The 57,671-nt window shown below is 51.1% G+C and carries 52 protein-coding genes (2 of these 52 cut by a window edge); 40 read left to right on the top strand and 12 right to left on the bottom strand.

The features are described from left to right. The 3 genes in view from CSA35_05785 to CSA35_05795 are tightly spaced (at most 18 nt apart) and all read right to left on the bottom strand, a layout consistent with a single transcriptional unit that may run on beyond the window. A protein-coding gene (locus CSA35_05785) for an ABC transporter substrate-binding protein (protein PIE54454.1) crosses the window boundary here: on the bottom strand, positions 1-878 show its 5' portion. Its footprint begins 649 nt before the window's first position; 878 of the gene's 1,527 nt are visible here — the first part of the coding sequence; it begins with the start codon at positions 876-878; its stop codon lies off the left edge, out of view. Positions 879-896: 18 nt separating this feature from the next. Next, a complete protein-coding gene (locus CSA35_05790) occupies positions 897-2,096 on the bottom strand; it encodes an MFS transporter (protein PIE54455.1) in 1,200 nt (399 codons plus the stop codon). After that, positions 2,093-3,340, bottom strand: a complete 1,248-nt coding sequence (locus CSA35_05795; GenBank protein ID PIE54456.1) for a carboxylate--amine ligase — start codon at positions 3,338-3,340, stop codon at positions 2,093-2,095. Before CSA35_05795 ends, CSA35_05790 begins: the two co-directional genes overlap by 4 nt. 165 nt (positions 3,341-3,505) lie before the next feature. Here CSA35_05795 and CSA35_05800 point away from each other — a divergent pair, with 165 nt between their 5' ends. The 5 genes from CSA35_05800 to CSA35_05820 all read left to right on the top strand — a co-directional run bounded on the left by CSA35_05800 (position 3,506) and on the right by CSA35_05820 (position 9,556). After that, a complete protein-coding gene (locus tag CSA35_05800; protein ID PIE54457.1) occupies positions 3,506-4,345 on the top strand; it encodes a hypothetical protein in 840 nt (279 codons plus the stop codon). A gap of 168 nt (positions 4,346-4,513) precedes the next feature. Then, positions 4,514-5,683 (top strand): hypothetical protein, encoded by a 1,170-nt coding sequence (locus CSA35_05805; GenBank protein ID PIE54458.1) that lies wholly within the window; start codon positions 4,514-4,516, stop codon positions 5,681-5,683. A 278-nt stretch (positions 5,684-5,961) separates the two neighbouring features. Next, positions 5,962-7,509: a hypothetical protein gene (locus CSA35_05810; protein ID PIE54459.1), complete on the top strand. Its 1,548-nt coding sequence runs from the start codon at positions 5,962-5,964 to the stop codon at positions 7,507-7,509. Between the two features lie 429 nt (positions 7,510-7,938). Continuing rightward, positions 7,939-8,964: a 23S rRNA (adenine(2503)-C(2))-methyltransferase RlmN gene (gene rlmN, locus CSA35_05815; GenBank protein ID PIE54460.1), complete on the top strand. Its 1,026-nt coding sequence runs from the start codon at positions 7,939-7,941 to the stop codon at positions 8,962-8,964. 1 nt (position 8,965) lies between these two features. After that, the gene (locus CSA35_05820; protein ID PIE54461.1) at positions 8,966-9,556 is read left to right on the top strand and encodes a hypothetical protein; all 591 of its coding nucleotides are present in this window, start codon (positions 8,966-8,968) and stop codon (positions 9,554-9,556) included. Positions 9,557-9,658: 102 nt separating this feature from the next. On the opposite strand, the gene CSA35_05825 is transcribed toward CSA35_05820, so the two are convergent. After that, positions 9,659-11,641, bottom strand: a complete 1,983-nt coding sequence (locus tag CSA35_05825) for a hypothetical protein (protein PIE54462.1) — start codon at positions 11,639-11,641, stop codon at positions 9,659-9,661. A gap of 202 nt (positions 11,642-11,843) precedes the next feature. Between CSA35_05825 and CSA35_05830 the strand changes: the two genes are divergently transcribed. The 13 genes from CSA35_05830 (at position 11,844) to allB (ending at position 24,831) form a co-directional block, all read left to right on the top strand. Then, positions 11,844-12,032 carry a hypothetical protein gene (locus CSA35_05830; GenBank protein PIE54463.1) on the top strand — a complete coding sequence of 63 codons (189 nt, stop codon included), beginning with the start codon at positions 11,844-11,846 and terminating at the stop codon, positions 12,030-12,032. A 179-nt stretch (positions 12,033-12,211) separates the two neighbouring features. Next, a complete protein-coding gene (locus tag CSA35_05835; protein ID PIE54464.1) occupies positions 12,212-13,822 on the top strand; it encodes a transcriptional regulator in 1,611 nt (536 codons plus the stop codon). Between the two features lie 140 nt (positions 13,823-13,962). Next, positions 13,963-15,207 (top strand): Zn-dependent hydrolase, encoded by a 1,245-nt coding sequence (locus CSA35_05840; protein ID PIE54465.1) that lies wholly within the window; start codon positions 13,963-13,965, stop codon positions 15,205-15,207. Positions 15,208-15,227: 20 nt separating this feature from the next. Beyond that, positions 15,228-15,995, top strand: a complete 768-nt coding sequence (locus tag CSA35_05845) for a (S)-ureidoglycine aminohydrolase (GenBank protein ID PIE54466.1) — start codon at positions 15,228-15,230, stop codon at positions 15,993-15,995. Between the two features lie 18 nt (positions 15,996-16,013). Next, positions 16,014-17,006: a ketol-acid reductoisomerase gene (ilvC, locus tag CSA35_05850; protein PIE54467.1), complete on the top strand. Its 993-nt coding sequence runs from the start codon at positions 16,014-16,016 to the stop codon at positions 17,004-17,006. A 41-nt stretch (positions 17,007-17,047) separates the two neighbouring features. Beyond that, entirely contained in the window at positions 17,048-18,061 is a 1,014-nt protein-coding gene (locus CSA35_05855) for an aspartate carbamoyltransferase (protein ID PIE54468.1), read from the top strand. 61 nt (positions 18,062-18,122) lie between these two features. After that, positions 18,123-19,325 (top strand): branched-chain amino acid ABC transporter substrate-binding protein, encoded by a 1,203-nt coding sequence (locus tag CSA35_05860; protein ID PIE54469.1) that lies wholly within the window; start codon positions 18,123-18,125, stop codon positions 19,323-19,325. Positions 19,326-19,414: 89 nt separating this feature from the next. Then, complete coding sequence (locus CSA35_05865; GenBank protein PIE54535.1) at positions 19,415-20,269, top strand: branched-chain amino acid ABC transporter permease; 855 nt, start codon at positions 19,415-19,417, stop codon at positions 20,267-20,269. Positions 20,270-20,288: 19 nt separating this feature from the next. Next, on the top strand, positions 20,289-21,287 hold the full coding sequence (locus tag CSA35_05870) for a branched-chain amino acid ABC transporter permease (protein ID PIE54536.1): 999 nt from the start codon (positions 20,289-20,291) through the stop codon (positions 21,285-21,287). A 12-nt stretch (positions 21,288-21,299) separates the two neighbouring features. After that, a complete protein-coding gene (locus tag CSA35_05875; GenBank protein ID PIE54470.1) occupies positions 21,300-22,082 on the top strand; it encodes an ABC transporter ATP-binding protein in 783 nt (260 codons plus the stop codon). 2 nt (positions 22,083-22,084) lie between these two features. Further along, positions 22,085-22,819, top strand: a complete 735-nt coding sequence (locus CSA35_05880) for an ABC transporter ATP-binding protein (GenBank protein PIE54471.1) — start codon at positions 22,085-22,087, stop codon at positions 22,817-22,819. Positions 22,820-22,840: 21 nt separating this feature from the next. Further along, positions 22,841-23,395, top strand: coding sequence for a nitroreductase (locus CSA35_05885; GenBank protein ID PIE54472.1), 555 nt, complete (start codon positions 22,841-22,843; stop codon positions 23,393-23,395). Positions 23,396-23,475: 80 nt separating this feature from the next. Further along, positions 23,476-24,831 carry an allantoinase AllB gene (gene allB / locus CSA35_05890; GenBank protein ID PIE54473.1) on the top strand — a complete coding sequence of 452 codons (1,356 nt, stop codon included), beginning with the start codon at positions 23,476-23,478 and terminating at the stop codon, positions 24,829-24,831. A 369-nt stretch (positions 24,832-25,200) separates the two neighbouring features. Here the strand turns inward: allB and CSA35_05895 are convergent, their stop codons facing one another. After that, positions 25,201-26,367, bottom strand: coding sequence for an NADH-dependent alcohol dehydrogenase (locus CSA35_05895; protein PIE54474.1), 1,167 nt, complete (start codon positions 26,365-26,367; stop codon positions 25,201-25,203). A gap of 127 nt (positions 26,368-26,494) precedes the next feature. Between CSA35_05895 and CSA35_05900 the strand changes: the two genes are divergently transcribed. Then, on the top strand, positions 26,495-26,827 hold the full coding sequence (locus tag CSA35_05900) for an NGG1p interacting factor NIF3 (protein PIE54475.1): 333 nt from the start codon (positions 26,495-26,497) through the stop codon (positions 26,825-26,827). 59 nt (positions 26,828-26,886) lie between these two features. On the opposite strand, the gene CSA35_05905 is transcribed toward CSA35_05900, so the two are convergent. After that, complete coding sequence (locus tag CSA35_05905; GenBank protein ID PIE54476.1) at positions 26,887-28,767, bottom strand: heavy metal translocating P-type ATPase; 1,881 nt, start codon at positions 28,765-28,767, stop codon at positions 26,887-26,889. A gap of 6 nt (positions 28,768-28,773) precedes the next feature. Further along, positions 28,774-29,049 carry a CsoR family transcriptional regulator gene (locus CSA35_05910; protein PIE54477.1) on the bottom strand — a complete coding sequence of 92 codons (276 nt, stop codon included), beginning with the start codon at positions 29,047-29,049 and terminating at the stop codon, positions 28,774-28,776. Between the two features lie 162 nt (positions 29,050-29,211). Between CSA35_05910 and CSA35_05915 the strand changes: the two genes are divergently transcribed. Both CSA35_05915 and CSA35_05920 read left to right on the top strand, forming a co-directional pair. Continuing rightward, positions 29,212-29,727, top strand: a complete 516-nt coding sequence (locus CSA35_05915; protein ID PIE54478.1) for a hypothetical protein — start codon at positions 29,212-29,214, stop codon at positions 29,725-29,727. A 41-nt stretch (positions 29,728-29,768) separates the two neighbouring features. Next, positions 29,769-30,278 (top strand): hypothetical protein, encoded by a 510-nt coding sequence (locus CSA35_05920; GenBank protein ID PIE54479.1) that lies wholly within the window; start codon positions 29,769-29,771, stop codon positions 30,276-30,278. 118 nt (positions 30,279-30,396) lie between these two features. Here CSA35_05920 and CSA35_05925 read toward each other — a convergent pair whose 3' ends face one another. The 3 genes from CSA35_05925 to CSA35_05935 all read right to left on the bottom strand — a co-directional run bounded on the left by CSA35_05925 (position 30,397) and on the right by CSA35_05935 (position 33,463). Beyond that, positions 30,397-31,578 carry a peptidase M20 gene (locus CSA35_05925; protein PIE54480.1) on the bottom strand — a complete coding sequence of 394 codons (1,182 nt, stop codon included), beginning with the start codon at positions 31,576-31,578 and terminating at the stop codon, positions 30,397-30,399. Between the two features lie 77 nt (positions 31,579-31,655). Then, the gene (locus tag CSA35_05930) at positions 31,656-33,125 is read right to left on the bottom strand and encodes a sodium:solute symporter (GenBank protein ID PIE54481.1); all 1,470 of its coding nucleotides are present in this window, start codon (positions 33,123-33,125) and stop codon (positions 31,656-31,658) included. After that, entirely contained in the window at positions 33,122-33,463 is a 342-nt protein-coding gene (locus CSA35_05935) for a hypothetical protein (protein PIE54482.1), read from the bottom strand. The genes CSA35_05930 and CSA35_05935 overlap by 4 nt, the downstream gene beginning before the upstream one ends. Positions 33,464-33,596: 133 nt before the next feature. On the opposite strand from CSA35_05935, the gene CSA35_05940 reads away from it, so the two are divergent. From CSA35_05940 to CSA35_06005, 14 genes are all read left to right on the top strand, one after another. Then, a complete protein-coding gene (locus CSA35_05940) occupies positions 33,597-34,874 on the top strand; it encodes a hypothetical protein (GenBank protein ID PIE54483.1) in 1,278 nt (425 codons plus the stop codon). Beyond that, positions 34,871-37,924, top strand: a complete 3,054-nt coding sequence (locus tag CSA35_05945) for a hypothetical protein (protein PIE54484.1) — start codon at positions 34,871-34,873, stop codon at positions 37,922-37,924. The genes CSA35_05940 and CSA35_05945 overlap by 4 nt, the downstream gene beginning before the upstream one ends. 652 nt (positions 37,925-38,576) lie before the next feature. After that, entirely contained in the window at positions 38,577-39,578 is a 1,002-nt protein-coding gene (locus CSA35_05950; GenBank protein ID PIE54485.1) for a lipoate--protein ligase, read from the top strand. Continuing rightward, positions 39,578-40,411 (top strand): alpha/beta hydrolase, encoded by an 834-nt coding sequence (locus CSA35_05955; protein PIE54486.1) that lies wholly within the window; start codon positions 39,578-39,580, stop codon positions 40,409-40,411. Before CSA35_05950 ends, CSA35_05955 begins: the two co-directional genes overlap by 1 nt. 17 nt (positions 40,412-40,428) lie before the next feature. Continuing rightward, the gene (locus CSA35_05960) at positions 40,429-41,271 is read left to right on the top strand and encodes a pantoate--beta-alanine ligase (protein ID PIE54537.1); all 843 of its coding nucleotides are present in this window, start codon (positions 40,429-40,431) and stop codon (positions 41,269-41,271) included. Between the two features lie 172 nt (positions 41,272-41,443). Next, on the top strand, positions 41,444-42,064 hold the full coding sequence (locus CSA35_05965) for a chloramphenicol acetyltransferase (GenBank protein PIE54538.1): 621 nt from the start codon (positions 41,444-41,446) through the stop codon (positions 42,062-42,064). Between the two features lie 127 nt (positions 42,065-42,191). Further along, positions 42,192-42,422 carry a hypothetical protein gene (locus tag CSA35_05970; GenBank protein ID PIE54487.1) on the top strand — a complete coding sequence of 77 codons (231 nt, stop codon included), beginning with the start codon at positions 42,192-42,194 and terminating at the stop codon, positions 42,420-42,422. 152 nt (positions 42,423-42,574) lie between these two features. Beyond that, positions 42,575-43,381, top strand: a complete 807-nt coding sequence (locus tag CSA35_05975; protein PIE54488.1) for a hypothetical protein — start codon at positions 42,575-42,577, stop codon at positions 43,379-43,381. A gap of 186 nt (positions 43,382-43,567) precedes the next feature. Next, on the top strand, positions 43,568-44,623 hold the full coding sequence (locus CSA35_05980) for a hypothetical protein (GenBank protein ID PIE54489.1): 1,056 nt from the start codon (positions 43,568-43,570) through the stop codon (positions 44,621-44,623). 843 nt (positions 44,624-45,466) lie between these two features. Beyond that, positions 45,467-46,114 carry a hypothetical protein gene (locus CSA35_05985; GenBank protein ID PIE54490.1) on the top strand — a complete coding sequence of 216 codons (648 nt, stop codon included), beginning with the start codon at positions 45,467-45,469 and terminating at the stop codon, positions 46,112-46,114. A 47-nt stretch (positions 46,115-46,161) separates the two neighbouring features. Then, positions 46,162-47,160, top strand: coding sequence for a C4-dicarboxylate ABC transporter substrate-binding protein (locus tag CSA35_05990; protein ID PIE54491.1), 999 nt, complete (start codon positions 46,162-46,164; stop codon positions 47,158-47,160). Between the two features lie 59 nt (positions 47,161-47,219). Beyond that, positions 47,220-47,696: a C4-dicarboxylate ABC transporter permease gene (locus CSA35_05995; GenBank protein ID PIE54492.1), complete on the top strand. Its 477-nt coding sequence runs from the start codon at positions 47,220-47,222 to the stop codon at positions 47,694-47,696. 16 nt (positions 47,697-47,712) lie between these two features. Next, positions 47,713-49,002: a C4-dicarboxylate ABC transporter permease gene (locus CSA35_06000; GenBank protein ID PIE54493.1), complete on the top strand. Its 1,290-nt coding sequence runs from the start codon at positions 47,713-47,715 to the stop codon at positions 49,000-49,002. Between the two features lie 25 nt (positions 49,003-49,027). Further along, the gene (locus CSA35_06005) at positions 49,028-49,843 is read left to right on the top strand and encodes a hypothetical protein (protein PIE54494.1); all 816 of its coding nucleotides are present in this window, start codon (positions 49,028-49,030) and stop codon (positions 49,841-49,843) included. Positions 49,844-50,437: 594 nt separating this feature from the next. Here the strand turns inward: CSA35_06005 and CSA35_06010 are convergent. Together CSA35_06010 and CSA35_06015 are read right to left on the bottom strand one after the other, a co-directional pair. Next, the gene (locus tag CSA35_06010) at positions 50,438-50,647 is read right to left on the bottom strand and encodes a hypothetical protein (GenBank protein PIE54495.1); all 210 of its coding nucleotides are present in this window, start codon (positions 50,645-50,647) and stop codon (positions 50,438-50,440) included. Between the two features lie 45 nt (positions 50,648-50,692). After that, positions 50,693-51,448, bottom strand: a complete 756-nt coding sequence (locus tag CSA35_06015) for an IclR family transcriptional regulator (protein ID PIE54496.1) — start codon at positions 51,446-51,448, stop codon at positions 50,693-50,695. Positions 51,449-52,166: 718 nt separating this feature from the next. Here CSA35_06015 and CSA35_06020 point away from each other — a divergent pair. From CSA35_06020 to CSA35_06040, 5 genes are all read left to right on the top strand, one after another. Beyond that, positions 52,167-53,942 (top strand): acetohydroxyacid synthase large subunit, encoded by a 1,776-nt coding sequence (locus tag CSA35_06020; GenBank protein PIE54497.1) that lies wholly within the window; start codon positions 52,167-52,169, stop codon positions 53,940-53,942. Beyond that, the gene (gene aroD, locus CSA35_06025; GenBank protein PIE54498.1) at positions 53,939-54,718 is read left to right on the top strand and encodes a type I 3-dehydroquinate dehydratase; all 780 of its coding nucleotides are present in this window, start codon (positions 53,939-53,941) and stop codon (positions 54,716-54,718) included. The genes CSA35_06020 and aroD overlap by 4 nt, the downstream gene beginning before the upstream one ends. 12 nt (positions 54,719-54,730) lie before the next feature. Next, on the top strand, positions 54,731-55,558 hold the full coding sequence (locus CSA35_06030) for an AP endonuclease (GenBank protein ID PIE54499.1): 828 nt from the start codon (positions 54,731-54,733) through the stop codon (positions 55,556-55,558). A 33-nt stretch (positions 55,559-55,591) separates the two neighbouring features. After that, entirely contained in the window at positions 55,592-57,013 is a 1,422-nt protein-coding gene (locus CSA35_06035; GenBank protein ID PIE54500.1) for an aldehyde dehydrogenase, read from the top strand. 105 nt (positions 57,014-57,118) lie between these two features. Then, on the top strand, positions 57,119-57,671 hold the 5' portion of the coding sequence (locus CSA35_06040) for a hypothetical protein (protein ID PIE54501.1). 455 nt of this gene lie beyond the right edge of the window; only the first 553 of its 1,008 coding nucleotides appear in the window; its start codon is at positions 57,119-57,121; its stop codon lies beyond the right edge, outside the window.

The following is a 57,671-nucleotide window of genomic DNA, read 5'->3' on the forward strand; positions in this document are numbered from 1 at the left end:
GATATTTCCTGGCGGTTCAGTCCCCAGGCAAGAGCCTGACGAACTCGAATATCTTTGAGGATAGGGTTTTGTAAGTTCAGATATATCGTCTGAGTACTGGCAGCAGCAGTTATGTTTAAAACTACATCTTTGTTATTTTTTAACTGGGCGACGCTTTCATTGGAGATATGGAAGACCATGTCAGCTCGTCCGCTCATAATCGCCAGGGTTCTGGTTTCAGGGTCGGAGATCTCCTCGTGAATTATTCTGGGAATGGTGGGCTTTTTGCCGTAATAGTTGGGATTGATCTCCAGAATCATCCGCTGTTTTGGCTCGAAGGCGACGACCTTGTACATACCGCTCATGTCCATGGTCTCGACCGAATTGTGAGCCGCCTTGCTGTTGAAGATACACAGCTCCATATACGACAGATTGAGCGGAACGAACTGATTGGTCCTGGTCGTCGTCACCTGGAGGGTCCAACGATCCAGGGCTTTGAATTTCAGGTCTTTAAGGAATGGCAGGGCTCTTGTGTTTGTTTCTCTGGATCGCTCCAGAGAACCGATGACGGCCTCTGCATCGATAGCTGCACCGCTCCAGAACTTCCCCTCTGGACGGAGATATATTTCCCACGTATATTCGTCGATTTGTTTCGAGCCTCTGGCGAGACATGGCTGAATCTGTCCCTCGGGATCGGCCTTGAAAAGGGGTTCTGCGGCTCCGTTTTTGATGTAGTGGTTAGAGCCCGGATAATAGGACGGGTCGGGACTGCTCGCGATTTCCCGTTCGACTAACACCAGTTCCTGCTTGCCGCCGTTTTTCCCGGCAATTGCTGGTTGTATCGCTGCTAAAATGGCGAAGACGGCACACAGGCCTCGTACGGTAAAGCTGTTCACTATAGATTCCTCCCTATGTTGTCAATTTTCGGAGGGCGTCATGCCTTCCGTTCTCTCATGATCCAGATCCTTGCTGAGCACAAATCCCACCACTGCCAGGGCCCCGATAATGCAGAAGACGGCCCATGGCAGGAGAGGCGTGTGATGGATCTGTGCCATGTCGAACAGGAATCCTCCCAGTATCGCCCCTCCGCCGCTGCCCACAGCGAAGCTCATAGCGTTGAATCCCAGGTAGAGCCCTGTCGTTCCCTTTTCTGCCAGGTTGATGGCCATACTTTGCTGGTTAGGTCGGGCCAGGAGCATCCCCACTGTGTAGACGGCAACCAGGCAGAGAAAAACTCTCGTCGTCGGGATGAACGGTGTGATTGCCAGAGCTGCTGAGATGACGACAGTCCCCATGACGATGATCTGACGGGGCGTGTGGGTCCTGAGCAGACGGGAAACCAGAGGATACTGCAGTATAGCAGTTACAGCTGCGTATACCGAGTACATCCAGCTTACGCTCTCTGGAGCTCCCGAGATCTGTCGTATCCGCAGGGGAAAGGTGATGTCAATCTGGGAAGCGGCGAGCCAGAAAATTGACATCAGAGCGACAAAGCGGATGTATCTCCGATCTCTTTTAAGGATTTTCAGGGATCGCCCTACAGAGAGGGGGTTCGTCTTGGGCCGTATGGACGGGAGCCACACCAGGGAGATGACGGCATTGACGAAGAAACATCCTGCGGCTCCGAAGCAGACGGCCTTGAAGTCCAGGACAAGCAGCAGAGCTCCCAGAAGGGGGCCAACCGTGGATGCCACCCCGACCAGGGTATTGTTCATGGAGAAGTACCGGGAACGGTTCTCCGGCGTCGTCAGAGCGGCGATGGCTGCCTGGTAGGGGGTCTCGAAGGCGACCCCTCCAAGACCGATGAAGATCATGGCGACCAAAAGGGACGGAAAGCTCTGCGCGAAAGCGAGAAAGGCAAACCCCACCGTACGCATGAGCATGCCCAGGGTGACGAGGAGCTTCACATCATTCCGATCGGCCAGGATCCCCCCCAGAAGGGCCAGACCCTGCTGAGAAAATTTACGAAGGGCCAAGGCGCCCCCTACGGCTGTCGCGGCGAAGCCCAGGTCACCAACGTAGTGGCCTATGACCAGGGGCATGATCATCTCGAAGCCCGTGACCATGAAAAAAGTGAAGGTCAGGAGAACGACGAAACTCCGACGATTTTCGGTCATGGGTGTTCGAAACGGAGATTCACCCTTTTCAGGGCCGACTCTGCGTGATATCTGGCCTCCATACCCAGAGGGTCCACCGTCAGGACGTGCCCCAGGTATGAAGCGTTGTCCACAGCTTTATGAACGACGGTTCCTGTCAGATCCTCCATGGACCATCGGTGGACATGGGGTGCCCTGGCCATGACGTCAATGCCGGACATCTCCTTGATGATGCCCCATCCGTTCGGAACGAGAAAAGCCACAGCCGCACTCGTCGTGCCGGTATTACGTCGTTCGACCACGGGACGCTGTCCCAGGGAGAGATCGACGAAAGCCTTCAGAATGTCCACCCCTGTGACGATTTCCACCAGCTCGGCGATGTAGTTTCCTGCAGGTCTCACGTTGATCTCTACGATCTTTGGCCCATTTGCCGTCAGTTTAATCTCCGTATGTGCTACCCCATACTCGAACTGGAGGGCCTGGAGTACCGAGTTGACGTAGTCCATGACTGTTTGCTCTACATTGGGCTCAAGAGGAGCGGGAAACATATGACCGTCCTCGATAAAACGGGGACTTCCCGTCACCGACTTGTCCGTTATACCCAGGGTCGTTGGTTGTCCTCTGGATATAACGGTTTCCACACTGAATTCAGGGCCATCCAGGTACTCCTCCAGGAGTATAAGCCTCTCTCGGGGCTGATCCCGAAAGTTGACGGTAAAGGCTTCCAGGGCCGCAAAGGCGTCCTGAAGCTCGCGCTCGTCGTGAATCAGTCGGACGAAAGCGCTGGAGGCCAGATCGACGGGCTTGATAACCAGCGGGTAGCTGAGACGATTAGCCGACGCTTTCGTCTCGTCCCAGCAGGAGCACAGGGCATGCTGAACATTGGGAATTCCTGTCCTGTCGAGGGTTGCTCTCAGAATATCCTTTCGCCTGATATTCTTCACTCCCTGGGGAAAGGGGCAAGGCAGCCCCATGGAGCGGGATACTTCTACAGTCGTTTCGATGTAGTAATCGCAGATGGTTATGACCCCGTCAAAACGACGTCCCCTCACGGCATCCAGGATCTGACGAACGTCGTTGGTCTCCACAGAGAGAATCTCATCGGCCAGCGCCAGAACGGGGTGAGGAGTTCCGTCATGATCTGTGCCGTAGTGATTGGGAGATCGGGTCGCCAGAACGTAGCTGTGTCCCATCTCCTTGATTCTCTGAGGCAGAAGCCTTCCATTGGCACCTACCCAACTCTCGAGCATAAGCAGACGAGACACGGGGAATCCTCCTTCATCACGAATCACGACGAAATCGCTGATATGGCCGCCATGAGATAAGTTCGATAGCTAAAACTTGAGTGTTATAATAACCGAATTGAGGGGCACGAGTACAACGGAAAAAATCGATGGCCCCAAGGGAAAAAATGATGGGAGAGGTGAGGGATGAACACCGAGGTCTTGGGCACGTTTCTGGCGGTCATTGAGAGCGGCAGTTTCACCCGAGCGGCCAGGAGGATGAATCTCTCTCAATCGGCGGTGTCGAGCCGGATTGCCGCCCTGGAACATAAGGTAGGGCAGCCCCTCTTCGTCCGCCGTCACGATAGGGTCGATCTGACCCCTGCGGGGCAGGGCCTGGTCCCCTATGCGAGGCGAATGATCGCTCTGGAGGAGCAGGCTCTTAAGAGTCTGGATATTGTCTGTCCTCTCGAGCGTCTGGTGGTGGCGTCGGTCCACACGTATTACGATTTTTTTCTGAGGCCGATCCTGGATGGATATCGGGAGCGCTACCCGGCCAGATCGACACGGGTCGTTCTGAAACACTCCAGAGAGGTCATCAACGGTGTCCTGGATGGTCGGTATGACGTGGGATACTCCCATCATCCGGTTCGATCACCGGGGATCCTCTGTCGAAAGGTGGCCTCAGACGAGCTCCTTCTCCTGCATCGGGATCCTCGATATGGTCGAGGAGTCACCGTGGCCGATTTACGCCGTATGCCCCTGGTTTACTCGGAGTTTCTGGATACTCCGGTGGCTGAGGAGCTCTTCGGGAAGCCCTTTCTTTTCGAGTTGGAGATCGACGTAGGATCCAAGGTGCTCCCCTACATCAGGGAGCAAGACCGGATCAGCATGCTGCCTCGCCGGATGGTGCAGGACCTGCTTGACTCCGGGGAGCTCTTTTCGATTCCCACTCTCGATTTTCTCCTGCCGCCCCTGGAGTATTTTCTCCTGTATGATGAAGCCAAGGGCTTCGGTGTTCCCGTTCGGGATTGGCTTCAGGTCTAGGATACCCATATCTCAGAACTCGTTTGTGTCTCTTGAGCATGCCTGGGTGATGAGGGGCTTTGATTGCCTCCCCCCCTCCTTCTTGCGTCCTGTCGCGATAAAGATGTATTATAGTAGCAGCGGAGTGTCTTTGGGATTTGTTTGATATACGAGAGGAGGCCCAGGGGAATGAAGAGAAGAATATGGAGTGCAGCAATGATGGTCTGTCTGGTGGTGCTTGGGGGAGCGTTGCCCGCGAGCGCTCGATACATGTTGGTTGGCATCGATGGCAAGGTAACCTGGAACGAGCAGGGGGTCATGGAGTCCTTGCCGCCCGGTGCGGACAAGATTCAGATTTTTGACATAGCCAAGGGGGGCACCGAGCCCCAGCAGGTGACCGTTTTGGAGTTGTCTAACTCTATCTATGGCCCACCGACGAACATGGCCATCACAAAGGACGAACGTCTGGCCTTGGTGGCCAATTCTGTCGAGTGGGTTCAGAAAGATGGCAAGTGGACGGCATCTCCCGGAAGGGAGATCTATGTCATTGATATGGAGGCTACCCCGCCGAAACGGATTGCCACGGTTACGGGAGACCTTCAGCCTTCCGGTATGGCCGTCAATAGAGCTGGAACTCTGGCCCTTGTGGCCAATCGTAAGGGCCATTCAGTAACGGTCTTTTCCATAGAAGGAAAGAGCGTGTCGTTGGTGGGCACCGTTTCCATGGGAGATGAGGTTGCTGCTGTATCGATCTCTCCAGATGGCAGCAAGGCCTGGGTGGTCAAGAACAAGGCCCATAAGTTGGCACTGCTTAGCATCGAAGGGACCAAGGTCGCCCCGACCGGTTTTGAGATTCCCGTTCTGTGGCCGTACAACGTGGACATGACCCCCGACGGTGCCCTGGCGTTTTGCTGTGATATGGGAGGTCCCGGAGGATCGTCGGGCCACGTGGACACCGTCTCGGTCATCGATATGACCCAGAATCCTCCTCGAGTGGTCGATCGTGTGGTGACCGGTGACGGCCCCGAAGGCTTTGCCGTCTCTCCCGATGGCTCGTATCTCGCTACGGTCAACATTCGGGGAAGCAACGTGGACCATGGCTCCTGGCTTTACCACAAAAAGGGGACCGTATCCCTTCTCAAGATCGACGGAAAGTCTCTCACCAAGGTGGACGAAGTTGAGGTAGAAGCAATGCCCGAGGGAGTTGTCTGGAGTCCTGATGGCGTGTGGATGTACGTTGGCAACTTCCTGGACAAGAACATGTCGGTCCTGAAGGTGGAGGAGGGGCGTCTTGTGAACACGGGGAAAACCATACCCCTGGCGGGAGGCCCCGCCTCCATGTGTGGCCCTGTGAAATAATCGATCTGATAGTATAGAGGGCTGTAATCCTTTGAGTATGAGGGAAACAGCGCTTCCACTCAAGGAGAGAAGAAGCGCTGTTTCTCTCTTTTTTCGTTTGATTTTTTGTTTTATTCTCCATCAGGGAAAATGAGCTGTCTATAGGCGGTGATGTCTCTCCTGGCTCTGTCCTGCTCATCTGTGCTTGCGCATTCCTATGCTATACTAAATTATCATGGGATGTTAGAAAAACCATCGTATGCAGGATGTCCATACGGTCTCGAAGGAGCGTGCTGTGAATGAAGCGTAAAGTTCTCTTGATCTGTTGTGTTTTTATCTGTTTTGTTCTGGGGGACTCTTCGGCGTGGAGCTCTCCCGTTAATGAAAACTCAGCCCAGGCTGCCCAGAGTGAAAAGCCTGATGTTGACGATTTACGTCCTCTTTCGTCCGACACAGTGGAGGTTTGCCGTCAGGTGACCATAGGGGGGCAGTCAATTGCCTACGAGGCCCAAAGCGAGCGGATGCCTCTGTTCGACGACGAGGGACGCCTCGTGGCGTGGGTGTTTTACGTGGCCTACACGAGGCTTAACCAGGGTTCGGTCCATCGTCCTGTAGCCTTTGTCTTCAACGGAGGACCGGGAGCGTCGTCCCTGTTTCTGCATATGGGAGCCTTGGGGCCCATGTGCGTCAAGACCTTGCCCGATGGGATCGGCCTTCCCAAACCGCCGTATCTGGTGGAGGAGAACCCCGACTCCCTGCTAGATCAGGCTGATCTGGTCTTTATCGACCCCGTCGGGACCGGCTTTTCAAGAGCGGAGGACCATGAAAAAGGTCCTCGGTTCTGGGGGGTTGAGGAAGATGCTGAGTGGGTGTCGCAGTTTCTCAGGATGTATCTCACGAGGGAGAAACGCTGGGGGGTGCCGGTGTACCTGATCGGAGAGAGCTACGGCGGCATGCGTGCGACCGAGATGGCCCCGATCCTTATGGAAAAGGGGATCATGCCGTCGGGGTTGGTCCTTATCTCCCCGGCCGTGAGCTATGGGGAGCTGATATGTGATGATTCCAATAGCAGGCCCTTTATCCATACTTTGCCAGTCATGGCTGCAGCGGCCTGGTATCATGGTCGACTGTCCGATGACCTGCAAGGGATGCCCCTGGATCGCCTGCTCACTGAGGTTCACTCTTGGGCCAACGGCCCGTATCTCTCGGCCCTCTGGGCGGGCAATGGGTTGTCTCAGGACGAGTTTGACGCTGTGGTGACCCGACTAGCTCGATATACAGCCATGCCTGAGAGCCTGATCCGGCGGTGTAATCTCAAGATACCTTCAAACGAGTTTGTAGCCGAATTGCTCCTGGACCGCAAGGAGTATTTGAGCCAATACGACGTTCGGGTCACCTCTCCCGGTGGATGGGGCAACTACGAAAAAGACCCCATGTTTACCCTGACGGGGGCTCCTTACTACACGGCCTTTATGGCCTACCTTCAGGAGTATTTGCAGTTTGACACGGATCAGGAGTATCGTACTTTCAGTAAAGCTGCTCGGAGAGACTGGGATTTTGAATCCGGGCAGCAGAAGGAAGTCGGGTATCCGAACACGGTGAGCTCTCTAGCGCAGGCCATGCGGCGAAACGAGCACTTTCGGGTGTTCGTAGCTATGGGGGTGTACGATATGGTCTGTTGTCCTGACTCTGTGCTCTATAGTCTGGGCCGTCTTGACGTACCTCGGGAGCGTCTTCTTCGCAACATAACGGTTCGGAGCTACGACGGTGGACACATGATGTACACTAACCCGAAGGCCCGTTCAGCTCTGAAGGCCGATCTCAGTCGCTTCCTTCAGGAGAAATGACATGCGCCTCCTTCTCCTTTTCATCGTCCTGGTCCTGCCTCTGGGCATGACCCTTTTGCTCGGTCGACGACGGGGCAAACGGTGTTGGAAAGGATGCCACGGATGTGGACTCTGTCGAGGCGATGCCAAAAATAAAGAACCAGGCTGGAGGGGGCGTTGAGCCCCTTCTTTTTTTATGGCACCAGCACGGTTATACGATTTAGCTGATCGATGATGAGTTTCCTGGAACGTGATATGGCAGATTGGCTTCTACATCTAAAGTTGAGAGTATGGAGTGCCCAAGAACTTGTGGTTCGTATCCCCCATAGAACATGAAAAAGTACGAGCCCTCCACTCGTAATGGGATTGATCTGAGGGCAACATAATGGACGCCCTAGGGTACAATATAAGGGATATTAGGCGGTTTGACGCACCGAGGAGGAACGATGCATGTCTGAAATGATCTATGGCCTGGAGCTGGAGTACAAGAGGTGGCGGGCTCTTATGGGGGAGATAGGAGAGCAGTCCTACCGGGCGGACCAGATTTGCCAGTGGATATACAAAAAAAAAGTTTTTGACGTCCATAGGATGACGAACCTGTCCAAGGGGCTTCGGGAAAAACTGGAGCCTCGGCTGTACGTTCAGCCGCCCTTTGCCGCCGAAGTTCAAACCTCTTCTGACGGGACGGTCAAGTTTTTATGGCGTTTTCTGGACGGCCAATCGGTGGAATCGGTCCTTATGGACCACGGAAACCACCATACTGCCTGTCTCTCGACTCAGGTGGGATGCCCTCTCACCTGTGATTTCTGTGCCACTGGGCGACAGGGATTTGTTCGGAATCTCACGGTCGGGGAGATCGTCGGTCACTTTTTAGCTATGGAGTCCTGGCTGGGGCAGGACATCAGGAATGTCGTCTTCATGGGGATGGGAGAACCTTTCCTGAACTGGGATAACCTTCGAGAGGCTATCGAGATACTGATTCATCCCAAGATGCGGAACATGGGAATTCGGCGCATCACCATCTCAACCTCCGGCGTCGTCCCTGGTGTTCTCTCCCTGGCCGACTCGGGGCTGGACGTGGGCTTGTCGTTGTCTCTTCATGCCCCCAACGACGAGATTCGCTCACGGCTCATGCCGGTGAACGAGCGGTATCCCCTGGGGCAGGTTATGGAGGCTCTGGCGATCTACCAAAAAAAAACGGGACGGCGAATAACCGTGGAATATGTCATGCTCAAACACGTCAACGACGAACCCGCCCATGCCTATGAGATGGTCGCTCTTCTGGCGGATCTGGACGTGTACGTCAACCTGATTCCCTATAACCCCGTGGTTAAACGGTACGCTCGTCCGTCGGCCAGTCGAATCAATCCCTTCATGGCAATTCTCCGGGAGCTTGGGCTTGAGGTAGAGCTTCGAAAGGAGAAGGGAAGCGACATCGACGCTGCCTGTGGTCAGCTTCGGGGGGGGCGGAGTTGATATGGCCTGGCGGGCTCATTTCGACGGTGGTTCCAGAGGAAATCCCGGCGTTGCCGGGGCAGGTGCCGTTCTCTACGACGACGCAGGTCTTCTCGTCTGGCGGGGAAGCCGCCCTCTGGGCCGGGGCACCAACAACGAGGCCGAATATGAAGGCGCCATCATGGCCGTAGAGGAGGCTGCCCGTCGAGGTCTCAAAGAAATAACCCTCTGTGGTGACAGTAAGCTGGTGATTCAACAACTCTCCGGGGTCTGGAAAATCAAGGAACCTCGCCTTCAGGTTCTGGCTGAGCGTTTTCGTCGGATTGCCTCCGGTATAGCGATATCCTATCGCTGGATTGCCAGAGCCGAAAATGACGAGGCTGATCGAATGGCGAACCAGGCCATGGACGATATAGTTGGGGAATCGATCAAAAAAGAGAGTAAAGAAGTTGATCAATACTGCTCTTTTGAGGCTGTAACGATCTCGGATACTACGGGGCGCTTTGAGGTTGATCTTCGCGGTCGCCGATGCTCCTGCCCCGTCTGGGAGGCCGAAGGAGACTGTCCCCATCTTAGGGCTTGCCAGAGAGCCGGTTTGTTGCCTTCTCGGTGATCTTCTCCACCGACGGCTTAAAAGGCCCCGCCAGGAAAAAGCGGGGCCTTTTTGTGCGTGTTGTTTAATAAAACTGTACTGATTGGTGACGAAGACGTTATATCACCAGCCACCGCCACCGCCACCGCCACCACCACCACCAGAAGATCCTCCTCCACCGGAGAAGCCCGACGAGGATCCGGGGGGCGTCGCAGCTGAGGCCGCAGCGCTGGCGAAGGACTGGCCCAGCGACGAGGCGAAGTCTCCCATAGAGGCGATGTATATTGGAGCAGTCCCCGAATACCAGTGGGGACTGTAGCGTCCCTCTCCATTGGTGGTCGCTGCTCGGGCCAGAACTGCTTCGAAGGCTTCGCCCCAGTGTTGTTCAAGGCCGAGAGCCAGTGCGTAGGGAAGGTAGCGCTCGAAGAGCTCGGGTGTCCTCTCTGGGGGGTTCAGGGCGTTGAGACGCTCCTCCTCGGTGGTCTGGAGGTACATGGCGAATCCGTCGATCTTGTCCATGAGTCGTCGTCCCAGGATCGTTGGGGCCTTCATCAATGGGTAGAAGACGGGGGGAATAAGGGCCATGATAGGCACGCACATGGCGCAGATCGGCGAGAGGATTGACGGGAGCACGATAGCGATCCCAATGATCAGGATCGTTGCTTCTCCGAACAGGAACAAGATGCTGATGCACAGGAGCAGAGCCTTGAATCCCTGCCGCATATTCCACTGCTGTCGGACCCTTCGGATCAGTTTAACGAAAGTAAGACCGAAGATGTTCGTTATCACCAGGGCAATAACCGTACTCGTTGCCGCTGCCATCATCTCCCCTCGTCCTCGAGCAAAAAGGAGGATCGACAAGGCGATAATCACGACCATGATGCTGAATCCCATAACGGTGTAGAACACGTTTTTCTTATACAACAGATCGTCATATCGGGCGCCCAAGGTATCTGACAGGCTTTTCTGAGCCTCTGCCAACGTCTCGCTCTCGGATTTTTTAAGAGGAACAACCGTCTTCGATGCGAACAGCGTCTCGTAGAGGTACTGTTCTTCTGGGGGAAGAGGGGGCATTTGTTGGGTTTTCTCGGTCTGTATCAGCTCATATTTATTGAAGAGTCGGCCTTCCTGGGCGATGGTCAGATATCCTTTCACGGCCAGGGAGATCAGGGCAGCGGAAAAGGCCCGGTCGTCGAAGCCCATGTTTTGTATCTGTCGAACTGCTGCCGGTGAGAGATCCTCGGGAGGGGAGAACAGGGGGACGATGGTCCCTTTACGGGGGTCTCGTCCAACGTACATCCAGGCGATCACAAAAAAGATAAAACCAACGATAGTTGCAAGAGCATACCCCAGGTCCAAGCCGTGATCGTCCAGAAAATAGGCTCCCGAGGACGGCGGCTTCACATATCCTTTGGGCCAGCTGACGGCGACGGTGAGCCCCTCACGGGCTGCCAGTGAGTGGGTCGTCTCAAACGTGGCTGTCGTGTCGTTGGCTTTCATAGTGGCTTTTTTGTCTCGGGATCCTTGGACGCCTGTCCATGCACTAGTCTGGAGGACATCTGCTCCTTGGGGCAGATGGATGGTACACGATGCCTTCTTGATGGGAAAGGCCCAGCCGTTGCCCGTGACGTTCCAGTACAGCTCGTCGTAGTTCTCAAAAAAACCGATCTGGCGTTCGGTCGTGTAGGAGATGGTGTAGCGATGCTTCCCTGGTTTGAGGAGAACGCTGGGATTGCCGATCTTGATCCGAATTCCGTTGGAGAGGTCCTCAATGGCCCATCGCTCGGGGTGGCCATCTCGGGTTACCTCAAGAACACTCAGAGGAGTACGGATACTTCGACCTGATGAGTTTTTGTAGAGGGTGGGAATATCTCGAAATATCCCTCGCCGGATCGATCGTCCTTCAGCTACAACAGCGATGGTCTCGGTGACCTGGATCAATCCCTCAGGTTGAATCCCTATCTCGCTGTGAAAACTGGAGATCTCCTCGGCCCCAAAAGCGGGAGCGAGACAAACCAGCAATGTGGTGACGAACCCAATCAACGAACGATCAAATGACCTTTTCAAGTACGATCTTCGAACGCATAAGATGCCCTTCACGGGCAATCACCTCCTTCTTACTTTGGCTGTTTGCCTTTAAATTTATCTAAGGCTAAGATGCACATGCTATATTTATTGAATCGATTACGAGAGCAAAACATGTCGTACTTGATCGAAGGGAGTGATGCAGGAATGATACTGGTAACGGGAGGGGCTGGCTACATCGGCAGCCACACGGTCTTGGCTCTCAACGAGGTGGGGTACGGTGGTGTTCGATAACCTTGAGCGGGGCCATATGGATCTGGACTATGGCACGGCTTTTGTACGAGGAGACCTTCGAAAGCTGGATCATGCCCAGGCTGTTTTCAGAGAATATCCCATAGAAGGAGTTGTCCACTTTGTCGCCAGCAGCCTGTTTGGCCAAACTCTGGGACTGCCATCGCCGTCGGTTTGGTAGGTTTTGGGTTCTATTGATACTTAAAGCTAAGGTATTATGGGTCAAGACACGTTTATCTGTCTGAGGGCCACTGTTCGATGTTGTCCTTGGAGGCGATAGTCTGTTGAGAAACAGCGAATACGGTGATGCGGATGAGAGGTGTTGTATGACGACCTTTTCTGAAGAAGGAGGTGAAACGGTTGTCTGTAACGGTCAGGGATATACTAAGGATGTCTGAGCTCATCGATGTACGCCTTCTGGCTGGTCGTGAGGGGCTCGACAGAGGCGTTTCAAATGTCAATGTGATGGAGGCTCCCGATATCGTCCGATGGCTTCATGGAGGGGAGTTCATTCTGACGTCTGCGTATGCCTTTCGTGACGACCCTGGGGCCATGCTGCCTCTTTGCAGGCAGATGAAGGATGCTGGTGTCTCCGCTTTTGGTATCAAGCCAAAACGTTTTCTATCGGAAATACCAGAGGAGTTGCTCTCCTTAGCTGAAGAAATTTCATTGCCCATCATTGAATTGCCTTCTCATTTAGCTTTCGGTGATGTTATCTTTCCTGTTCTCTCTAAAATAGTGGGGGAAAGTGTGGGGGATATCCGTTTTTCCGAGGCGATTCTCCGTTCTTTGTATACTTTAATGGCTGCAGGAGGAACCATGCACCAGATACTCTACACGGTACGAAATTTTTTGCGTGTTGGAGTTGCCTACCTTGATCTCATTGCCAGAGACCGGTATGTATGTTCTTCCTCAGGTCCCTTTGAGGATGAGATTCATAGTGATACGATCCAGCATTTGACCCAGAAATATGTCGCCGAAGCCATAATTCTTTCGGGAGTTATTTATGGCTATATCGTCGTGGATATCGATCGGGAGTTAGCGCTGGACAGACAGAGGGCTATAGTCCTGGAGCATGCTAAGAGTGCGGTTCTCGTGTGTGTTCAGCGTGAGATGGCAGCCAGAGAGACGGAACGCCGATACCGGGATGAGTTCATTCAGGATCTCCTTTTTAAAAATATCCGTTTTGAACGGGAGCTTTGGGCGAGGGCCGAGCGTTTTGACTGGGATTTCAGAGGTCCTTTCCAAACGGTCATTGTAGACATAGATAATTACAAGATATGTATTGGAGATGCCAATACAAGCCCGGTCTGTTCCGATCTCGAAAGCAGAAGAGAGCGGATAATCACGTTGGCTATAGATATTATGAGATCCCATTACCGTAAGATCCCGTACACGACCATGAGTGATATGGTGGTTTTTCTTCTCCCTTTAGGTAAAAAAGACAGCGGAGTTTATGAGTCTCTAGAAGACGTACTGCCTAAACTTCGGGCTATGATCAAAGAGCAGACAAATTTCTCTGTTACGATCGGTATAGGTGCCCCTAAGGAGAGCTGTTTCCTCTGTCACGAGAGCTATGATGAGGCAAGGGAGGCTATCAACACCATACGTCCTCTGCTCGGGGGGGATCGGGATGTTTATTGGAGACGAATGGGTATGTATGCCATTTTGGCCAAGATCAGCACCCTTCCCGAATCCGAGAGGTTCTACAGGGAGCAGCTTGGAGCGGTTCTCCAAACAGAAGGACGGGCAAGGGACGATCTCCTGGCTACGTTGGCGGCCCTGTCCGAAAATAACTGGTCTCTGCGAAAGACAGCGATGTCTCTTTGTATTCACTACAATACCCTTCGCTATAGGCTTGATAAGCTCCGTGAGCTTATGGGGTCCGATATGGACTCTGGAGAGGAGCGGCTCAGCATCGCTCTGGCTCTGAAATTATATACTCTTGCCAAAGAACGACGATTGAAATAGTCGTTTTCATTTCTCTAAGAGGTTTGTGTGTTCGGTAGAGAACTTTTAGTTCTCTACCGAACTTTTTTTTATAACTACGCCACGATGTTTTGGGAGGGGGTCAAAAATACAATTTAAGTGTTTCAGGAAAGGAGATACCCATGGGACGAGTGGTATCCAGAGAAAGAATATGGAGGGATATCGAGGCCATTGGCAGTTTTGGGAGGGGGGATGCTCCGGGGAGAACCAGTTTTTCTTACAGTGATCAAGACGTGGTAGCCAGGCGCTACCTCACTGAACAGATGCGGGAGCTTGGCATGAGTATCTCTGCAGACGGTGTCGGAAATATCAGAGGTCGTCTGAACGGTTCTGACGGTTCTCTTGCGCCTGTTATGAGCGGTTCTCATATCGATTCCGTCGCTTGTGGTGGTGATTACGATGGAGTCGTTGGGGTTGTCGCCGCGCTTGAGGTTGCCCGGTGTATCGCAGAACGAAAAATTGAGTTGCTCAGGCCATATGAGGTTGCGATTTTTTCTGAGGAAGAAGGTTCAAATTTTGGAGTGACCTGTGCAGGAAGCAAGGTCATGACCGGGGCTCTGGATGTTGAAGGCATAAAAAAAATAAAAGATGCTGATAATGTGTCTATGTACGACAGATGTATAGAAAGGGGTTTCGATCCCGAGTCTCTCCATTCGGGAAGAGTTATGCCTGGACAGATCCACGGGATGGTGGAGCTCCATATAGAGCAGAGCGTTCTTTTGGAATCTCAGGCAATGCAGATAGGAGTGGTTCAATCCATCGCCGGGCTTTGCCAATGTAAGTTGACCTTTCGAGGTACGGCAAATCATGCTGGCTCGACCCCTATGAATTTGAGGCAAGACGCTCTTGTGGGGGCTTCCCGGTTTGTTGTGGAGTTAGAAAAACTGGTCCGGGATGATCCTTCTCCGTCCGTAGTAGGTACGGTCGGGGCTATCCAGTGCGAGCCTAACGCTTCAAACGTTATACCTGGAATTGTGATCATTTCTCTGGACGTGAGGGATGTTTTTCCAGATGCGATTGATCGGGTCATTGACGTCTGTCAGGAAAGAGCTCGTTTGATAGCTGTGGAAAAGGGGCTGGACTGTTCCTTTGAAATTTTGGGCAGACAAAGTCCCGTCGCTCTATCGCCTAAGATATGCAAGATGATATCGGAATGTTCAGATGCAAAGGGCCTCCGATGGATGCCGATGAACAGTGGGGCGGTACATGATTCGGTTTTATTGAGCTCAGTTACGGAGACAGGGTTGATTTTTGTCCCAAGCAAAGCGGGGAAAAGCCATTGCCCCGATGAATATACCGACATGGACGAGATTGCTGATGGAGCGGAGGTCCTTCTGTCAACAATTGTAGCTTTGGCTAACAGCTGAATATAAGCGGAGGTGCAAGTATGGGGTATCCTAAGGATTTTCTCGAAACCCGGGCAGTGGTGCATCATGGAGCGTATGCGGTTATACCGCCGGAAGGGAGGGTTGTCAACGTTATACCTGGCTTTGAGGGCTTCACCACAACGATTATTGCTTCACCGAAGATGGGGGCAAGTTTTGTCCAGTACATTTCCAAGGTATCCCCTGGGGCGAAAACGACAGTCCCTTTTGGAGGAAATGGTGTTGAGACTTTTGTGTACTTTATGGACGGTGAAGGCGAACTTACCGTAGGAAGTCGGGGCGAAGAGCATATCCTTCAACAGGGAGGCTATCTTTTCTCGCCGGAAGATAGTCCAATATCGATTAAAAATGACTCCAGGGGGACAATGCGCATTCTCCTGTACAAACAGAGGTACATCTCCATTGATGGTCATGAAGCCAGGGTTGTGTGTGGCAACGTGAACGATATTCCTGAAGAGATTTATGACGAAATGGAGAACGTGTTTATTCAAGACCTTCTGCCCAAGGATCTGGGGTTCGACGTCAATTTTCACGTTTTGTCCTTTGAGCCTGATGGCTGTCACCCTTTTGTCGAGACCCACGTTCAGGAGCATGGGGCGTACATCACCCAGGGGCAGGGGATTTACATGTTAGGTGAGGATTGGGTTCAGGTAAAGAAAGAGGACTTTATATGGTTTGGCCCCTTTGTCCAGCAGGCTGTCTATGCTACTGGTAGAGAGCGGCTTAGTTATATTTATTCGAAAGATTTCAACAGAGATGTAGATATTTAGAATATAGGGGTGAGAGAAATGTCGTTTACCGAAAAAATCTATCGTGATGAAGATGTCGATCTTGGAGTTTTAAAGGGGAAGACCGTCGGTATTATCGGATATGGAAGCCAGGGCTATGCACAGGCGAACAATCTTAGAGACAGTGGCGTGGATGTCATTATTGGAGCAGGCGACAGGCGTTTTCATAGTGGTTGGGATAAAGCCGAAAAAGATGGCTTTACCGTTATGTCTATAGAGGACGCGGTGAAGAAAAGTGACGTTGTTCATATCCTGCTGCAGGACCCCGCTCAGCCGGAGGTCTACTATTCCTCTGTCCATGCGAATCTGAAGAAAGGCCAAACCCTGAGTTTCGCCCACGGTTTTGCCATACTGTACGGAACCATCAAGCCCCCGAAAGATGTGGATGTGGTGTTATTCGTTCCCAACGGACCGGGGCCGGTGGTGAGGCAGAAATACTTGAATGGCTCAGGGATTTACGGTTGCGTTGCAGTTGACCAGGATGTCACCGGCAAGGCTGCCGAGATTGCTCTCGCCATAGCCAAAGGTGTCGGCAGCACGAGGGTTGGAACTATCCTGATGTCTTTTCAGCACGAAACCGAAGGGGATAACTTTGAGGAACAGGTCCTTTATGGCGGAGCCATTCATCTTATGAGAGGCATATACAAGGTCATGACCGAAAATGGCTACCCGAAATCCTTTGCGTACGCTAAAGCGATTCGATCAATTCGATCCATCATCGATGATATCGATGAGGTTGGTATAGAGGCCTATCTGACCGGTCGAGCGAGCAGAACCTGTGAGTTTGCCGTGAGGACATCTGGTCCCAGAGTTGTTAACTACGACGAAATTCAAAAGATATTCGAAGAAACTGAAAGAGGCGAGTTTGCCAAAAGGTGGCTTCTTGAGTTCAGCCAGGGCATGCCGGTTTTAAACCGTATGAGACGGACTTGGCAAGACTCGGATATGGAGGCAACAGGAATAGAATTCAGAAAGCGGTTTGGTCTTTCTTAGCAGCTTTAATCTGTTCGAGTTGACGAAAGGAAGTGTTCCGTTTGGCAATTACCTCTGATTTTGCGCCGTCATGCATCGCTGCAGAGATGGAAGCGACAGAACTTCGCGGGAAGAATCTTGAATTTCTTACGGATCTTTCCAAGGAACGATATAACCATCTCTTTAAAGTAGCTGAGATGCTTGAGCCTTTTTGGAGAACTGGCCTGAAACTTATGTCGGGAAAGGTTTTGGGGGCGCTCTTCTTTCAGCCTTCGACCAGAACCAGATTCAGTACCGAGTTGGCTATGATCCGTCTGGGCGGAGGGGTTCTTTCCGAGTCCAATCCCGGGAAAAGTTCGTCCGCTGCTAAGGGAGAGAGTTTGGCTGATCACCTCAGAACCGTCTCTCAGTACGCCAATATCATAGGCTTGCGGCATCCTGACTACTCTGTAGTATCTGAAGCGCTCTCCTACGCTGATGTCCCTGTGATCAGCTGCGGTTGGGGAGATGTAACTCATCCAACCCAGGGCTTGCTGGATATGTACACTGCATATAGAGCCTTTGGTGGTTTCGATGGGCTGAGGGTATGCATCGCTTCATCCGACCTTTCCAGAGCGAGAAGTGGTCACTCCTTCGCTATGGGCTTGGCAATCATGGGAGCGGAAATCGTCTATGTGGGGCTCAAGGAAAATCCCATCCCCTCTGCTGTGCGAGAAAGGTTAGAGGCTGCAGGCGCTCGTTTGGAGGAGCACTACGACATTTCAAATGCTGAGTTTATGGACGTGATGGCGACGACGCATCTTTGTTATTTACCGGGGTGCAGTGTGCCTAAGGATAATCCCGATGCAAGAAACGCTTTTATGAATAAAATAAAAGAGTTTTATATCACCTTGGATAACCTCAATTCTATAAAGAAAAAGGCCGGTCGTTCTATAGGTGTTATGCACTCCCTGCCCAGAAACTCGGTCGAGTTCGATTACGCCATTGATCACAGTGAGTTCGAGCTGTACTTCAAGCAGTTGGCCTTTAGCGTCCCGATACGTATGGCGCTGGTAGCTTCTATGGTTGGCATTTAGATTTAGCAACGGCGGTGCATTTTCTGAAGTCTGGAGCATCATGCTATGAGGAGGTGTTTGTATGTTGTTACGACAGGGAATTAGGAAGACTTGTGTTTTTGCTTTGGTGCTTGCTTTGATGGCTAGTGCGGGGGCCTGCTTTGGGGTTCAAAAAACGTTGAAGATAGGCGTTTTGGGTGTTATGAGTGGTCCTGCGGCGTCGTGGGGATTGGTGAATCGTTATTGTGCTGAAGCAAGGGCTAATATCATCAACAAAAGTGGCGGTTTTGAAATAGGAGGAGACAAATACCTTATTAAAATCGTTGCCATTGATGATCGCAACGACCCCAAGGTCGCTGTGGCAGGAGCAGAACGTCTTATCTATGAAGAAAAAATACATTACATCATAGGTCCTAATATTGACCCAACCTCCATGGCGGTTCAGCCTATCCTTGAAAAGGGTAAGGCCATGAATATACCATATTCTTTTTCGAAGAGTTTATACAGCCCTCCTGCAAGTAACTCGATCCTTGGAATGATCGCCTCCTATCAGGGTGGACCGGTTATATACAAATATCTCCAGGAAAAAGCGGGTATTAAGAGTATTGCCTTTGTTGCTCGAAATGACGCCGAGTCTCTTAACCAAAGAGATGAGGGAATTGCTGCAGCTGAAAAATTAGGTCTCACGGTACTGTCTGGAAGAGATACGTATGAGACTGGTACGACGGATTTCTTCCCTGTAATGTCCAGTGTCGTTGCCAAGAATCCAGATCTACTCGTCTTGTCGGGGGCCGCTCCTTCTGATACTCCGTTGCTGATCAAGGCTGCTCGAGAGCTTGGATTTAAGGGCAAAATGAGCACGGAAACGGCTCAGGACGCAAAAGTTATCTCTGAACTTGCAGGCGATGCTGCAAACGGATTTATCTGCGTTGGCGGGGCAAGTACGCCAGAAATCAGAAGTAAGGAAATGGAAGATTTCGCAAAGGAATACGAGAAAATTGCCGGAGAATGGAACGATGAGGCGGGCACCAAGGTCTATGCTCTCGATATGTTCCTGTATACCCTGAGGGCGGCTGGGCCGGAGGCCATCAATGATATTGAGCTTTTTAAGAAGCAGATTAATAAGTTTTCTATGCCCAATCCCTACCTCAAGGATCATCGTCCCCTTCACTATGTCGGAGCTGGATATTTTAATCAGAAACGCCAGATTTCTGTTCCTATCGTCGTGAACGTGTATGAAAATGGTGACTTTAAAACTCTGTTTGTTGGGGACATTGATCGGTAGTAGCTCAGTCTTGTAATCTCAAAAAAGGGGAGGCTTCGATTTGTGAAGGCCTCCCCTTGTTTCGAGAGAAGAAGGGGGATGACAAGTATATGGAGCAGGTTATTTTTAATGGTTTATATGCTGGAGCTCAATATGCGCTTATAGCGTTAGGATTGACGTTGATTTTTGGTCTTATGAACGTCATGAATTTCGCTCACGGTCAGCTTTATGTCCTCGGTGGTTTTATAACGTATTACGTATATGGAGAATTGCATCTTCCCTACGGAGTTGCCCTATTGGCAACTGCTCTAGCCCTTGCTGCGGTCGGATACGGATTTCAGGCGCTTCTTTTCAAACCTGTTCTGAGCCGCAGCGACAGAGAAGAGAGCAGTATGCTTCTCTCTGCAGGGACGGCAATAATGCTTGAGAGCTCTATTCTGATTTTTTTTGGAGAAAAACACAGGGGAGTTCCTGCGGTTGTCGAGGGCGTTCTGCGTGCGGGCTCCGTTTTTATGCCTAAGGGGCGTCTGTTAGTGATTGGACTTTCCTTTTTGTTTATCCTGTTGTTCATATTATTTATGAAATATACGAGGCCTGGCCGAGCCTTGCGGTCTATGGCCCAGGATAGGGAAACGGCAGAGCTCATGGGCATCAACGTGGAAAAGTACGCTCTTTTAGGCTGGATGATGGCTGCTGCTTTGGCAGGAATTGCGGGAGCTATGCTTGTGCCTATCTCAGGTGTGAATTCAGGGATAGGGCAGTGGATATCAATTAAGGCATTTATCATGATAATGATCGGGGGAGCAGGTGTCATCTCGGGAGCTATTCTCGGTGGGCTTGCTTTAGGTATATGTGAATCGTTAGGTTCCCATTTTTTCCCTGGTGGTGCCACGTACTTGATCATTTTTGTTTTTTTGATGGTTTTCATCTCAGTGCGTCCCAATGGAATTATGGGGAAGGCATAAGGAGGGAGAGAAGATGAGCGTGCTCCGTAAGAAAAGTACGATACTGCTGGTCTCCCTGCTTGTGCTGTACTTAGTGGGATTTCCGATGGTGTTCTCTCACGCGCCTTATTTTTTAGGTGTTTTGACAACAGCATCAGTTTTAAGCCTCATTAGCGGCGGTGTTTGGCTGATATTTTACATCGGACGTATAAACATAGGGCAGGGAGCTTTTGCTCTGGTCGGTGGATATACCGCTGCGGTTCTCATTACAAAGATGCAAATTCCCTTCTGGTTTGCTTTGCTGGGCGCTGGTTTGAGCTCGGTTATCCTGAGCGTTGTTATTGGGTGGCCGCTGTTGCGCTTGAAAGGCGTCTATTTCTCCATGATAACGTTAAGTTTGACCGAAGTTGCCAGACTTGCGGCTCAGACTTTAACCCCGATCACTAACGGATCTAAGGGAATACTGAATATACCTTTGCCAGGGGCTTTGAAGGTAGGGGGTGTGACTCTCATCCCTGACTTTTCTACGGTAGATAAACATTTTGCTTTTTATTATTTAGGGGCGTTCTTGCTTATAGTTGGTTTTGCTGTTTTGTATAGAGTTGTTCACAGCAGATTGGGTTGGCTTCTCCGCTCTCTGTTGCAAAATGAGGATCTTGCCTCTTCTTTTGGTGTGAATGTTCCTAAACTCAGGGTCATAACCTTTGCGATTTGTGCTGCTATGGGTGGCGTAGGCGGTGCTTTTTTTGTCGTCATGCAGCAGTGTGTCTATCCGGCCACTTTTTCAGTGCAGGATTCCACATATTTCCTGCTGTATTGCTTTTTAGGTGGGCTTGGAAGCGTTTGGGGAGCTATAGCAGGAACCTTTGTGTTGTTCATCAGTTTTGAATTCCTGCATGGTCTTAACGAATATCAGCCCCTGATTTATTCCTTAATCATGATAGGGATGATGCTTTGGCTGCCTAATGGCATTATGAGTATACGAAGAGCTTTTTATGGTCGATTTTTGTCAAAAGACAGTTCGACGAATCTGAGTTAGGGAGTGCCGTCTATGTCCTTGATGCGAGTTTCCAATGTCACGAAAAAATTTGGTGGGCTTGTCGCTGTGAATAACGTGTCTTTTTCCGTGAACGAAGGAGAGATCCTCAGCATTATAGGTCCTAACGGTGCAGGAAAGAGCACGCTTTTTAAGTTGTGTTCCTCTTTTTTGCCGGTCTCGTCTGGTGATATTTTTTTCAGGGAAAAAAATATCACCTCTTTGTCGCCTCATATCGTTGCTCGAATGGGGATTATCAGAACCTTCCAGGAAACTACGATATTTAAAGATATGACTGCTCTGGAAAATGTTATCGTTGCCCATCACCTCCAGAGTAAGGCTTCTTTAATGGGCTTCTTTTTCAATACGTCCACCGCGAGAAAAGACGAGGAGCGTTTTCGTCAGAGTGCGGCTGAAATTCTTGATTATCTGGGGTTGGGAGGTATCAAGGAGACCAAGGCTTCTAATTTGCCTCATGGTTCTCTTCGTTCGCTGGGTATAGCTATCGGGATGGCTGCCTCTCCTAAAGTCCTCCTTTTGGATGAACCTTTTGCTGGTATGAATTCCGATGAGACAGCTCAAGCTATGACGATGGTGAAGAGTATCAGAGAAAAAGGAGTGACGATCCTTTTGGTCGAGCATGACGTATCTGCTGTAATGAAGATTAGCGATCGGATAGTCGTGCTTAATTTTGGCACCAAGATTGCCGAAGGATTGCCTGAAGAAATTCAAAAAAATGAGGCAGTCATTGAGGCATATCTTGGCAGGGAAGACGACGAAGAGGAGGTGCAGGAATAACCATGTATTTTGAGGCTAAAAACCTGGTTCTGTCATATGGTCATGTTCAGGCGCTTAAAGATGTCTCTTTGTCCGTTGAAAAAGGGGAAATTGTGACCCTTATAGGAGCTAACGGTGCTGGTAAAACCTCTGTCTTGAGGGCAATAACGGGGCTGAAAAAAATAAAAAACGGGTCAATTTCTTTTGATGGGAATAAATTAGACAATTTGTCAACGGAGCAAGTGGTGTCAAAGGGCATCGCTATGGTTCCAGAAGGACGGCATGTCTTCCCCATCATGAGTGTCAAAGATAATTTGTTGATGGGGGCATTTTGTCTGAAAAAAGACAAGGTTACCATAAAAAACAGACTTGAAATGGTTTTTAATCGTTTCCCCCAGCTTAAGGACCGGTCAAAGCAGTTGGCTGGGACTATGAGCGGTGGGGAGCAGCAGATGCTCGTAATTGGTCGAGCTCTTATGGCGGATCCGAAGCTTTTGCTTTTAGACGAGCCTTCTTTAGGTGTGGCACCTATTGTTGTGGGTGAGATTGTCGACGTTGTTAAAAAAATAAATAAAGAGGAGGGTGTCAGTGTTATTCTCGTGGAGCAGAATTCTCGAATGGCTTTAAAAATATCGCATCGTGCCTATGTGATGATGAATGGTGAAGTCGTTTTCCAGGGTAATTCTGATGAGTTGTACAACGATGAGCGGATTCAAAAGGCGTATTTAGGTGGAGATTTGAAATCTGCGTCAAATTGAGGACTGAAGGGAGGAGCTTGCATGATTGATAATAAGGTAATCGAAACGATTTTAGGTCGTCGCAGTCATAGGACATTTGAAGATCGACCTGTAGATACGAGTGTTGTCGATGTTCTCTTGGAGTGTGCTTTTGCTGCGCCCAGTGCTTTGAACCTTCAGCCCTGCCATTTTATGGTTATAGATGACAGGGCTCTTTTGAACGCTATTGGAGACGGATATGGTAAGACTCGAATGGTGCACGAAGCTTCTCTCGCTATCGCTGTGTGTGTAGACGTGCCAAACTATGAAGAGAGATCAGGTCTCTTCGATGGAACCTGGATGGAAGATGGGGCTACTGCCATGGAGAATATGCTCTTGGCTGCAAGGGCTCTGGGGCTGGAGGGAGTATGGCTTCAGGTAGCGAACCGTTCTCCAAGAGAAGAAAATATCACCGCTGTGTTAGATATGGATCCAGGTTTCAGGGTTTTTGCTATGGCGGTACTCGGTTATCCTAAAGAGAAGCTGGCGCCTCATAAGGGAATTGATGAGAGCAGAGTTCATAGAAATGGAGTCCTCAGGGTAGAAAAAAGGTCATGATGAGTCAGAGAGAGACTGTTAGGAAGCCAGGGAAGCAAATCATCAGAATGATTGAGGCTGCGGATGTGGAGGTGTGAGCGATGAAATACGATCTAATCGTGCAGGGAGGGAGGCTTGCCCTTGACGGTGGTGGCGTTATTGCTGATGTGGGGGTCATCGACGGCACTATCGTCTCCATAGGTTCGAATCTCGGTGATGCTGACGAAGTGATTGATGCATCTGGGTGTGTTGTTACCCCTGGAATGATCGATTCTCATACTCATATATCAGAGCCCGGGCGGACGGAATGGGAAGGATACCTCACTGGCACGTCCGCTGCTGCAAAGGGCGGCGTTACTTCGTGCATTATGATGCCTTTGAATCAGATTCCATGTATTGAGGATAGTAACGCGTTAAATATTCAGTTCAATGTCGCTCAGGACAAGATGAAGATCGATATAGCTCTCTATGGAGCCCTGACACCAAGAAATCTGGGGATGCTAGAGGAGCTTGCTCAGGGGGGAGTAGTCGGATACAAGGCTTTCATGGCAACCTGTGGAGATCGTTCTATAAAGGGTGATATGATGAACGTTGACGATTACTCCTTGTATGCTGGGATGAAGACCATTTCCGAGACGGACAGAGTTTTGGCCCTCCACTGTGAAAATGCCGCCATAACGGATATGTTAGGGCGTTTGGCTGCGGAAAAAGGTCCTGATTCCTTGAAGGCCTATGTGATGTCTCGCCCTGTTTTTACAGAGGTTGAGGCAGTGCGAAGGGCTATCTATTTGGCTGAGCAGGCGGGCGTTAAGCTCCATATATGCCACTGTAGTTGTCCCGAGGCGGTTTCGGAGGTCACCGCAGCCAGATTCAGGGGGGTACCTGTTTCGGCCGAAACCTGTACCCACTATCTTTATTTTTCAACCGAGGAGCTGGATGAGATTGGTACATCCGCTAAGTGTTCCCCTCCGATAAGAGAGGAGACGAATCGGGAAAGAATGTGGCAAAAGCTTTTTGCCGGTGAGATCGCCTGCGTTGGATCGGATCATTCCCCCTGTACGCCTGACTTGAAAGAAGGGACGGCCTTTTCTGCATGGGGTGGAATTGCCGGAATTCAGAACAGCTACGATGTCCTTTTCGATGAGGCTGTTCAAAAAAGGAGAATGCCCCTTAACCAATTTGTCGCTGTGACTGCGACCAATGCAGCGGAAATCTTTCATCTGAAGGGGAAGGGGCGTACGAGCATAGGGTACGATGGGGATTTTGTTCTCATAAGACCCAATACGTACTACATTATTGAGGCGGATGGCCTGGAATATAAGCATAAGATAAGCCCATACGTGGGGCGATCCGTAGGATGTCAAATAGAGAGAACTGTCGTAAGAGGAAGAACTGTTTACTCTCGGAGTGGAGGCGTAAGTTCAACCTCATGTGGTCGTTTTATCTTGAGATGCTGAGGCGTATGTAATAGACAATTGGTATCTGAGTTGCTCTATTTGTTGAAGGGGTTCAGTGGAGAAAGCAATTTAATGAAATGCATGGCAATGGCTATAGATAGCAAGGAAACTGATATGTAAACGACAATTAAGCTCTAGTGGTATTTTCATCTGCTCAAAATCAGTATCGTTCCCGCTACCCTGTAAGGCAAAACAGCTGATAGGGGCGATATATTCCCTTCTAGGAGCTGGTCAACACCTTTTGGGGAACTATGTCGTCTATTCTGTTTTTTGTAGGTAACGAAGATCTTGCGTGGGCTTATTGTACGTTTTAAATCCTTGGGTGAGTAGGCCGCTCCAATTGAGGCGGCCTACTCTTTTTTGTGTCAGTTATCGGCAGAGTTTCAGGATCTCCAGTGCTTTCTTTGCATCGATGGGAACGAACTGGCCGACCGGGCCGTTCCAGTTGGTTTTGGTGGCCATCTCCTCCAGGCGGTCATCTGGAACCTCCAGCTCCTTCAGGGTTACTGGCATACCCAAGTTTCTGAAATAGTCCTCCATCACGGCGATCCCCCTGAGAACCATGTCCTCCGGGTTCCAGAAATCGGGCTCCAGGCCCCACACTCGGTGGAAAAATCGAACGAATCTGGGAATATCGTGGTAGTATACGGCCTTCATCCAGGCTGGGAAGACCACGGCTAATCCCGCTCCATGGGCCACGTCGTACAGGGCACCGATCTCGTGTTCGATGCGGTGAGAGGCCCAGTCGCCCAGACGGCCGGTGTCTAAAATTCCGTTATGGGCGATGGTGGAAGACCACATGATCTCGGCTCGGGCGTCGTAGTTTTCGGGATCTTTGAGGGCTACTGGCAGGTATTTGATCACAGTCTGAAGGGTCCCCTCAATGAGTCGGTCCGTCAGGTCAACGTTGGGGACGTTGGTGAAGTAGCGTTCCATAAGGTGGGCCATGATGTCCACCCCGCCAGCCGCGGTCTGATAGGCCGGAAGAGTCGTGGTCAGCTGGGGGTTGAGCACGGCGAATACCGGTCGGCTCAGGGGGGAGTAGAACGCATGCTTCAGCCATCCGTCCTCGTTCGTGATGACCGAGGCCTTGCTGGTCTCACTTCCCGTGGCCGACAGGGTAAGGACGCACCCCACGGGCAAGGCTGCCTTGGGCTCTACTCCTTGATCGAAAAAGTCCCACACGTTACCGTCGTAGGGGACACCTGCGGCTATTGCCTTGGCGGAGTCGATAACGCTACCACCTCCCACGGCTAAGATCAGGTCTACGCCCTGTATCCGGCAGAGGTCGATAGCTTCCCGAACCAGGGAAAGCCGTGGGTTGGGTACCACCCCTCCCAGCTCGATGAAAGCGATACCCGCCTCGTTCAGAGAGCGAACGATCCGATCATACAGGCCGGTTTTTTTGATGCTGCCGCCTCCGTAATGGAGCAGGACTTTCTTTGCTCCCCGTTCGGCAATCTCCGCCCCGACCTGCTTCTCAGTCTCCCGACCGAAGATAATCCGGGTCGGGCTCTCGTAGACGAAATCTCTCATACAGCATAAACCCCCTTTATAATGCGTATTTTTGATGGTGGTACATTAGTATAGCATGGGCGAACGTTTTTTTTGGTAGCGTATGTCGTGGAAGATTGTCCATACGTGTCGAGGAGGTCTGCCGTTCGTGTATGTCCTGTGTGTATATGTGCCTGAAGGGTACGAAGAAAGGGTAAAAAATGCCTGCTTTGACGCAGGAGGAGGCTCAATCGGTCGCTATGATCGGTGTTGCTGGCAGTCCCTTGGCAGAGGACAGTTCCGCCCTCTTCAGGGTAGTTGTCCTTTTTTAGGAGATGAGGGAGAGGTGGAGTTTGTTCGGGAGTGGCGGATTGAGATGGTCTGCGACGACGATGTTATAGCGGACGTGGTGACGGCGTTGCGGGATAGCCATCCGTATGAGACTCCTGCTTTTCATCTGATTCCAGCGCTTGGCGATGTGCTCTCTGAAAAACATCAATAGGTCTTTATAAAAACGAGACGCCGGACCATTCGTTATTCGAAAGCCCGGCGTCTCGTTTTTTATGGTGCTTGGTGTTTAGGTCTGTCGTTGGAGGGGTAGAGGGCAAGCGTTGCTGCCAGGATTACGACGAAGACGCTCCCCACGTTGTGGACAAGCGCTGCCCCGATAGGGCTCAACCATCCTCCGGCGCTCGCAGTCACTGACAGTCCGTTGAAGGCCAGACCGAAGGCCACGTTGAAGCGGATGATCCACAGCATCCGTCGGGAGAGCCTCATCAGCCAGGGAATGCGGGAGAGGTCGTCCTGAGTGAGGGCTACGTCCGCAGCTTCCAGTGCTACATCAGTCCCCAGTTCGCCCATGACGATCCCGGTGTCGGCGGTTGCCAGAGCCGGTCCGTCGTTGACTCCGTCTCCCACGAAGATCGTTGGGCCGTACGATCTCTTAGTTCGTCGAATGATTCTGGCTTTGTCGTCCGGTTTGAGCTCTCCGTAGCCCTTCACTCCCGGCAGAGCGGTGGCGACGGCCCGTACTCCAAGCGTGTGATCGCCCGAGAGTAGAGCCAGTTTTAGAACCCCCAGATCTTTCAGGGCGATCAATACATTGCTTGCCGCTGGACGAACCTGATCGGAGACGATGATGAGTCCCATAAGGAGACCATCCCGTTGAACGATAAGTGGCGTCTGCCCCTGCCTGAGGGCTTTTTTCAGGGAGGACGTCAGTTTGGAGGGAAGGGGGCGCTCTCCCCAGGAGGCCAGGCTTCCCACCGAGATAGAGTGGCCGTTCACCGTGGTGGTGATCCCCAGGCCGAGCTCTTGAACTCCGCCGTCAGAGGAGAGTTCAGGCAAGGCTTGATCGGCTGCTGCCTGGATGATCGCCCGTCCCAACGGGTGGGTGCAATCTCGTTCGGCTCCGGCCGCATATGCCAGAATCGTTGCCTCGTCAAAGCCAGAGCAGGGGATGACGGATGTCACCGTGGGGGAGCCTGTGGAGATCGTGCCTGTTTTGTCAAACAAAACTGCTTTTGCCGATGCTATGATCTCCAGGTAATGACCGCCCTTTACGAGAACTCCCTCTCGGGCAGCTCGTCCCAAGGCTGCTACGGCAGCCGTCGGAGCTGCCAGGATCAGGGCACAGGGACAGCCCACGATGAGTACGTTCACCGCCCGGTTAAACTGGCCGGTGGCGACCCAGGCTGTTGCGGCGCATATCAGGATAGCAGGTGTGAACCATGCGGCATATCGATCGATGAGGCGAACCGTTTCGGGCCGATCGGCCTCAGCCTGTCGGACCATGGCCACCACAGTACCCAGGGATGTTTCGGAGCCTACCTTGACGGTTCTTGCGGTGAGGACGCCATTGTAATTCAGGGTTCCGGCCAGAAGGCGATCACCAGGAGCTCTCTCCGCTGGAATGGGCTCCCCGGTCATGGTGGATTCGTCTACGGCCGATGTCCCCGTGAGCACGACGCCGTCGATAGGAATTCGTTCACCTGGTCTGATGAGCACCACGTCCCCTGGCGTGACCTGGTCGATGGGGATAGATCGGGGATCACCGTCCACGAGGACGGTCGCTTTTTGAGGTGCCAAACAGGCCAGGGCCTGTATAGCTCTTCTGGCAGAGTCGCTGGTTGCCTGCTCTATGCGACCGCCCAGCGTCATGACGAAGCTGACCACGGCGGCTGCCAGAAACTCACCCTGGAGGAGACTGGCCACAATCGCGATGCTCACCAGCTCGTCCACGTTTGCCTGCCGTTTCCGAAGACCTTGAAACGCTCCCACGACGATAGGCAACCCGTTGATGCCCACCGACACCAGGGCCAGAAGGCTTCCGAGGATAGAAGGCGGATTCCCGTGGTCTAACAAGAAACTCCCCAAGGCCAACAGAGCTGCGAAAAGAGCTCTCCCCAGTTCAGGGGAGTACAGGTTTTTGTATATACTCATCGGGGCCTACTTTCCGAACTTTTTGAAAATGTCCACCACGTCGTCGATGAGGGCGTCATGCCCCTGATGATCTGCCATAGCCTGAGTGACGCAGCCCTTCAGATGGTTTTCCAGCAGGACAGCTCCCAAAGATCGTAAAGCGCCTTGAGCCGCAGCTACCTGCTTGATCACCTGCATACAATCCCTGTCGTCCTCCACCAGTTTTTTGATCGCCCGAATCTGTCCTTCGATTCGGCTGATACGATCGATGATTTTCTTGTGGTCCTCTCCACAAAGGGACATACAGCACCACTCCTTTTTTAGATACTTATACATACCATATGTATATTTTAGGCTCGATGTAATTTTCGTCAAGTATGCAGGAGAAGGTCTATAAAAACACCCGTTCTTTCGTTGCCTTTCTCGCTGCTCTGTGGTAAGTCATACACATGGAGGTGATGGTCTATGAGATACTTGTTGGGCGTTATGATGGCTGTCGTCGTTTTAACGACGGGATGTGGCTGGGCTCAGGAGCCTGCCATGAGATGGGGAAATTGGGTGTTCGTGGAGGACAGGAATTACCGGGAGTTTTTCCCCCTTGTTCCTGTCAAGGGTGTTCGGTGGTTTGCCGACAGCCAGGGGGCGTGTTTCCTCCAGGCTGTGCTGCCCTACGCATCGGTTGAGTCGGTATCGGTGCCTGAGTGGTTTACGAAGGACGGAATGGGAACGCCGCCCTCTCGTCCCGACGATGATCGGATGGGTTGGGGCCGCTGGGTGTTCATGGAAGGTAAACTTCTTCGGGAGTGTGTACCGCCGGGGCCTCAGAGTAAGGACGTTCGATGGTTTATCGAGGCGTCGGGTCGTTGTTTTCGGGTGCCGGTGGTGGATTTCCCCAAGCTCTATCCCGTCGATCGCCCTGCGTGGCTCAATACCGACGGTATGGGGCTCCCACCAGGAGCGTCCCCAAGCCCGGTCGATTAATGCGTGTCATGTTGACGTTTATCTAAAGGGGGTAATGCCCGGTGATGGGGCAGAACCATGCGACATTGTCCTTTGCATTGATCTATGGGGCCACCGGGCGATTCCTCCCGGCCTCTCTGGCCTCCGTCGGGGCGGTCTTTCCTGATGCTATCGAGCGGCTTCTCTTCGGTCAAAAGTGGCAGAAGCACCACCGCAAGGGAAGCCACTGGTTCCCTCCGTATTTGCTAGGAGCCTGGGTGGCCTCTGTCTATCTCAGAGGACATCCCTTTGGTGGTATCGTGGAGGTCGTTGATGCGAAACTCTACGTTCCCATTGGGACCCAAACGGTTGCGGCTGCCGTGGCCTTTGGGCTTTTTTGGTTTATGGCGGGGTGTTTGCTTCACATAGTGGAAGACTGTTTTTTCGGTCCTATGCCTTTAGTGTTTCCGTGGAAGCGGCAGCGCCTGATCATCCAGATTTTCAAGACTGGCGGCCCAGCGGAGCGGATCATCGCTCGCTGTGCCCTGATCTTGGCGGTGGTGGGACGCTTTGTGGATGTTTCTCGAGGCTAAAGGTAGGCTGCTGAGTCCTAATGTTAAGTATAATTGGGTCATATATAGTGATCCATGATGCTTCTGCAACAAGCGAGAGGCGGCCGTATAAGCCGCCTCTCGCTTGTTGCAGTTGTGTCTATTTTTCGTTGAGATATGCCCAAGCCACCGAGGCGGCTACGGCCGCTCCCAGGGGTAAAACGTCGTCGTCGACACAGTACTTGGGGTGATGCTGGGGGTACGTCATGTCCTTGTCGGGATTGCCCGTTCCCAGGAACATGAAGGTCCCGGGACGCTCTTGAAGGTAGTAACTGAAATCCTCGGCACCCATGGTAGGCTTGGCTTCAAGAACCTTATCCTCTCCAAGGACTGAGCGGGCTACCTTAACGGCAAAGCGGGTGAAATCCCGGTCGTTCACCGTGGGAGGCAACATGAATGTGTAGGTAAAATCAGCTTGGCATCGCAGACCGGAACAGACGGCCACGGCGATCTCCTCCATGCGCTTTGCTATTGTTTCACGAACAGAGGTGTCGAAAGTCCTGGTGGTTCCTGAAACGGTCGCTGAGTCTGGAATGGCGTTGAAGACGCTGCCGCTTTTGATCTCCCCTACGGAGATGACAGCAGCCTGAAGGGGATCCACTTCCCGACTGACGATGGTTTGCCAGGCCGATACGACTGAACAGGCGGCGATCACCGGGTCCATCGACAGGTGAGGCATGGATCCATGACCTCCCTTGCCCTGAATCTTGAGCTCGAACTTGTCCGCCGAAGCCATGGTGGGCCCCTCGCAGTAGGTCATGTATCCGCTGGAGACAGGGGACCAGATATGTTGCCCAAAGACGACGTCAACGCCCTCCAAAACACCGTTCTCTACCAGCTCCTTGGCCCCGGCTCCCACCTCTTCAGCATGTTGGAATAAGAGGCGCACACGTCCCGGAAGCTCGTTCTCCATCTCCTTAAGGATGGAAGCCGCCCCCAGGAGCATGGCGATGTGAGCATCGTGGCCGCAGGCGTGCATCGCTCCGTCGTTGACCGATCGATAAGGTACGTCCCGTTCCTCCTGAACGGCCAGAGCGTCGATATCGGCTCGCAAGGCGATGCATCGTCCTTCTTTGTTCGGGTTGAGATCAGTGACGACCCAGTTGTCTTTGTGACCACAGCCGATTTGGGTGTCGTAGCCCATATCTTCCAGGATAGACGCTATTTGAGCTGCTGTCTTGACCTCGTGAAGGGACAGCTCAGGGTGTTTGTGAAAATGATGTCTCCAGGAAGCAATGGATTCCAGGCGCTCCTGAGCTTTTTCTCGGATTGTTTGATACATGCAAAGCCCTCCTCGGTTATGATTATGAGACGACGGACCGGAGAGTCTCCCCCGGCCCGTCCACTATTGATGTCGAATCAGCTCAGAGTTTGCTCGAACCGGTCCAGGGTCTTGCCGGAAATCTTAGAGGTGCCCAGACTGACGATCAATACGACAGCAAAATTGACCACCAGTCCAACAAAGCCCTCGTGAAGGTTCATGGGCGCTGGAACCCCCATGAATTTGATGGCGACGACCGTGCCTAAGCCTGCCAGAAGGCCGGCGATAATCCCCAGCTTGGTCTGCCACCGGGCAAAGAGTCCCAGGACGACCGCCGGGAAGAACTGGGTGACTCCCGAATAGCCCACGAGCAGCAGGGAGACCAGCATGGACGGTGCGAAGATAGCCAAGAGGACTGCCAAGATGGTCAGAAGGGGGACAAAAGCCCGTCCCAGCTTGGCAACGGCCATGTCGTCCATCTGAGGGGCAAAGCCACGCTGGATCACGTTTCTGGCGAGCAGGTTCGACGCAGTAAGGATGAGTCCTGACGATGTGGAGATCGATGCGGCCAGCCCCCCAGCTCCGATGAAGCCGGCTAGTACCGGCGGGAAGTTTTTCACCAGAGCGATGAGCATGGCATGATCCGGCTTGGTAATAGTATCGGCGAAGGCCGGGTCTATCCCCGTCTTAGCAGCACAGGTGAAACCCACCACGATGATAGGGATCAAGGTCAGGGAGTATAGAGGCAGAATGACGGCGTTCTTGCGGACGACCTTTTCACTTTTTGCCGCATAGGTAGCGGTGAAGATGTGGGGCCACATCCAAAAGCCCAGGCCGCAGATCAACGCCACCGAGCTCACCCAGAAGATACCGAGCCCGGCGCTATCAGGCAAGAGGAGGTGACTGGGCTTTATTTCCTGGAGGATCTCCCATACCTTGGCTGTACCGCCGAAGAACTTGTGGGGGAAGATAAAACCGACGGAGATCATACCAACCAACATGATAATGGCCTGAAGGAAGTTGGTCCACCCAATACCCCGGAGTCCCGAAACGTAAACAAAAATCACCGCAGCGATGAAACTGATGACCACGGCCAGCTTCCAGGATATCGCGCCACCGGAGGCCAGCTGGACGATCATGCCAGCCCCCATGATCTGGAGCTGAAGATAGGGAATTGTGAAAATTACTCCGATAAAGGCCACGAATACCCCAAGCCACCGGCTCTCGTATCGGTCCTCGATGAAGTCGGGTTGGCTGACGTAGTTAAGCCGGGCCCCCAAGCGGTTGATTCGGGGACCAATGAAGAAATACAGACCGTAGGCGATAGAGCTGTAGATCAGGGCATAGACGATGCTCATCCCCCTTGAATAGGCCCAGCCCGCCAATCCCAAAAAGGCAAAAGCGCTATAAATCTCGGCTGCTGCTGTGGTGTAAAAAAGAAACGTTCCAAAAGATCGTCCACCGACGAAATAGTTTTCCATACTGAACGCCTGGTTTCGGCCCGCCATCACGCCGACGACGGTGGTGATAATGAGCCAGCCAAAGATGATGTATACAGCGATGGTCATACCTCGTCACCGTCCTCTCGAGCTCGAAGCTTGTAGGCCAAGGCCATAATCCCCGAGGTGAAAAGAATCATCACCAAGGCATACATCAACAAGAACGGGATCCCAAATATCACGGGTTCAACCCGATTTACCATGTTGAGAACCGGCGGCGAATAGCCTAGAAGGATCAGAATAAAACACCACAAAACCGTTCTTTCTCCCTTCGACAAGTGCATAATTCCACCTCCTGAAAATATTGTGTAGCACTTCCTCTTTGCAAGAGTATAGCACTGAAGTCGCTGGCGAAAAAGCCTCTCTGGCAATCCCTTTGGTCTCTTTATGGCTGCTTTGATTGTCATCGGTGTTTATAATATAGGCTTTTATGTATATGTTTTATGCGATACATGCCGTTCTGTCCTTTTATGACTCGTCGTTGACAGTCTGTGGTCTCGTTTCTATACTCGAGTTCATAACGAGCGAGGAGATGGTTCTGTGACGATGGATAAATCGAAAATTCGATGGCTTCTTCCGGCAGTGTTGGCTGTTGTGATCCTGGTGGTATTGATCACTCCTCGGTTCATGCGGCCTGATGATTTTCTTCGGGAGGTCCCTTCTATTCGGCCGGTCCTGACCACGGTCTTGATGCCCTCTGGTGCTGGAGGACGGCGTACATTTCCCGGTCGGGTCCAGGCGTCTCAAAAGGTTGATCTGTCATTTCGTGTCTCCGGTCCTCTGGTGGAGCTTCCTGCTTTAGAGGGAGAGCACGTTCGGGAGGGAGACCTTCTGGCCCGGATCGATTCCCGGGATTTTCAGCTGGCCCTTGATGGTGTGCGAGGAGCCCTCTCGGAGGCTCGGGCGACTCTGGATGCCATGCGAAAAGGAGCGAGGAGAGAGGATCTTCGAGCCCTCCAGGCAAAGGTTGAAGCCGCCAGTTCTCAGGCCAAGGAGGCCCGTTCTCAATTTCAGCGTTTCAAGCGGCTCTATGAGGCGCAGGCCATTTCTCAGGCCGAGTTTGATCGGTACCGTACAGCTCGGGACGTGGCCTCCTCAGCTTTGCTCGCTGTGCAGGAAGAGTTGAAAAAAGCTCGACGAGGAGCTCGTCCTGAGGAAATTCGAGCCATGGAAGCCAAGATCAGCTCCTTGGAGGCTAAGGAGGATGCTGCGGTCTCGGCTCTTGAGGACACCGACCTTCTGGCTCCCTTCGACGGCATAGTGGCCAGGCGAATGGTGGACAAGTACCAATTTGTCATGGCCCGTCAGCCTGTGGTGAGCCTTCAGGATGCATCGTTGGCCCAGATCGTAGTGGACGTACCTGAGTCGGTGATTCGTTATCGTTCCCACCAGCTCAGGATATGGGCCACCTTTGACAGTGCTCCGGGACGGTCGTATCCTCTCCGTTTAGTCGAGTTCGCCTCCGAGCCCGATCCTGAGACCCAGACATACCGAGTAACATTGGCCATGACCTCTGATCCTGATTTCGAACTCCTCCCGGGAATGACCGTCCAGGTTGTCGGTGAGGTGCAAGAGCTGTCCGATGATGCGTCGGTCTATACCATCCCAGTAGAAGCTTTGCTCTCAGGCGACGGATCTCCCTCGGTATGGCTCGTTGTGGATGGCCGTGCGGATTCCCGATCAGTTACGGTGGAAGCTTTGGGTGATGGATTCGTCCAGGTACGGGGGGATTTGAAATCGGGTGATCGCTTGATCACGGCTGGGATTCACGTTCTTTCTCAGGATCAGGAAGTTCGTCTTCTGGAGGATCAGCGGTGAACGTGGCCGAATGGTCTTTGAAACGGCGCTCCTTCGTCCTTTTCGTGGCGGTCCTCTTATTGATAGGTGGCGTGTGGTCCTATGTGGGGCTTGGGCGCTTAGAGGATCCCGACTTCACCGTCAAGACCGCCTTGGTTGTCACCCCCTATCCAGGGGCGTCGCCTACCGAGGTTGAGGAGGAGGTCACCGATGAGATCGAAGAGGCCGTGCAACGCTTGCCCCAGCTGAAGCGGGTCCGGTCTCAATCTCGCCGGGGATTGTCGGTTGTGTACGTGGATATCAAGGACGAGTACACCAACGGCAAGCTCCCTCAGGTTTGGGATGAACTCCGACGCAAGGTCAGGGAGGCTCAGCGATACTTGCCTCCGGGAGCGGGTCCTTCTATGGTGAATGACGATTTCGGCGACGTTTTTGGTGTGCTTTTTGCCCTGACGGGTGATGGGTTTTCCATGGCCGACCTCAAGCGATACGCCGATATCGTTAAAAAACGAGTGCTCCTCGTGCCTGATGTGGCTCAGGTCTCTATCTGGGGCGATCGGACCGAGGCGGTCTTTGTTCAGTTCTCCCGGTCCAAGGTGACCGAGCTGGGTCTCTCCCCCGAACAGATCGTCGCGGCTCTTCAGGGGCAAAATCTGGTGGTCGACTCCGGCTCGGTCTTGGCTGGGTCTCTTCGGATTCCCCTGGATCCCAGCGGGAAGTTTCAATCGGTGGACGAGATCGGTGACATTCTCATTCGGGGTGGCCGCTCCGGTCGTCTCGTGGTCCTTCGGGATATCGCCACGGTGAGCCGGGGGTATCTGGAACCTCCGAGGCGGATCATGTGCTTCGACGGTAAGCAGGCTTTGGCCCTGGGAGTTTCCACGGTTCCTGGCGGCAACGTCGTTCGAATGGGAGAGAATGTCCAGGCCGAGTTGAGGCTGATTGAGGCGGACCTTCCTCTGGGGCTTTCCATTGAAACGGTGACCTTCCAAAGTGATCTGGTTCGTGAGGCCGTGGATGGTTTTCTCATGAACCTTGCGGAGGCCGTCTTCATCGTCATCGCCCTTCTCGTTGTTTTTATGGGTATGATCAGCGGTCTCCTCATGGGGGGAATCCTGCTTCTGACCATTGCCGGTACCTTTGTTGCCATGAAAATCATGGGTATTGAGCTCCACAGCGTTTCGCTGGGTACTCTGATCATTGCCCTGGGGATGTTGGTCGATAATGCCATCGTGGTTACCGAGGGCATTTTGGTGGGGATCACCATGAAACGCTCTCGGGAGGAATCTGCGATCCGCATCGTCCAGGAGACCAAGTGGCCGCTCTTAGGCGCGACTTTGGTGGCCATCCTGGCCTTTGCAGCCATCGGACTCTCCAGAGACGTGACCGGCGAATTCTGTCGTAGCCTCTTTCAGGTCATCGCCGCGTCCCTCCTCATCTCCTGGGTTCTGGCTGTCACCGTGACGCCTGTCCTGGGGGTCATGTTCCTTCGGCCCGAGCCAGGAGACGATCCCTACAACAGTCGGGGATACCGGATGTACCGTCGAATCCTGACGGAGTGTGTCGGTCATAGATGGCTTACGGTGACTGCGGCTGTTGTGCTGCTTCTGTCCTCCATTTTTGGGTTTCGGTTCGTGGAACAGAGTTTTTTCCCCGAGACGGCCCGGGATCAGTTCATGATCCACTATTGGCTGCCCGAGGGGACCGATATCACCAGAACTGCCCAGGATATGACCGAGTTGTCGGAGCACCTCATGGCATCGGAGACGGATGTCACGTCGGTGGCGACCTTTGCCGGTGAGGGGCCTCTTCGGTTCTATCTCTCTATGGAGCCCCAGCTTCCCGACAGCGCATATGGGTTTTTGCTGGTCTCGGTGACCGATCACAAGGTCATCCCTGCGGTCATGGCACGGGTGGGGCGTTGGATAGCCGACCGGTTTCCTGACGCTGATCCTCGCTTCGAGCGATTCATGAAAGGGCCGGGAACCGGGGCAAAGATCAAACTTCGGATCTTCGGGGACGATTCCGGGGAGCTCCGCCGGCTTTCCCGAGAGGTTCAGGCCATCATGGCTTGGGAGCCATCAGCTATCGATGTCCGGGACGACTGGCGTCAACCAGGCCAGGTCCTCCGGCCTGTCCTGGATCAGGCTCGGGTGAGCCGGTCTGGACTGTCCAGGGCCGAGATTGCCGGCGCTCTGGAGGGGACCTTTGCGGGACGAATCGTCGGGGTGTACCGGGAGGGAGATAGACTCTTACCTATTGTAGTTCGAGCCCCCGAGGACGAGCGTCTCGGGCTGGGGGCCGTGGAGAACGTCCAGGTCTGGAGTCGGGGACTCCGACGGTTTGTCCCTTTGGGGCAGGCCATCTCAGAGGTCCGATTGGTCTGGGAGGACCCGATAATCTGGCGGCGAAATCGGTCCAGGGTTATCACGCCCCAGTGTAACCCACGCTCAGGAACAGCGGAGGACCTCCGTCGTTGCCTGATTCCTCATATAGAAGCCATCACTCTTCCAACGGGGTACCATCTTGAGTGGGGTGGCGAATACGAGGTCTCCCGGGACTCAAAAGGAAGCCTGGTGGCCCCATTTTGCCTTTCCTTCATCCTTATGATCGTCCTGGTTATGGGTTTGTTCAACGGGTTTCGCCAGCCTCTGGTCGTGTTCCTCTGTCTCCCGCTGGCGGCGGTGGGTGTGACCGTAGGACTGCTGGTAACGGGGCAGAGCTTTGGTTTCATGGCCCTGGTTGGCTATCTTAGTCTGGCCGGGATGCTCATAAAGAACGCTATCGTTTTGCTGGATCAGATCGCGTTGGAACTGGCTCAGGGGACGGCCCGATTCTCGGCAGTGATCCATGCTTCAACGGGGAGAATTCGACCGGTGATGATGGCTGCGATGACCACGGTGTTGGGAATGGCCCCCTTAGCGTTGGACGATTTCTTCGCCTCTATGGCGGTGACCATCATGTTTGGGCTCACCTTCGCCACTGTCTTGACCTTAATCGTGGTTCCGGTGCTGTACTGCATGTTCTATGGGATCTCCATGGACGAGGTGGACGTTTCGTCTCCCATGTAGATCATGCACAAAACCCGGGGCATTTGTCCCGGGTTTTGTGCAGCATAGGAGTTGTTGAGGAAATTCGTGTGACGTCGCAGATTAGGAGGCTCTGCTCTCTTGCTCTGTACCCATAGTATAGTCGGAGAAGTGAGTGTGGGCATCGGTGAAAAACCTACCTTTTGACTAGGTATAAATACGGATTGATATGGGGCTTCTGTGGTCGATGGTTTCTCGGTCTCCTCTATGATGATGTGTGTGGTGTTGTGGATGAGAATGTCTGCTTATTGATCAATAAGTCGTAGTATAGTTATTGCGGAAGACCGATCATCGGTCAAAACACCGTTCTCCATCTTAGTCTCAGTGTCTTTGCCGATAGGGTTTTGATATATGGGAACCTCTAAAACTCAGAAACTCGCCTCGGGTGGTTTCGACGGAGCCCATTCGAGGTTCGTATTTTTGACCTGCCGCCGTGAAGTATCGACTGGGACGAGGTGGATGTCGTCCCAAGCCGGGAGGACACAGGAGGTGCCCTTCGAGGTGACGGTACGGAGCAGGCAGGTCAAAAATACGTTCGGGCGAGATAGGGCTCTGGCGGAACGACCTGAGGCTGGGAGACCTGGATGCAGGTTTTTAGAGATGCCCGTATGATCCTTTTCAAGGAGGGGTTCTGATGACGACCCATTGCATCGTCCATCGTGATACTGATCCGTTTTTCAACTTAGCAATGGAGGAGGTTCTCTTTGATCGATCCAGCCAAACGGCGGACGGCTATATACTTCTGTGGCGGAACCGCCCCACCGTGGTGGTCGGGCGGTTTCAGAACACTGTCGGCGAGGTGAACGCTCGTTTTTTGAAAGAACACGGTGTATCGGTCGTTCGTCGGACTACTGGCGGCGGTGCCGTCTACCACGACCTGGGAAATTTAAACTATACCTTTATACTGCCCGTTCGGGATCGGGATTCCAAGGGACTTGATTTCGCCCTGTACACCAGGCCACTCCTGGAGTACCTGGAGAGCATTGGGGTTCATGCCGAGCTTACCGGACGAAACGACCTGACCATCGAAGGCAAAAAATTCTCGGGCAACGCCCAACACGTCAGCCGGGACACCATGCTCCACCACGGTACTATCCTCTTCAATACATGTCTGGAGGACGTGGCGTCGTCCCTGTCGGTGGACCCGGAAAAATTTCGGTCCAAGGGCGTTACCTCGGTACGCAGCCGAGTGACGAACGTAGCTCCACATCTCCCCAAGCCCATGAGTATGGAGGACTTTATCGATGGCCTCATGGAGTTCTTTGCCGCTCCCTTTGGCGGTTTCATCCGGGGGTTATCCGATGAGGAAACCGAAGTGATTCAGACTCTTCGTGATGAGAAATACGCCACCTGGGACTGGGTGTGGGGGAACTCACCGCCCTTCTCTCTCTCGGCAGAGCGCCGCTTCGAAAAGGGCAAAATACAGCTTTATCTGGACGTTCGAGACGGCATCATCGGTGACGTTGCCATCCGAGGCGATTTCTTCAGTGAAGCAGATCCGCAACAGGTGGAGAAAGCCTTAAAGGGCGTCTCATACCGAAGGAACTCTGTGGAGAAGGCCCTGGCCTCGGTCGCTGTGAGTCGACATCTGTTGGGAATCTCACCGGAGGACCTGATCGACCTGGTGATGGAGTGATGTCTCATCCTCCCCGGAGTGTTCTGGTGGACGATGTCTCTCTGGCTTGTTCCGTCTCAGGGGAGGGGCCCCCTCTGCTCTTAATCATGGGCTTTGGGGGTACCATGGATATGTGGGGCTTCCCCTTTCTGTCTCGCCTCATGAAGAAATTCACGGTGATTTCCTTCGATCATCGGGGAATGGGAGAAAGCTCCCTGGGAATCCGAGTGCCCTCTATCGAGAGATTCGCCTCCGACGCGGCCGGACTTCTGGATGGTCTGGGAGTGAAAAAAGCCCACGTTCTGGGGTGGTCCATGGGGGGCTACGTGGCTCAGGAACTGGCGCTGTGTCGTCCTAACCTGGTGCGGCGTCTTGTTCTCTACGGCACGTGCTGCGACCATCAGACAGCTGTATCGGTCCGTCGCGAAGCTTTCGATCTGATCACAGACCTGTCGGTATCGGACCGTCGACGGACCGAGATCGCCCTTCATACCCTGTTCCCCGATCGGTGGCTGGAGAAACGTCCTCGCTTTGCCCGGGCATTTTTATCTCATCCTATGACTGCCTGTTCCAAGTATTCAGACGGGGTTGCCGCCCAGGTTCGGGCTCTGGAGTCCTGGTCAGGGTGTTGCTCTCGTCTGAGGACGATGGACATACCCACCCTGGTGGTTGCTGGCGAGCAGGACAGGCTTATCCCGCCGGAGCTTGCCCGAGCCACGGCGGCAGTCCTCCGCCGGGGACGGTATCGTCCTTTCCCTGACGGAGGACATGGACTGGTTTACCAGTATCCTGAGGAACTGGCCCGAGTGGTGGAGGGCTTTCTGACGGCACCGAGAGGCGTCAACTTCATGTAAAGGAGAGAGTATTTGTGGTGAGAATCGTTCGCTCTATCCAGTCGATGAAGGCTTTTTCGGAGAGCTGCCGTGCCGACGGACGAAGCGTGGGACTCGTCCCCACGATGGGCTATCTCCACGACGGACACATGTCCCTCGTCCGTGCCAGTCGGGAGGAAAACGACGTCACGGTGGTGTCCATCTTCGTGAACCCGATCCAGTTCGGCCTTGGAGAGGATCTGGATCGCTATCCCAGGGACGAGGCTCGAGATCTGACTCTTCTGGAGGCGGGGAGAGTGGATTGCCTGTTCGCGCCGCCGGCAGAGGAGATGTTCCCTTCGGATCATTCGGTCACAGTGGACGAGTCGTCTATCAGTCTTCCCATGTGTGGAGCCTCTCGCCCTGGTCACTTTCAGGGTGTCTGCACGGTAGTCCTCAAACTGGTCAATGTGGTGAGGCCCCATCGGGTTTACTTCGGCATGAAGGATTATCAGCAGCTTCAGGTCGTTCGTCGCATGGTTCGTGACCTGAACGTCCCGGTGGAGATCCGCCCATGCCCCCTGCTACGGGAGCTCGATGGGCTGGCGTTGAGCAGTCGGAACGCCTATCTCTCTCCAGAGGAACGGCGATCAGCCTTGAGCCTGTCCCAGGCTTTGTTCAAGGCCAAAAAAACCTTCGAAGCCGGTGAGCGTTCTGCCCGGGTTTTGGTCGACTCCTGCCTGGCCGTTTTGGCTCAGGAGGCGTCCCTGCGTCCCGAGTACGTTGAGCTTCGGGACGCTCTGGACCTGTCCCCCGTGGAACAAATTGATAGTCCGGTGGTCTTGGCCATGGCCGTCCGTGTCGGGACGACCAGACTTATCGACAACGTCGTGTTGGGATGATGATGTCGTGTTCGATTCAGATGTTGAAATTCGAGCCTTGCAGAAAATCCCTCGTGAATGTCGTCGAGTCAGCGGGACAGGACTGTCTTCCGTGAACGACGATCGACAGGCCATGATCGACAAGGCGCGGCGACATCGGAACAGAAAGGTCTTTCGCTCCCACGTTCCGGTAATGAAGGGACCGGACCCCGACAGGATTCAGCCTCGAAAGAGGTATGCTCAGCTGGTCTTCTTGAAAAACGTGATCAAGAGCCCAAATATCGAGGTAGGGGACTACACGTATTACGACGACATCCGGGGGGATAAACCTCTGGAGTTTGAGAAAAACGTCATCCACTCTATGCAGGAAAAACTCGTCATCGGCAAATTCTGCTCCATAGGAGCGGAGACGGTCTTCATCATGAGCGGGGGAAACCACCGTCTGGACAACGTGAGCACCTACCCCTTCGGCCTCATGGGCAGCGGTTGGGAGATCGTTTCCTATGAGCCCGAGCTTCGGGGCGATATCGTCGTGGGCAACGACGTCTGGATCGGCTTTCGGGCCACGATCCTGGGTGGAGTGACCGTCGGCGACGGTGCTGTGATCGGGGCTGGAGCCGTGGTTACTGCTGACGTGCCTCCCTACGCTGTGGTGGTGGGAAACCCCGCCCGGGTTGTGAGGAGGCGCTTCGACGACGAGACCGTGGACATGCTTATCAGGATCAAGTGGTGGGACTGGTCTCCCGAGAAGATCACCCAAAACGTCGGGATTCTGGCATCGCCGTCGGTGGAGCGGCTGAGTCGATTTTTGTAAGCTGTCCGAGAACGACGTAAGGAGGTGAGTCGATGTACTGCAAAAAAATGGTCGACTTCGCGGCTCCCTCTCTCCGTTAGATGTAGAAAACGCCCCTACGTTCACCTGATGAGTCAACGACTATGACGTGACCTGGCATCTGACCCTGGTTCCCATATCCATCTCTGAGACCGTCGAGCGTGATGTGTTGGAAAAACTCTCTCGGGAGTATACCTATGCCGTCGTCGCTCTGAAGAGCGACCGTCTCCTGGGAATCTGCGGGCATCTGAGTGTGGATCACCTGAAACAGGTGGGGAAGGAGGTCCCTTTCTGGGGGCCAAGGACGCCTGGGGCCAGGGCTATGGTGCTGAGGCTCTGAGCTTGTTGGTGGACTATGGCTTTCGGGTCCTGAACATCCATAACGCATGCTTCAGGTCCCGTTCGACAACGAACGGGCCATGATGTACATGGAGCTCATGGCGGACCGTTAGGTGGATTTTGGGCCCAGAACGTTAGGTAGGAGGAGATACCATGGCTGATCTTTCAAGCGTTTCAAAGACTCTCTACGTTCCTTTGGTCGGGCGGATCTATGCGTCTCATCATCACAGGGATATTCTCTACGATCCCAAAGCTCTGTCCGTGGAGGACAAATTGCCGCCCCAGGTTTTCGATATGAAAGGGCAAAGTGAGTACACCCTCCTGGCCAGTGCTGTTCGAGCCAGACTCGTGAACGATCGAATCCAGAACTTCTTGAAAGCCCATCCTGGGGCTACAGTGGTGAACGTGGGATGTGGCCTTGATACATCCTATGATGTGAACGCCAATAACTCGGCCCGGTGGTTTTCCCTGGATTTGCCCGAGGTGATAGAGCTCAGACGCACCCTTTTCCCCGAAGGAGAGCGGGAGACGTACCTGGCTCGATCCATGTTCGACTACTCATGGATCGACGATGTCAAGTCTCAGACTGGCTCCCGTCCCGTCCTGGTGACTGCAGCAGGCGTCTTGCACTACTTTCACGAGGATCAGGTGGTGGATTTCCTCAGGCACCTTGCCGGCTTTGGCCGAAACCAGGTCCTCTTTGATGCTGTCTCTCCCGTCGGGCTCTGGTTTTCACGCCGGTACGTTCGAAAGCTGGGGCATGGTGATGCCGAGATGTGCTTCTCCGTAGCAAGCGCCCGGGAGTTGGCCGCCAAGGTTTCTACCGGCACCCGGGTTCTGGAGGAGAACGGCCGTTTTTTTCAGGGGATTCCCTCGAACCTGAAGATGGCGACCAAACTCTCCACGCTCCTCGTCGAAATCTTCGCTATGGCGAAGATTATTCGGATGAGGGTTCGGTGATGCTCTGTCCACTACTGTACTCACCTTCTCTCAACTTTTTTGTCTCCCTCTTATAGAAAATGTCTTGACCTCAAACGGCATTGAATTGATCCCCGTAGAAAATGTTTTTTAGAGATACCTTTAGGTGGTCAAAAGCGTTATAATTTTAAATTTTATATTTAAAAAGATAACAAAGGAGGAGATGTTATGCGTAAAATAGTATTTTTAGCCTTGATTATGGTTTTTTTGACAAGTTCTTTGTACGCAGGTATAAAAGATAAGTTGGACAATTGGGAAGAAAAAAGCGGTTGGCCATTTGATGTCAGTGATAAAGAAATCTCCATGGGGTATCTGAAAGATGCTACGACAACTGATTTAAGTGATGCAGATTTGGACTTTGTAAAATCTATTGGTGAACGATTTTTAGAGGATCTGGCTATCTGGAAAGCTGCACAAAACGATATCAATTTAAAAAGCCATCAAAAATTTGCTGCACTTGACAGGCAGATAAGGAATTACAATGAAGCAAGAAAACAGATTGCTGAATATATGGAGTATGATTTTCTTTTGCCTCTGCAAAAAATTAAATTGATTTCCTATAAAGACGGTTCTTTCGCCATAGCAAAGGGAACTGATGGAAAGTATGTGCGAGAGTTAGGAGAAGCTTATATCAATAAACTTCAGAGATATGCCAAACAGGTAGCTCCGTTTTTTGGCGGAAAAGATGACAAGATGGGAAAATCTATAATTGATCAGGTTGCTCTAGTTGTAAAAGCCAATGAATATTCAAAGGATATCATTAGAAAGTCGCAGGAAGAGAAAAAGATTGAAAATGAAAGAAAGCAAGGGGAGATGGCAAAAACTGAAAAATACGATCCTAAGAAAGTTTCTGTGAAATTTTCAGATGAGTTCATTGGTGAGATAAAACGGGAATATAAAAAAGCATCAAAGACCGTAGATGGAAAAATTCTTGACATTTCTCCAGTTCAATATAAGGAGTATATGGATTATACAGGCGGAGCTTTGAACCTTGAGGAATGTATAGCAAAAAAATGTACTTATAAAGAAAAATATGATGTGCAAGGAGTTTTGTTGGTAAAAAATGACGGGAAATATATAAAATACACGTTCTCATCCGTAAAAAGTATCAACCATGTACATAATGGAACTGCCTACAGCAATCCTTATACAAGCTTTTATACGAAAGTGGTTAAAAAATGTGAGGTTCAAGCTGAAAATGTGGCAAATGAATATAGGAAATAATTGGTACCCTTGACAAAGAGTACCTTAGTTAGAAATTTTTCCAAAGAGCTTCTGTGGTTGATACGTTACAGAGGCTCTTTTTGTTCTGCTTTTTAGGGAACCTCTGGGGTGTGCATATTTTGAAATCTGAGCAGACCCAAAAAGCCATGGACCAGAAAAGAGGACGAGTCAGGCTAAACAAACGTTAAAGTGAGTTTCCCGCACCATCGACTTCCTATGCAAGAGGACTTGTAGCGTCAACAGAATAGATCGCTTCTGATCCCATGATCAAGTATTAGAATTGAGTGATGATGGTATAGGCCAGCTTCCGCAGGCACTATTGTAGTGGGGCTCGCACTTTACCAGCCCTTCAAAGTATCAAGGCTCCTGTATGGTCTTGCCATCAGGGGTGCTTTCTTCCGCAAGGAGGTTTCGTTGTATCAGGAGAGCACTGTAAGAACCCTGGCGTAACCCCGTACACATTCGTTCTCCTCGAAATGAAGACCGACAATCTAACTCGTAGCGTCGTCAGCCAATCGAAAGGATAAGCGTCTATCTGAACCAAATCCTCGAAACATCTTCTTCTTGTCCTGCTGTCATCTCTCCTCGTATAGCCCTGTCGATAACCGTCGCTTTTGTAACTCCCTGTGTGCTCAATAAAATATCTCTCCTCATTCCACTATCGTGACACAGGAGAGGTAGTTTCACTGTCCCTCTTAGGGATAACCGTGTCGTTGTCCCGTGACAGGCAACGACATATAAGCTTGACAAAAAATTCTGAGGATGTAGTATGTAGCCAATATATTGGTTGAATATCGCCCCCTCCACAGCCTGTGAGTTCTCAAGTGATAGGAGCGCGAAAAGATGTCCCAAAAATCTGATCAAGCATATGACGTTATAAAGCGGGGAATTCTCTGCGGAACAATTTCCAGTAAAAAACCGATTTCTGTGGGTAGCTTGGCTTCCGAGCTTGGAGTGAGCAGAACCCCCGTTCGGGATGCCCTCCAACGGTTGCAGACAGAGGGGTTTGTGCAGATTTTTCCTAACCAAGGTGTAATGGTTCAAAATCTTACTTCTGCAGAAGTAACGCAAATGTATGAATTACGTATCGCCCTTGAGGGGTACCTTTTGCGCCGTAGTATAGGGCTTTTTTCAAAAAAGGACATTGCCTCTCTAAAGGAGCTGCTAGAGTTGCAACGAGAAGCTATGGAGAGGAATGATTCTTATGCATTTATGCGTTTTGATAATGCACAGCACTTATACATTCATAAGGTTTATTATAATCCCTTCATTTTTGACGTCCTTAACCGGATGGCAGATCGGATTTTTTACGGAGGAGTGCAGGCTTTGAAAATGCCCGGACGGATGGAGGCTACTTACAAGGAGCATGTCAGTATCGTGGAAGCTATTGAAAAAGGTGATGTGGAAGCGATCCTTTTAGCTCTTGAAAATCATTTTACCCATGGACTAAGTTCAACAATCAGCTCTTTTAATCAAGGTGTTTTAAGTTAGGCTGTGGCACATATATTTTCAATTATTAGAGGAGGTGTAACGTAGCAATGTTGAAGAAATGGTTTGTTGTTTTTGCGGTATTTATGGCAGTTTCTTTTTCTGTGGCTCTTTGTCCTGTCGAGGCTTCTTTTAATAAGAGGTTGAAGTTTGGCGTGGCTGTTTCCAAGAACTCCACGTGGTACCAAGGGGCCAAAAAGTTCGCAGAGCTTATTAATGAGAGGACGGAAGGAAGATTTGTCGTAGATATTTTCCCGAGCGACCAGTTGGCGGCAGGAAATATCATCAAGGGGTTAGAGCTTCTGCGAATGGGGGTGACGGATATCGACATGCGCTCCACCATCATCTATACCACCGTGGACCCCAAATTTACGGTCCCTCTCATGCCCTGGATTCTACCTTCCTACGAGAAAGCTGATGAGGCCATGGGGGGCAAGGGTGGAGAAATGCTCTTCAATCTCGTTAGGAAAAACGGTATTGAACCTCTTGCCTTTGGAGAATCGGGGTTTCGTCAGATTACGAACAATAAGCACCCTATTGTGGCTCCTGAAGATCTTGCTGGACTCAAGATTCGAGTTCCTACTATAAAAATGTATATAGCGCTCTTTAAGGCTCTGAAAGCTGATCCCACATCCATTAATTTTGGAGAGCTTTTTGCGGCTTTACAGCAGGGAACGGTAGATGGGCAGGAGAATCCTCCAGATGTTATTGTCTCTGCAAGGATACAGGAAGTTCAGAGGTACATGACTCTCTGGAATGCATCGTATGATCCCATCATCATGAGTGCCAGCAACAAGTTCTGGAAATCCCTCTCTTCGGAAGAGCAGGGCGTATTCTTAAATGCTGCGCAGGAAGCTATGGCGTACCAGCGAGCACTTGCCCGTGAGAAAAACAAGGAACTCATAAAAACCTTTGCGGAAAAGATGGAAATCACCACTCTTACGCCCGAGCAGATCAATGCTTTTCAAAAGAAGGCTGCCCCCGTCTATGAGGAATACAAAAAAATTATTGGTACAGAGCTGTTAGAGGCCTTTGGGTATTCTGAGTGATAATTGAGAAAGCTAAGGAGAAGCTCGCTTCTCCTTAGCTTAAAGAGGGAGTGTCCCCTGTGAAATGGTTTGACCGCATAGAAGAGGGGCTTCTTGTATGTTCTCTTTCTGTTATGGTTATAATTAATTTTGGGAACGTGCTTTCACGGTATATTTTCCACGCCTCATGGTCTTTTTCAGAAGAGTTGCTGGTGATTTTTTTTGTCTATAATAGCTTTTTGGGTGCTGCGCTTGCTTGTCGTCGGGGAGCTCACATGGGTTTTACGGTTCTTACGAGTGTCTTTCCCGAAAAGCTGAAGAAGAGCTTTGTTGTTTTTTCAACGGTTATCAGCCTTATCCTAATGGGGGTGCTTGTCCTTTATGGAGCCGAGATGGTCTGTGGGCAGGTGGAGTATGAACAGAGAACACCTGCTTTAGGGCTTCCCGAAGCTGTGGCAGGTTTTTCCGTTCCTTTCGGAGCTTTGCTAATTGCCATTCGCATGGTTCAGGCCTGCGTTGCGGAGCTTCGTCAAATCCAGAGTTTTTCCGAGAAATGAAAATGGGGATAGAGTCATGAGTCTCGGGATCAGCCTTTTTGGAGTTTTTTTTCTTCTCCTTTTTGCAGGAGTACCCATAGCGATCGCTCTTGGTATGGCGGCAGTGGCATCGTTTTTTTCCCAGGGATTTCCGCTTTCAGTTCTTCCGACGGTAATCTATGCTTCTCTCGGAAAATTCACGCTTCTCGCTATTCCTTTTTTCATCTTAGCGGGAGTGATTATGGAATATGCGGGAATCTCTAAACGCCTCGTTCGCCTTGCGGATGTTTTCGTAGGACATGTCCGAGGTGGTTTGGCAGTTATTACTGTGATTGTGGCGTGTTTTTTTGCGGCTATTTCCGGCTCTGGCCCTGCCACTGTTGCAGCTGTGGGTACTATTCTAATCCCTGCCATGATAAATGCTGGCTACAATAAGGGGTTTGCAGCTTCCCTTATGGCGGCATCGGGCAATGTGGGTATCATTATTCCTCCTAGCATAGCTTTTGTAATCTATGGTGTATTGGCAGAAGTTTCCATAGGCCGTCTTTTTATGGCAGGCATCGTCCCGGGAATATTGCTCGGATTCTGTCTTATTGTTGTGAGTCTTCTGCTTCTCAGAAAGAACAAAGATAATCTTGTATGTCGCGAGGCTTCCACGTGGACAGAAAAATGGCAGGCTTTTCGAGATGCTCTTTGGGGGTTGTTGGCTCCCGTGATCATCCTCGGAGGAATTTATGGGGGTATCGTAACGCCTACAGAAGCCGCTGGTATTGCTGTAGTCTATGGCCTCTTCGTAGGAGTTTTCGTCTATCGGGAAATCCGCCTGAAAGATTTGAGGAGACTCTTGGTAGATGCTTCTATGGGATCTGCGGTGGTCATGTTCATTATTGCTTTTGCTAGTGTTTTTGCCTGGGTTCTTACAACAAGTCATTTTGCTAGAGATATTTCCGAACATCTTCTCTCCATTACCACGAACAAAGTTCTCCTGTTGCTCATAATAAACGGCATATTACTTATAGCAGGATGTTTTATTGACGCGGCTTCGGCATTTTATATCTTTTTGCCTATCATGTTGCCCGTTATTCAGAAAATTGGAGTTGATCCCATCGTGCTTGGCGTTTTTATGACCATGAACCTTGCGGTGGGAATGACGACACCCCCGGTAGGATTGGATATCTTTATGGCGAGCAATATTTCTGGAGTTTCCCTGAAGGAAGTCTCGATCAAGGTAATGCCTTTTATGCTGGCAAGCCTTGTGGCGGTTGTCCTTGTCACCTTTTTCCCATGTTTTTCACTTTGGTTGCCGAACCTGATGGGAATAAAATAAACTTGCAGTTGAGAGGAGAAATCGAATGCGTCTTTCCATCGTAGCGGAAAATTCTACGACCTCCCCTTCTCTTACTCCGGAGTATGGGTTGAGTATGCATCTTGATCTGGAGGGGCTCTCGATTCTTGTCGATACGGCGCAGGGTATAGGCCTTTTCTCCAATGCTTTCAAAATGGGGATTGACTTGAGGCGTTTGGATATGGTGGCCTTGAGTCATGGGCATTTTGATCATGTCGGGGGGTTTGCTTCCCTGTACTCTTATTGTGGATCTATTCCCCTCTGGGGGCATCCGAAAATCAACTCCTTGCATTGCAGGCTTGAGGGAGAAAAAAAACGTTTTATTGGATTCCATCTAAATAAAGATGCCGTGGATTTTCACCCGGTGCAGGGATGTGTGGAAATTGCACCACAAATGTGGGCTTTGGAGATCCCCAAAGAGAGACGAAACCCTGACTTCGTACATACGCCACCTCATCTTGTACAGGAGATTTCTGGAGGTGAGAGCATTCTGGATCCCTTTGAGGATGATATTTCCTTCGTTGTAGAAGGGAGAAGAGGGTTAAGTGTGCTCCTTGGATGTGCTCATGCGGGGGTCGTTAATGTCCTTGAAGAGGTGTCTCATTTTTTTGGGACTCGTGAGTTTTTTTCCGTGACGGGGGGAATGCATCTTTCAAGGTTAGAGGGGGGAGCCCTTGAAAAGATTGTAAAAATACTGGCAAAGAAATTTGTGGTGCGTCATTGGTTCCCATGCCATTGTACAGGATTCTCTGCGGCTTCCATGCTGGCCGTGCAGGGACAAAATGTGAATTGGGGACATGTGGGAACTGTTGTCGACATTTAAGTCGCCTCGTTGGCCTGGTGCTGCAGGACCTTTGGGATAACGCAATGAATTTTCAGCTCAGAGAGAGGCTGTTCGTCGGGAGCTTGCTTCTCCTTTCCCTATAAGCAAATGCCCTGATGTCGTGTCATATGATTTTTTCGAGAGCAACTGTCAAGCTCCCTCTGAATTGAGAGAGTAATCGTTGACTAGGTAGCTTTTGTATCTCAAGTCTGCAAAGGTTTACGGGGGTAGAGATGTCCTTTTGTCGTCTCAGTGGTCTCTGTGATATTTGTCGTACGTCTGCGGTACTCTTCCTTCGGGATGAGTGTTGGCTTGGTTACTTGAAACGTCCCCCTTGCGTAGGGTACAGATTAATAAGTACATGTCCGAAAGATTGTGTTCGGCCTCAGAGACGATGCGTCTGTCGTAAGAAGGAGGGATGTGACACTGAACGATTTTCCTCAAACAACATTTACCGTATACGACTCAACCTGAAGTGTTGTAAAGAGCGCAGATTTTGCGTGAATGCTCTCATTTTGAAGCTCCCTACAGATATGATGCTTTTTGATGAGCTGAAACGAGAGGAGTACAGGGTGTTGGGGAGCGATACGCAGTTTAGGGAAAGTCCAGCGAAGTCAAACGGAAATAAAGACTTCGCCGGATAATGAGCCGCCTATAGAGGACGAGGTATACGCTGATGGTTCTGTGATTTTCCTGATGATGAAACTCAGCAAGGTTCTTCGGGATCTTTTTTGCAGCTTTTTCAAATATCTTGTGGAGAGTAGAAATGAGGTTTTTATGATTTGTGATGACAAATAAGCCCATTCTCCCCCTCTGCTCGAAAACATCTGAGGTCTCTTCATCAGTTTCTTACTTAGCTTGCTCCCATATGCCTAAGTTCATGGAAATTCTAGAACACGTGTCTTTGAGCTCAGGGATGAGTTCCCGCATCGACTGTTCGTCGAATCTGACTGTTGGAGCCGCTACGGACAGACAGCCAAAAATCCTGTGGGGGGGTTCGAATATCGGTACTGCTACGGATATAACCCCTTCTTCTCTCTCCCCATGGCTTAGAGCATATCCGTCTTTTCGAATGGCTGTGAGTTCTTGGAGAAAGGAGTCTCGATCAGTTATGGTCGCTCCGGTTATGGGGTAGGCTTTTGCGATTTCTCTGAGGGCGTATGCTTCATCCGAATAGGCCAATATACATTTTCCTCCTGCTCCTGCCCACAAGGGGAAACGGTCTCCCACTCTTACGACGCAAGACATGAAAAGGAGGCTCTCTACATGTTCGTAGCATACTCGATAATCATTCTCAAGCACATAGAGAGTGACGGCCTCCTTTGTTTTGTCCCGTATTTGTTTCATTAGGGGATAGGCATATTTTACCGCTGAAATATTATCCTTCGCCAGAAAACCATAATGATAGAGCTTAGGCCCCAGATAATAAGACTTGTTTTTTTTGTCTTTTTTAATAATTTGAAGGGCGAGAAGAGAGTTCAGTAGTCTGGACGTCGTGCTGGTCGAAAGGGCTACCTTCTCGGAGATGTCTTTCAAGGTGAGATGTGTTGAGTCCAAGGTAAAACAGTCTAAAATTGAAACGGCTCTATCTAAAACTCTTATCAATTTTTCACTGGTATTTTTGATAGCAAATCCCTCCCATGTAACGATATCCCAGATTTTATATAACAGTTGCTACAGGGCACCTCTAAAAACCTAACATCCGAGTTTCCCGGCCTCAGGTCGTTCCGCCAAAGCCCTGTCTCGCCTAAACGTATTCTTTGACCTGCCTGCTTCGTACCGTCGCCTCGAAGGGCACCTCCTGTGCCCTCTCGACTGGGACGACATCCGCCTCGTCCCAGTCGATACCGTCACGACGGCAGGTCAAAAATACGAACCTCGAATGGGCTCCGTCGAAACGACCTGAGGCGAGTTTCTGCGTTTTTTAGAGGTTCCCTAATATTCCTGCCCCAGATTGAACGAGGGGTGAGCCGTATATGGCTTTGCGATAAGAAGCTAGTGATTAATTGTTGGACTTTCTAGAGCTTAGTGACGAGGGAGAAGGACAACTTCAGAACCAATGTCTTCCCTATCTTTTTTAGGACATAACGATCCTAAACGGTGTTGGCAGAAAGATCAAGCCGATAGTCTCTGATATATTGTCTGAATTCCTTGACATTAGGGGGGAGTTGATGTATGTTTTAAATATGTCCCATTTGGTGGAACTTGTTGCCACAGAGTGGTATTTTGGCGTTATAGAGAACTATGCTGCTTTGTTAGCTGTTTGGGACGTGACGAAGTTGAGCATGAATAGCAAGGCATCACAACACAGGAGGGAATCTGAGTGGACAGAGATTTGGTAGCCTTTCAGCTGGTTTGTTTTCTTGAGTCCCGTGGGGTAGAAAAAATTTTTGGTTTGTGTGGCCATACGGTGCTTGGCTTTCTTGATGCCTTGAGGGAAAGCAAGAAAATCGAGTTTATATCAGTTCGGCACGAACAAATAGCTGCCCACGCGGCAGATGGGTATGCCAGGGCTAAAAATAAAGACACCCCTGGAGTCCTCATGACCCATTTAGGACCTGGTTTGACCAACGCCACGACTGGCATAGCGGAAGCGGGACTGAACTCCATTCCTCTCGTTGTGATCGCTGGCGATGTTCCCAGCAGCTATTATGGTCGTCATCCTCACCAAGAAGTAAACGTCCACAGCGATGCAGCCCAGTTTGAGATATATAAACCTTTCGTAAAGAGAGCATGGCGTGTCGACCGTGCTGAGCTTCTACCGGAGATCATGGACAAGGCTTTTCGTCTGGCTGTGACCGGTCGTCCTGGTCCGGTTCTCGTGTCGATTCCCATGGATATTTTCTCCGTAGAACTAGACGTTAAATTTTTCAACCGACGTTACGACAACATCCCTGAACTTCCCAAACCCAGTATGGATGTTTCTCAGGCTGAGAAGATAGCTAGACTCCTCGGCGAGGCAAAAAAACCTATCCTGTATGCTGGTGGGGGCGTTATTTCCAGTGGAGCCTCTCAAGTTTTAACTGGTTTGGCAGAACACCTCTCGTTACCTGTACTCTACAGTTTGATGGGTAAAGGATCTATATCGGATGAGCACCCTTTGGCTGTAGGTATGACCGGTTTTTGGGGGACAAGTTTTAATAATTCGGTGGCGATGCAGGCTGATCTTATGATGGCGATCGGGACTCGCCTTTCTGAGGCAGATTGTAGTTCCTGGTATAGAAACGAGACTTTTAACATTCCTCCCACAAAACTCATCCATATAGATATAAATCAAGAAGAGATAGGTCGCAATTTCAAGACCGAGATTGGGGTGATCTGTCATGCTAAGAAGGCCCTTGAGGTAATTCTTGAGGCTGCCAGAAAGATATATCCCAACGGTGTTGAAAGGTCAGGAATAGTGACGTCCATAGCCGAAGCTAAAACTGCCTATCGAACGTCTCTCTTGGAAGCTCAAAAATCTGATCAGTTCCCTATGAGGCCAGAACGTATCTTGTTTGATTTAAGGGAAGTTCTCCCGAAAGATGGCTATGTCGTTGCTGATGTGGGCTGGAATAAAAACGGCGTAGGACAACAATTCCCCGTGTATGAGCCGGGAACGTTTGTTGCTCCCGGGGGCCTGTGTACTATGGGATATGGTGCTTCGGCCGCTCTGGGCGTTAAAGTGGCATGCCCGAATAAAAAAGTGGTCGCGCTTGTCGGTGATGGAGGAATGGGTGCCAATGTCTCTCCTCTTGCTACTGCAGCTGAGAAGCACATTGCGGTTGTGTGGGTTGTCATGAATAACTGTGCTTTTGGTACCATTGCTGGTTTGGAATCTCAGCATTATGGGCATTCCTTTGGCACTCTTTTCGAAAAAGATGGGAAGCCATATTCCCCTGATTTTGCTGCCATAGCGAGGGCTTACGGTATAGGTGGTAAAAAGATCGAGTCAGCTGAGGATTTCAAGCCTACCTTGGAAAAAGCGCTCGCTTTGAACGAACCCTATCTTATCGATGTCAGTATGGAGAATACTCCTGTCGTTACGGCAGGGTGCTGGAATATAAACGATATATACACTAAGAGAGGGGAGCGTCGTTCAGAGAGGGTATGGGAATGATGGATCGTCCTATGCCCTGCAATCCCTTGAAAATCAGAAATGCTTTACTAGGTGGACCTGTTCCCCTCATGTGTGTCCCTCTGGTTGGAAGGACAAGAGAAGAGGTCATGGTCGAGGTACAAAATCTCCCGTCTGTAAACCCAGATATCGTAGAGCTTCGGGTCGATGCATGGGAGAGCATAGAAAACGTGGACGATTCCATATTACTCCTTCGGGAGGTCCGTGGTGCTGTGGGGGAGCTTCCGATAATACTGACTTGTCGTGGACACTGGGAAGGAGGAATCAAGGCGGTTTCGGAGAGCGTTAAGGACAGTCTCTACTCCTGGGCGATTTCCGAGAGGGTCGTTGATTTAGTTGACAAGGAATTATCTTACGGCTATGAGAAACTTTCGGAGGTTAAATCCCAGGCGGAGAGTTCCGGGGTAAGACTTATCGTATCCTACCATGATTTTTCCAAGACGCCTTCAGTCTCGTCCATCTATTCTCGATTGGCAGGACAGATCTATTGTGGTGCTGACGTGGCAAAAGTTGCTTTTATGCCTTGCTCCGAAGAGGATGTTCTTAACGTTCTTGAGGCCACTCTGGCAATTCGACGTGATTTTCCTGAAGTGCCTCTTATCGCGATGTCCATGGGAGTTTTGGGACAGAGCAGCCGTTTGATTGGAGGCCTGTACGGATCAGATCTCACCTTTGCTGTTGGGAGCGTCGAATCCGCTCCTGGGCAGATCCCGGTTGAAAAAATGCGTGTTTTTTTTGATCTACTTTATCGTTTGTAAGGGGGTAATACTATGGCGCGAAGATACTCTCTTGCTCAACTTACCGTTCTTGGATGGGCTCCTCCCGATATGATTTACAATGCTCATGCTCTGGGTTATGACTGCGTAGGCATAAGATCCATCAGTATGGGTGTCAAGGGAGAACACGACTACAGTATAGATAAAAATAAAGAACTGTTTGATCGTACCCGCCTCGCGATGGAAGAGACTGGTGTTGAGATTAACGATATTGAGCTGGCGAAAATAGCCGATGAGGTGGATGTTCGGATTTATGAGGGGGCTTTCGAAGCAGCAGCTAGTCTTGGAGTTAAGAACGTAATAAGCAGTATCTGGAGCGACAAAAGGGACTTCTATCTGGATCAATTTGCCTTGCTATGTGATTTGGCTGCTCAATACGACATCACGGTGAATTTGGAGTTTGTCACGTGGGCATCAGTCCGTACCTTGAAGGAAGTTAGGGATGTATTGAATGTCGTCAAAAGAAAAAATGCTGGAATCATGGTGGATACCCTCCATTTCTATCGTTCTAAGGTCAGTCCATCGGAATTAGACGACTGCTCCCATGATCTCTTCAGTATGGTCCATATTTGTGATGGTCCTGCTGAAATTCCGGACTGGGATGATAAAGAGAGTCTTATACATACAGGAAGGGACGAGCGGTATTACGTAGGAGAGGGGGCTATTGATATAGCCAATATCCTGCGCCGTCTCCCTAGCGATATCGTTTTGGCTATAGAGCTTCCCCATCTGCAGAGGGAGAGCCAATGGGGGGCCATGGAGCACGCCAAGCGTTGTCTCGTGACGGCTAAGGCATATATGAAAAAGGAAGGTCTTTTTTAGCATGTATTTTATTGAAAAGAGGGGACATGGAGCATGGCAATGAAAGAAATAACTCCAGAACAGATCCAGGTTCTTGAGGAGTTGATAGAGAGGGCTCGCAGGGTTCAGAGCGTCATAGAGAACTATGACCAAGACAAGGTTGATCGTATATGTAGGGCGGTTGCATGGGCTGCCGGTAATCCAGAGGACTTTGACAGGCTTTGTAAAATGGGCGTCGATGAGAGTGGTGCTGGGGATCGGAATGGGCGTTACGGCAAACGTCATAAGATTCTCGGAGTTCTCCGGGATGCTCTTAGACAGAAAAGTGTAGGTGTCGTAGAGGTCAATAGTGAAAAGGGGATTGCGCGGTACGCTAAACCAGCTGGACTGATCACTTCTCTAATCCCCATGACTAATCCAGAGCTCACCCCCATTGTCACTGCCATCTACGCTTTGAAGGCCCGGGATGTTGTTGTTTTCTCGCCACATCCCAGAACGAAGATGACCACCTTCGAGGTTGTTCGATTGATGCGAGAGGGATTACGGGGCATTGGCGAACCGGAAGACTTTCTCCAGTGTGTTAAGTTTCCCACCATGGCTATGGTTAATAAGCTTATTTCTATGGGTGATTTAATAATGGCGACAGGTGGCCCTGCCATGACAAAAGCAGCTCATAGCTCCGGTAAGCCAGCCTACTGTTCTGGTGCAGGGAACGCTACCGTGATTTTTGATGAGACCACAGATATCGAAATAGCGGCAAAAAATACTAGAATTAGCAAAACATCTGACTTTGGGTCTGGCTGCTCTGCAGACGGAAATCTCGTGATCTACGGCGGGATATACGATGCCATGATACAAGCTCTGGAAAATGAGGGGGGATACTTGGCCAACGATGATGAGAGAGAAATGCTTAAAAAAGCGATGTGGGACGAAGAGGGGCATCGTATTGTTAACACCGTTGCGGTGGCTCCTCAGGAGTTGGCAAGAATTGCCGGTTTTCAGATTCCCAGTGATCGTAAATTCATAATGGTGGTTGGTGATGGTATAGGCAAAGAATACAACTTTTCAGGAGAGAAACTGACGACCCTTCTTGCGCTTTATCGTTACGAGGGTGACTTTGAGAATGCTCTTAAAATGATAGATGGGATCTACAAAGTGGGAGGTAGAGGTCACTCCTGCGGTATCTACAGTCACGATGATGAGCATATTCACCGTCTTGCTCTGAGGGCTCCCGTGACTCGTATAATGGTTCGACAACCTCAATCTAAGGCTAATGCAGGAAGTGCCGAGAATGGTATGCCCATGACATCAAGTATGGGATGTGGAATCTGGGGGGGCAACGTGGTCTCAGAAAACATCGCACTCAAGCATTATATGCAAAGCACCTGGGTGGCTCGCCCTATAATGAGGGATCAACCCGAAGAAGCGGTGCTATTCGGGGAGTTTTTTGATTCCTCAAAAAAGAGGCTTGTGTAGGCTTTTAAAACTATTTTTAATGAGAGGCGTTTGGATCTACCTCTTTTATATTTGGTAGTTCGACTCTTAGAATCGAAGAGCCGGCGTAGTGAGGAGGTCTTTTACATGAAGCGACTAATCCCTGTTTTAAGTGTTTTCCTCTTTTTGGGACTTTTAGTTGCTGCTCCTGTCTCTGCTAAGTATCCAGATAAAAATATTAACGGTTACATTTCTTGGGGGGCTGGTGGTGGAACGGACAACGCGTCCAGAGCCTTAACTCCTCTGGTGGAAAAGATTATAGGCGGTAAAATTGTTTTGCAAAACAAGCCAGGGGCTGCTGGGGCTCTAGCCACTACGATGGTGGCTAATTTACCTGCTGATGGTTACTCCATTCTTTATAATGCCGAAGGTCCAGCACTTTACAAAGTCCTTGGATTGGGTACATACGATTACAATGATTTTGAAACGCTGTGTCTCATGGTTTTTGGTGTTGACGTAATATGTGTCAATCCGAAAACTCCGTACAAAACTCTTCATGAGCTTGCGGATGCGGCCAAGGAGAATGCCGGAAAGATTAGGATGGCGTCTACCGGAATCGGAGGTATCCCCTTTGTTATAGCCTCTATGCTCAAGAGTATGAAAGGCATAGAGTTCAACTTGGTCGGATTTGATGGTGACG

The sequence above is a fragment of the Dethiosulfovibrio peptidovorans genome (assembly GCA_002748665.1).
Taxonomy (GTDB): Bacteria; Synergistota; Synergistia; order Synergistales; family Dethiosulfovibrionaceae; genus Dethiosulfovibrio; species Dethiosulfovibrio peptidovorans_A.

Excerpts from the sequence above, each read along its gene's own strand:
- CSA35_05790 (PIE54455.1), bottom strand. The coding sequence starts at position 2,096 with ATGACCGAAAATCGTCGGAGTTTCGTCGTTCTCCTGACCTTCACTTTT.
- CSA35_05800 (PIE54457.1), top strand. The coding sequence starts at position 3,506 with ATGAACACCGAGGTCTTGGGCACGTTTCTGGCGGTCATTGAGAGCGGC.
- CSA35_05805 (PIE54458.1), top strand. The coding sequence starts at position 4,514 with ATGAAGAGAAGAATATGGAGTGCAGCAATGATGGTCTGTCTGGTGGTG.
- CSA35_05810 (PIE54459.1), top strand. The coding sequence starts at position 5,962 with ATGAAGCGTAAAGTTCTCTTGATCTGTTGTGTTTTTATCTGTTTTGTT.
- rlmN (PIE54460.1), top strand. The coding sequence starts at position 7,939 with ATGTCTGAAATGATCTATGGCCTGGAGCTGGAGTACAAGAGGTGGCGG.
- CSA35_05820 (PIE54461.1), top strand. The coding sequence starts at position 8,966 with ATGGCCTGGCGGGCTCATTTCGACGGTGGTTCCAGAGGAAATCCCGGC.
- CSA35_05840 (PIE54465.1), top strand. The coding sequence starts at position 13,963 with ATGGGACGAGTGGTATCCAGAGAAAGAATATGGAGGGATATCGAGGCC.
- CSA35_05845 (PIE54466.1), top strand. The coding sequence starts at position 15,228 with ATGGGGTATCCTAAGGATTTTCTCGAAACCCGGGCAGTGGTGCATCAT.
- ilvC (PIE54467.1), top strand. The coding sequence starts at position 16,014 with ATGTCGTTTACCGAAAAAATCTATCGTGATGAAGATGTCGATCTTGGA.
- CSA35_05860 (PIE54469.1), top strand. The coding sequence starts at position 18,123 with ATGTTGTTACGACAGGGAATTAGGAAGACTTGTGTTTTTGCTTTGGTG.
- CSA35_05865 (PIE54535.1), top strand. The coding sequence starts at position 19,415 with ATGGAGCAGGTTATTTTTAATGGTTTATATGCTGGAGCTCAATATGCG.
- CSA35_05875 (PIE54470.1), top strand. The coding sequence starts at position 21,300 with ATGTCCTTGATGCGAGTTTCCAATGTCACGAAAAAATTTGGTGGGCTT.
- CSA35_05880 (PIE54471.1), top strand. The coding sequence starts at position 22,085 with ATGTATTTTGAGGCTAAAAACCTGGTTCTGTCATATGGTCATGTTCAG.
- CSA35_05885 (PIE54472.1), top strand. The coding sequence starts at position 22,841 with ATGATTGATAATAAGGTAATCGAAACGATTTTAGGTCGTCGCAGTCAT.
- allB (PIE54473.1), top strand. The coding sequence starts at position 23,476 with ATGAAATACGATCTAATCGTGCAGGGAGGGAGGCTTGCCCTTGACGGT.
- CSA35_05895 (PIE54474.1), bottom strand. The coding sequence starts at position 26,367 with ATGAGAGATTTCGTCTACGAGAGCCCGACCCGGATTATCTTCGGTCGG.
- CSA35_05905 (PIE54476.1), bottom strand. The coding sequence starts at position 28,767 with ATGAGTATATACAAAAACCTGTACTCCCCTGAACTGGGGAGAGCTCTT.
- CSA35_05910 (PIE54477.1), bottom strand. The coding sequence starts at position 29,049 with ATGTCCCTTTGTGGAGAGGACCACAAGAAAATCATCGATCGTATCAGC.
- CSA35_05915 (PIE54478.1), top strand. The coding sequence starts at position 29,212 with ATGAGATACTTGTTGGGCGTTATGATGGCTGTCGTCGTTTTAACGACG.
- CSA35_05925 (PIE54480.1), bottom strand. The coding sequence starts at position 31,578 with ATGTATCAAACAATCCGAGAAAAAGCTCAGGAGCGCCTGGAATCCATT.
- CSA35_05930 (PIE54481.1), bottom strand. The coding sequence starts at position 33,125 with ATGACCATCGCTGTATACATCATCTTTGGCTGGCTCATTATCACCACC.
- CSA35_05935 (PIE54482.1), bottom strand. The coding sequence starts at position 33,463 with ATGACAATCAAAGCAGCCATAAAGAGACCAAAGGGATTGCCAGAGAGG.
- CSA35_05950 (PIE54485.1), top strand. The coding sequence starts at position 38,577 with ATGACGACCCATTGCATCGTCCATCGTGATACTGATCCGTTTTTCAAC.
- CSA35_05955 (PIE54486.1), top strand. The coding sequence starts at position 39,578 with ATGTCTCATCCTCCCCGGAGTGTTCTGGTGGACGATGTCTCTCTGGCT.
- CSA35_05965 (PIE54538.1), top strand. The coding sequence starts at position 41,444 with ATGAAGGGACCGGACCCCGACAGGATTCAGCCTCGAAAGAGGTATGCT.
- CSA35_05975 (PIE54488.1), top strand. The coding sequence starts at position 42,575 with ATGGCTGATCTTTCAAGCGTTTCAAAGACTCTCTACGTTCCTTTGGTC.
- CSA35_05980 (PIE54489.1), top strand. The coding sequence starts at position 43,568 with ATGCGTAAAATAGTATTTTTAGCCTTGATTATGGTTTTTTTGACAAGT.
- CSA35_05985 (PIE54490.1), top strand. The coding sequence starts at position 45,467 with ATGTCCCAAAAATCTGATCAAGCATATGACGTTATAAAGCGGGGAATT.
- CSA35_05990 (PIE54491.1), top strand. The coding sequence starts at position 46,162 with ATGTTGAAGAAATGGTTTGTTGTTTTTGCGGTATTTATGGCAGTTTCT.
- CSA35_06000 (PIE54493.1), top strand. The coding sequence starts at position 47,713 with ATGAGTCTCGGGATCAGCCTTTTTGGAGTTTTTTTTCTTCTCCTTTTT.
- CSA35_06005 (PIE54494.1), top strand. The coding sequence starts at position 49,028 with ATGCGTCTTTCCATCGTAGCGGAAAATTCTACGACCTCCCCTTCTCTT.
- CSA35_06010 (PIE54495.1), bottom strand. The coding sequence starts at position 50,647 with ATGGGCTTATTTGTCATCACAAATCATAAAAACCTCATTTCTACTCTC.
- aroD (PIE54498.1), top strand. The coding sequence starts at position 53,939 with ATGATGGATCGTCCTATGCCCTGCAATCCCTTGAAAATCAGAAATGCT.
- CSA35_06030 (PIE54499.1), top strand. The coding sequence starts at position 54,731 with ATGGCGCGAAGATACTCTCTTGCTCAACTTACCGTTCTTGGATGGGCT.
- CSA35_06035 (PIE54500.1), top strand. The coding sequence starts at position 55,592 with ATGGCAATGAAAGAAATAACTCCAGAACAGATCCAGGTTCTTGAGGAG.